Annotated in this window: 57 protein-coding genes and 14 pseudogenes (1 of these 71 cut by a window edge); 33 read left to right on the top strand and 38 right to left on the bottom strand. The window is 64.0% G+C overall.

The features are described 5' to 3' along the window. Positions 1-148 precede the first annotated feature (148 nt). Positions 149-763: pseudogene (locus K6K41_RS13345) on the bottom strand (DDE-type integrase/transposase/recombinase); the annotation flags it as partial. Positions 764-1056: 293 nt separating this feature from the next. Between K6K41_RS13345 and K6K41_RS13340 the strand changes: the two are divergent. From K6K41_RS13340 to K6K41_RS30450, 3 genes are all read left to right on the top strand, one after another. Beyond that, positions 1057-1986, top strand: coding sequence for a helix-turn-helix transcriptional regulator (locus K6K41_RS13340; RefSeq protein WP_261405423.1), 930 nt, complete (start codon positions 1057-1059; stop codon positions 1984-1986). A gap of 94 nt (positions 1987-2080) precedes the next feature. Then, positions 2081-3172: a carboxylesterase/lipase family protein gene (locus K6K41_RS13335; RefSeq protein ID WP_261405422.1), complete on the top strand. Its 1092-nt coding sequence runs from the start codon at positions 2081-2083 to the stop codon at positions 3170-3172. Between the two features lie 269 nt (positions 3173-3441). Next, positions 3442-3681: a carboxylesterase family protein gene (locus tag K6K41_RS30450; RefSeq protein WP_428978602.1), complete on the top strand. Its 240-nt coding sequence runs from the start codon at positions 3442-3444 to the stop codon at positions 3679-3681. Positions 3682-4090: 409 nt separating this feature from the next. Here K6K41_RS30450 and K6K41_RS13330 read toward each other — a convergent pair whose 3' ends face one another. The 12 genes and pseudogenes from K6K41_RS13330 to K6K41_RS13290 form a co-directional block, all read right to left on the bottom strand. Beyond that, complete coding sequence (locus tag K6K41_RS13330) at positions 4091-4372, bottom strand: copper-binding protein (RefSeq protein WP_261405421.1); 282 nt, start codon at positions 4370-4372, stop codon at positions 4091-4093. 21 nt (positions 4373-4393) lie between these two features. Further along, a complete protein-coding gene (locus tag K6K41_RS13325) occupies positions 4394-4852 on the bottom strand; it encodes a cupredoxin domain-containing protein (RefSeq protein WP_261405420.1) in 459 nt (152 codons plus the stop codon). 88 nt (positions 4853-4940) lie between these two features. Then, positions 4941-5105 (bottom strand): hypothetical protein, encoded by a 165-nt coding sequence (locus tag K6K41_RS30445; RefSeq protein WP_428978586.1) that lies wholly within the window; start codon positions 5103-5105, stop codon positions 4941-4943. Next, positions 5090-5311, bottom strand: coding sequence for a hypothetical protein (locus tag K6K41_RS30440; RefSeq protein WP_428978622.1), 222 nt, complete (start codon positions 5309-5311; stop codon positions 5090-5092). The genes K6K41_RS30445 and K6K41_RS30440 overlap by 16 nt, the downstream gene beginning before the upstream one ends. A gap of 36 nt (positions 5312-5347) precedes the next feature. Then, positions 5348-5481 (bottom strand): annotated as a pseudogene (locus K6K41_RS30435) (hypothetical protein); the annotation flags it as partial. A gap of 246 nt (positions 5482-5727) precedes the next feature. Further along, on the bottom strand, positions 5728-6291 hold the full coding sequence (locus K6K41_RS30430) for a multicopper oxidase domain-containing protein (RefSeq protein ID WP_428978585.1): 564 nt from the start codon (positions 6289-6291) through the stop codon (positions 5728-5730). Positions 6292-6305: 14 nt separating this feature from the next. Beyond that, positions 6306-7742, bottom strand: coding sequence for a TolC family protein (locus K6K41_RS13315; RefSeq protein ID WP_261405419.1), 1437 nt, complete (start codon positions 7740-7742; stop codon positions 6306-6308). After that, a complete protein-coding gene (locus tag K6K41_RS13310; protein WP_081629289.1) occupies positions 7742-7969 on the bottom strand; it encodes a hypothetical protein in 228 nt (75 codons plus the stop codon). Before K6K41_RS13310 ends, K6K41_RS13315 begins: the two co-directional genes overlap by 1 nt. A gap of 553 nt (positions 7970-8522) precedes the next feature. Then, positions 8523-8783: pseudogene (locus K6K41_RS13305) on the bottom strand (metal-sensitive transcriptional regulator); the annotation flags it as partial. A gap of 94 nt (positions 8784-8877) precedes the next feature. Further along, on the bottom strand, positions 8878-9315 hold the full coding sequence (locus K6K41_RS13300; RefSeq protein WP_261405418.1) for a YqaA family protein: 438 nt from the start codon (positions 9313-9315) through the stop codon (positions 8878-8880). A gap of 3 nt (positions 9316-9318) precedes the next feature. Continuing rightward, the gene (locus tag K6K41_RS13295) at positions 9319-10647 is read right to left on the bottom strand and encodes an MFS transporter (RefSeq protein ID WP_261405417.1); all 1329 of its coding nucleotides are present in this window, start codon (positions 10645-10647) and stop codon (positions 9319-9321) included. Between the two features lie 7 nt (positions 10648-10654). Continuing rightward, positions 10655-10933, bottom strand: coding sequence for a metal-sensing transcriptional repressor (locus K6K41_RS13290; protein ID WP_261405416.1), 279 nt, complete (start codon positions 10931-10933; stop codon positions 10655-10657). Positions 10934-11026: 93 nt separating this feature from the next. Between K6K41_RS13290 and K6K41_RS13285 the strand changes: the two genes are divergently transcribed. The 4 genes from K6K41_RS13285 to K6K41_RS29495 are packed head-to-tail and all read left to right on the top strand — an operon-like array spanning position 11027 to position 12894. Then, complete coding sequence (locus tag K6K41_RS13285; RefSeq protein ID WP_261405415.1) at positions 11027-11422, top strand: hypothetical protein; 396 nt, start codon at positions 11027-11029, stop codon at positions 11420-11422. Between the two features lie 53 nt (positions 11423-11475). Then, the gene (locus tag K6K41_RS13280; RefSeq protein ID WP_261405414.1) at positions 11476-12207 is read left to right on the top strand and encodes a HupE/UreJ family protein; all 732 of its coding nucleotides are present in this window, start codon (positions 11476-11478) and stop codon (positions 12205-12207) included. A gap of 31 nt (positions 12208-12238) precedes the next feature. Further along, positions 12239-12547, top strand: a complete 309-nt coding sequence (locus tag K6K41_RS29500) for a hypothetical protein (RefSeq protein ID WP_315855193.1) — start codon at positions 12239-12241, stop codon at positions 12545-12547. Beyond that, a complete protein-coding gene (locus tag K6K41_RS29495; protein ID WP_315855192.1) occupies positions 12541-12894 on the top strand; it encodes a hypothetical protein in 354 nt (117 codons plus the stop codon). The genes K6K41_RS29500 and K6K41_RS29495 overlap by 7 nt, the downstream gene beginning before the upstream one ends. A gap of 48 nt (positions 12895-12942) precedes the next feature. Here the strand turns inward: K6K41_RS29495 and K6K41_RS13270 are convergent, their stop codons facing one another. From K6K41_RS13270 to K6K41_RS13255, 4 genes are all read right to left on the bottom strand, one after another. Beyond that, positions 12943-14418 carry an ATP-binding protein gene (locus K6K41_RS13270; protein WP_261405413.1) on the bottom strand — a complete coding sequence of 492 codons (1476 nt, stop codon included), beginning with the start codon at positions 14416-14418 and terminating at the stop codon, positions 12943-12945. A gap of 273 nt (positions 14419-14691) precedes the next feature. Then, complete coding sequence (gene dsbD, locus K6K41_RS13265; protein ID WP_261405412.1) at positions 14692-16542, bottom strand: protein-disulfide reductase DsbD; 1851 nt, start codon at positions 16540-16542, stop codon at positions 14692-14694. Positions 16543-16601: 59 nt separating this feature from the next. Next, the gene (locus K6K41_RS13260; RefSeq protein ID WP_261405411.1) at positions 16602-17975 is read right to left on the bottom strand and encodes a sensor histidine kinase N-terminal domain-containing protein; all 1374 of its coding nucleotides are present in this window, start codon (positions 17973-17975) and stop codon (positions 16602-16604) included. Continuing rightward, positions 17972-18634 carry a response regulator gene (locus K6K41_RS13255; protein WP_261405410.1) on the bottom strand — a complete coding sequence of 221 codons (663 nt, stop codon included), beginning with the start codon at positions 18632-18634 and terminating at the stop codon, positions 17972-17974. Before K6K41_RS13255 ends, K6K41_RS13260 begins: the two co-directional genes overlap by 4 nt. 113 nt (positions 18635-18747) lie before the next feature. Between K6K41_RS13255 and K6K41_RS13250 the strand changes: the two genes are divergently transcribed. From K6K41_RS13250 to K6K41_RS13240, 3 genes and pseudogenes are all read left to right on the top strand, one after another. Then, entirely contained in the window at positions 18748-19380 is a 633-nt protein-coding gene (locus tag K6K41_RS13250) for a DsbA family protein (RefSeq protein WP_261405409.1), read from the top strand. A 16-nt stretch (positions 19381-19396) separates the two neighbouring features. Further along, positions 19397-20043 (top strand): annotated as a pseudogene (locus tag K6K41_RS13245) (L,D-transpeptidase); the annotation flags it as partial. A gap of 80 nt (positions 20044-20123) precedes the next feature. Continuing rightward, on the top strand, positions 20124-20279 hold the full coding sequence (locus K6K41_RS13240; RefSeq protein WP_428978584.1) for a GDCCVxC domain-containing (seleno)protein: 156 nt from the start codon (positions 20124-20126) through the stop codon (positions 20277-20279). Here the strand turns inward: K6K41_RS13240 and K6K41_RS13235 are convergent. From K6K41_RS13235 to K6K41_RS13225, 3 genes and pseudogenes are all read right to left on the bottom strand, one after another. Further along, positions 20262-20813 (bottom strand): methyltransferase family protein, encoded by a 552-nt coding sequence (locus tag K6K41_RS13235; protein ID WP_261405407.1) that lies wholly within the window; start codon positions 20811-20813, stop codon positions 20262-20264. The two genes, K6K41_RS13240 and K6K41_RS13235, sit on opposite strands and share 18 nt — an antisense overlap. A gap of 23 nt (positions 20814-20836) precedes the next feature. Then, positions 20837-21265, bottom strand: coding sequence for a DsrE family protein (locus K6K41_RS13230; RefSeq protein WP_378149093.1), 429 nt, complete (start codon positions 21263-21265; stop codon positions 20837-20839). A 42-nt stretch (positions 21266-21307) separates the two neighbouring features. Then, a pseudogene (locus K6K41_RS13225) lies at positions 21308-22353 on the bottom strand (c-type cytochrome). A gap of 204 nt (positions 22354-22557) precedes the next feature. On the opposite strand from K6K41_RS13225, the pseudogene K6K41_RS13220 reads away from it, so the two are divergent. The 3 genes and pseudogenes from K6K41_RS13220 to K6K41_RS30425 form a co-directional block, all read left to right on the top strand. Beyond that, positions 22558-22677: pseudogene (locus K6K41_RS13220) on the top strand (transposase); the annotation flags it as partial. A 239-nt stretch (positions 22678-22916) separates the two neighbouring features. Next, entirely contained in the window at positions 22917-23438 is a 522-nt protein-coding gene (locus K6K41_RS13215; RefSeq protein ID WP_261405405.1) for a DUF6036 family nucleotidyltransferase, read from the top strand. 290 nt (positions 23439-23728) lie between these two features. Continuing rightward, positions 23729-23992: an HVO_A0114 family putative DNA-binding protein gene (locus K6K41_RS30425; RefSeq protein WP_378149057.1), complete on the top strand. Its 264-nt coding sequence runs from the start codon at positions 23729-23731 to the stop codon at positions 23990-23992. Here the strand turns inward: K6K41_RS30425 and K6K41_RS13210 are convergent. Then, on the bottom strand, positions 23972-24367 hold the full coding sequence (locus K6K41_RS13210) for a hypothetical protein (protein ID WP_261405404.1): 396 nt from the start codon (positions 24365-24367) through the stop codon (positions 23972-23974). The two genes, K6K41_RS30425 and K6K41_RS13210, sit on opposite strands and share 21 nt — an antisense overlap. 324 nt (positions 24368-24691) lie before the next feature. Here K6K41_RS13210 and K6K41_RS13205 point away from each other — a divergent pair. From K6K41_RS13205 to cydB, 9 genes and pseudogenes are all read left to right on the top strand, one after another. Then, positions 24692-25260, top strand: a pseudogene (locus K6K41_RS13205) (peroxiredoxin). 26 nt (positions 25261-25286) lie between these two features. Continuing rightward, a pseudogene (locus K6K41_RS13200) lies at positions 25287-26153 on the top strand (MBL fold metallo-hydrolase); the annotation flags it as partial. Positions 26154-26155: 2 nt separating this feature from the next. Beyond that, positions 26156-26464: pseudogene (locus tag K6K41_RS13195) on the top strand (ArsR/SmtB family transcription factor); the annotation flags it as partial. A 116-nt stretch (positions 26465-26580) separates the two neighbouring features. Beyond that, positions 26581-27000 (top strand): YeeE/YedE family protein, encoded by a 420-nt coding sequence (locus K6K41_RS13190; RefSeq protein WP_261405730.1) that lies wholly within the window; start codon positions 26581-26583, stop codon positions 26998-27000. Beyond that, positions 26997-27437, top strand: a complete 441-nt coding sequence (locus K6K41_RS13185; protein WP_261405403.1) for a YeeE/YedE family protein — start codon at positions 26997-26999, stop codon at positions 27435-27437. Before K6K41_RS13190 ends, K6K41_RS13185 begins: the two co-directional genes overlap by 4 nt. Before the next feature lie 123 nt (positions 27438-27560). Beyond that, positions 27561-29255 carry a bifunctional protein tyrosine phosphatase family protein/NAD(P)/FAD-dependent oxidoreductase gene (locus K6K41_RS13180; protein ID WP_261405402.1) on the top strand — a complete coding sequence of 565 codons (1695 nt, stop codon included), beginning with the start codon at positions 27561-27563 and terminating at the stop codon, positions 29253-29255. Between the two features lie 10 nt (positions 29256-29265). Further along, positions 29266-30045 (top strand): sulfite exporter TauE/SafE family protein, encoded by a 780-nt coding sequence (locus K6K41_RS13175; RefSeq protein ID WP_261405401.1) that lies wholly within the window; start codon positions 29266-29268, stop codon positions 30043-30045. Between the two features lie 191 nt (positions 30046-30236). Beyond that, on the top strand, positions 30237-31655 hold the full coding sequence (locus K6K41_RS13170; RefSeq protein WP_261405400.1) for a cytochrome ubiquinol oxidase subunit I: 1419 nt from the start codon (positions 30237-30239) through the stop codon (positions 31653-31655). Positions 31656-31659: 4 nt separating this feature from the next. Then, the gene (cydB, locus tag K6K41_RS13165) at positions 31660-32664 is read left to right on the top strand and encodes a cytochrome d ubiquinol oxidase subunit II (RefSeq protein WP_261405399.1); all 1005 of its coding nucleotides are present in this window, start codon (positions 31660-31662) and stop codon (positions 32662-32664) included. Between the two features lie 128 nt (positions 32665-32792). On the opposite strand, the gene K6K41_RS13160 is transcribed toward cydB, so the two are convergent. Next, the gene (locus K6K41_RS13160; RefSeq protein WP_261405398.1) at positions 32793-33056 is read right to left on the bottom strand and encodes a response regulator; all 264 of its coding nucleotides are present in this window, start codon (positions 33054-33056) and stop codon (positions 32793-32795) included. Between the two features lie 238 nt (positions 33057-33294). Here K6K41_RS13160 and K6K41_RS13155 point away from each other — a divergent pair, with 238 nt between their 5' ends. Further along, on the top strand, positions 33295-34089 hold the full coding sequence (locus tag K6K41_RS13155) for a TlpA disulfide reductase family protein (protein WP_261405397.1): 795 nt from the start codon (positions 33295-33297) through the stop codon (positions 34087-34089). Between the two features lie 41 nt (positions 34090-34130). On the opposite strand, the gene K6K41_RS13150 is transcribed toward K6K41_RS13155, so the two are convergent. From K6K41_RS13150 to soxY, 9 genes and pseudogenes are all read right to left on the bottom strand, one after another. Continuing rightward, positions 34131-34646 (bottom strand): DsrE family protein, encoded by a 516-nt coding sequence (locus K6K41_RS13150; protein ID WP_261405396.1) that lies wholly within the window; start codon positions 34644-34646, stop codon positions 34131-34133. A gap of 54 nt (positions 34647-34700) precedes the next feature. Continuing rightward, positions 34701-34856: an FCSD flavin-binding domain-containing protein gene (locus K6K41_RS13145; protein WP_261405395.1), complete on the bottom strand. Its 156-nt coding sequence runs from the start codon at positions 34854-34856 to the stop codon at positions 34701-34703. Beyond that, complete coding sequence (locus K6K41_RS13140) at positions 34813-35898, bottom strand: FAD-dependent oxidoreductase (protein ID WP_261405394.1); 1086 nt, start codon at positions 35896-35898, stop codon at positions 34813-34815. Before K6K41_RS13140 ends, K6K41_RS13145 begins: the two co-directional genes overlap by 44 nt. A gap of 49 nt (positions 35899-35947) precedes the next feature. Further along, positions 35948-36235 carry a c-type cytochrome gene (locus K6K41_RS13135; protein WP_261405393.1) on the bottom strand — a complete coding sequence of 96 codons (288 nt, stop codon included), beginning with the start codon at positions 36233-36235 and terminating at the stop codon, positions 35948-35950. Between the two features lie 82 nt (positions 36236-36317). Continuing rightward, positions 36318-36992 (bottom strand): c-type cytochrome, encoded by a 675-nt coding sequence (locus K6K41_RS13130; protein ID WP_261405392.1) that lies wholly within the window; start codon positions 36990-36992, stop codon positions 36318-36320. Further along, positions 36976-38241 (bottom strand): sulfite dehydrogenase, encoded by a 1266-nt coding sequence (soxC, locus tag K6K41_RS13125; protein WP_261405729.1) that lies wholly within the window; start codon positions 38239-38241, stop codon positions 36976-36978. Before soxC ends, K6K41_RS13130 begins: the two co-directional genes overlap by 17 nt. 29 nt (positions 38242-38270) lie before the next feature. Then, positions 38271-39961 (bottom strand): annotated as a pseudogene (soxB, locus tag K6K41_RS13120) (thiosulfohydrolase SoxB). An 89-nt stretch (positions 39962-40050) separates the two neighbouring features. Next, complete coding sequence (gene soxZ, locus K6K41_RS13115) at positions 40051-40380, bottom strand: thiosulfate oxidation carrier complex protein SoxZ (protein ID WP_261405391.1); 330 nt, start codon at positions 40378-40380, stop codon at positions 40051-40053. Positions 40381-40423: 43 nt separating this feature from the next. Beyond that, a pseudogene (gene soxY, locus K6K41_RS13110) lies at positions 40424-40887 on the bottom strand (thiosulfate oxidation carrier protein SoxY). A 280-nt stretch (positions 40888-41167) separates the two neighbouring features. Here soxY and soxA point away from each other — a divergent pair. After that, on the top strand, positions 41168-41965 hold the full coding sequence (gene soxA / locus K6K41_RS13105) for a sulfur oxidation c-type cytochrome SoxA (protein ID WP_261405390.1): 798 nt from the start codon (positions 41168-41170) through the stop codon (positions 41963-41965). A gap of 16 nt (positions 41966-41981) precedes the next feature. Then, entirely contained in the window at positions 41982-42593 is a 612-nt protein-coding gene (soxX, locus tag K6K41_RS13100; protein WP_261405389.1) for a sulfur oxidation c-type cytochrome SoxX, read from the top strand. Here soxX and K6K41_RS13095 read toward each other — a convergent pair. Both K6K41_RS13095 and K6K41_RS13090 read right to left on the bottom strand, forming a co-directional pair. Next, the gene (locus K6K41_RS13095; RefSeq protein WP_261405388.1) at positions 42557-43195 is read right to left on the bottom strand and encodes a SoxW family protein; all 639 of its coding nucleotides are present in this window, start codon (positions 43193-43195) and stop codon (positions 42557-42559) included. The two genes, soxX and K6K41_RS13095, sit on opposite strands and share 37 nt — an antisense overlap. Then, complete coding sequence (locus tag K6K41_RS13090) at positions 43192-44016, bottom strand: cytochrome c biogenesis CcdA family protein (RefSeq protein ID WP_315855190.1); 825 nt, start codon at positions 44014-44016, stop codon at positions 43192-43194. The genes K6K41_RS13095 and K6K41_RS13090 overlap by 4 nt, the downstream gene beginning before the upstream one ends. On the opposite strand from K6K41_RS13090, the gene K6K41_RS13085 reads away from it, so the two are divergent. The 5 genes from K6K41_RS13085 to K6K41_RS13065 all read left to right on the top strand — a co-directional run bounded on the left by K6K41_RS13085 (position 43997) and on the right by K6K41_RS13065 (position 46829). Continuing rightward, on the top strand, positions 43997-44416 hold the full coding sequence (locus tag K6K41_RS13085) for a thioredoxin fold domain-containing protein (RefSeq protein ID WP_261405387.1): 420 nt from the start codon (positions 43997-43999) through the stop codon (positions 44414-44416). The two genes, K6K41_RS13090 and K6K41_RS13085, sit on opposite strands and share 20 nt — an antisense overlap. Then, positions 44413-44781 carry an ArsR/SmtB family transcription factor gene (locus tag K6K41_RS13080; RefSeq protein ID WP_261405386.1) on the top strand — a complete coding sequence of 123 codons (369 nt, stop codon included), beginning with the start codon at positions 44413-44415 and terminating at the stop codon, positions 44779-44781. The genes K6K41_RS13085 and K6K41_RS13080 overlap by 4 nt, the downstream gene beginning before the upstream one ends. 76 nt (positions 44782-44857) lie before the next feature. Beyond that, a complete protein-coding gene (locus K6K41_RS13075; RefSeq protein ID WP_261405385.1) occupies positions 44858-46036 on the top strand; it encodes a YeeE/YedE family protein in 1179 nt (392 codons plus the stop codon). A 118-nt stretch (positions 46037-46154) separates the two neighbouring features. Further along, positions 46155-46313 carry a hypothetical protein gene (locus K6K41_RS13070; RefSeq protein WP_261405384.1) on the top strand — a complete coding sequence of 53 codons (159 nt, stop codon included), beginning with the start codon at positions 46155-46157 and terminating at the stop codon, positions 46311-46313. Positions 46314-46409: 96 nt separating this feature from the next. Further along, a complete protein-coding gene (locus K6K41_RS13065) occupies positions 46410-46829 on the top strand; it encodes a Crp/Fnr family transcriptional regulator (protein ID WP_261405383.1) in 420 nt (139 codons plus the stop codon). A 26-nt stretch (positions 46830-46855) separates the two neighbouring features. On the opposite strand, the gene K6K41_RS13060 is transcribed toward K6K41_RS13065, so the two are convergent. The 4 genes from K6K41_RS13060 to K6K41_RS13045 form a co-directional block, all read right to left on the bottom strand. Then, on the bottom strand, positions 46856-47575 hold the full coding sequence (locus K6K41_RS13060) for a cytochrome c biogenesis CcdA family protein (protein WP_261405382.1): 720 nt from the start codon (positions 47573-47575) through the stop codon (positions 46856-46858). A gap of 12 nt (positions 47576-47587) precedes the next feature. After that, complete coding sequence (locus K6K41_RS13055) at positions 47588-47989, bottom strand: thioredoxin family protein (protein ID WP_261405381.1); 402 nt, start codon at positions 47987-47989, stop codon at positions 47588-47590. A gap of 24 nt (positions 47990-48013) precedes the next feature. Beyond that, complete coding sequence (locus tag K6K41_RS13050; RefSeq protein WP_261405727.1) at positions 48014-48487, bottom strand: rhodanese-like domain-containing protein; 474 nt, start codon at positions 48485-48487, stop codon at positions 48014-48016. Between the two features lie 114 nt (positions 48488-48601). Beyond that, positions 48602-49279 (bottom strand): quinoprotein dehydrogenase-associated SoxYZ-like carrier, encoded by a 678-nt coding sequence (locus tag K6K41_RS13045; RefSeq protein ID WP_261405380.1) that lies wholly within the window; start codon positions 49277-49279, stop codon positions 48602-48604. 272 nt (positions 49280-49551) lie between these two features. On the opposite strand from K6K41_RS13045, the gene K6K41_RS13040 reads away from it, so the two are divergent. Further along, positions 49552-50145: a cyclic nucleotide-binding domain-containing protein gene (locus tag K6K41_RS13040; protein WP_261405379.1), complete on the top strand. Its 594-nt coding sequence runs from the start codon at positions 49552-49554 to the stop codon at positions 50143-50145. On the opposite strand, the pseudogene K6K41_RS13035 reads toward K6K41_RS13040, so the two are convergent. Further along, positions 50135-51516, bottom strand: a pseudogene (locus K6K41_RS13035) (IS1182 family transposase). The gene K6K41_RS13040 and the pseudogene K6K41_RS13035 sit on opposite strands and share 11 nt — an antisense overlap. A 297-nt stretch (positions 51517-51813) precedes the next feature. Here K6K41_RS13035 and istA point away from each other — a divergent pair. Both istA and istB read left to right on the top strand, forming a co-directional pair. Further along, positions 51814-53304, top strand: a pseudogene (gene istA, locus K6K41_RS13030) (IS21 family transposase). Then, a pseudogene (gene istB / locus K6K41_RS13025) lies at positions 53304-53866 on the top strand (IS21-like element helper ATPase IstB) (it continues 167 nt past the right edge of the window). The pseudogenes istA and istB overlap by 1 nt, the downstream one beginning before the upstream one ends.

Genomic DNA, 53866 nt, shown 5'->3' with positions numbered 1-53866 from the left:
TCGGCCGGCGGTCTCGATGATGGCGCGGGCGTAATCCCCCCGGCGTCGTCCCGCCGACTTCGAGCGCGGTCGCTCCTCGTTGTAGTCGCGCCGCCCAGCTTAGAGCACGGTGCGGGCGTTAGGGAGTGACCGGAACACGCCCGTCGCTCAGGCGGAGGTTGAAGCTGTCGATGAAGTCGTTCTGCCGCGGCTTGCCCGACGCGATATAGCTAGCCGACGCCGGTCTTGTCCGCCCAGCGGAGGGTCGCGTTCGAGGTGAACTCCGTTCCGTTGTCGCTGACGATCGTCGTCGGCCGGCCGCGCCGGCGCACGATGTCGTCGAGCTCGCGGGCGACACGCTGACCGGCCAGCGAGGTGTCGGCAGAGAGCGCCAGGCATTCCACGCGTGCAGTCATCGACCACAGCGAAGGTCCAGACGCGACGTCCGTCCGTCAGTTGGTCCGACAGGCAGTCCAAACTCCACCTTGGGTTCGCTGCGACAGCCGTCTCGATCGGAAGCTGGGTTTCGATCGCCCACTTGCGGCCGCCGCGACGGCGGACCGTCAGTTTCTCCTCGCGATAGAGCCGCTGCGCGCGTTTGCGGTTGACGGCATGGCCCTCTCGCTTTAGCAGCACAAGGAGCCGCCTATAGCCGAAGAGCCGGCGCTCTGCCGGCAGGCTTCCCTTGACGACCGCGCAGAAACGCATCATCGCGTCGCGAGCCCTGATAACGCACGCTCGACGCCGTGCTTCCGGCATAGCTCCGCGATCGCCACGCCCGCCTCCTGCCCTCGCAGGATCGGAAATGATCTGCTCGTCCTTGAACCGTAACCTCGTCATCCGTCCGTCCCTCGTTCTGAGGCGGACTCTAGCTATCCTAGGAGGGTTTCAGGAGGGTCACGTCATTGCGCTAGGACATTAAAACGTTAAAATCGCAGCTAAGAAGTCGCAGTCTACAACACGATAAGGAGCACATTAAGCCTATAATTGGAGCGGCACAGGACCATAAATTCGGGCGAAAATATGCGGCCTAGTTGCGGCGCGCCACCTACTCCCATGTTCCCCGGAGGTTTGGCAATGACATTCAACCGAATCCTAAGGCTTTCAGAAAGAGGGAGAACACCTCTTACTTCGAATGCCCACTTTACGACCGCCGCGTTGCCGTGGGCAGGGTTTGATATGGAAGTTGCGGTCACTGATCCGGGAACAGTCAGAAATTTTACCATAGAAAAACCAGCGGTCTTCGTCTGCACCGCCGGTGAGGGCGACAATGAATGGCTCCACGACGGAGTGGTCGAAAGGCGTCATATAACACCAGGGACGGTCTGCCTATCTTCCCCGCACTATAAAATACAGCAATCAATTATTTCTGATGAATGGGAATATTGCGGTGTGCAATTCGATGCCGGCCTCTTTCAACACACGGCGCCTGAACAATCCGAGGCTATTCAAAACATGGACCTTAATCAACGTTATAATAACGATTATAATTTGGCAACGATAATTTTGCAAATGCGTAACGAGGCAAGATCTGGTTGTCGATCAGGCAGACTTTACGCTGAGTCTTTGTCGCTCGCGCTTCTATCTTATATCTGCGCGGCATACGTTCGACAAGTATCCAAACCGGGGCGTGTTTGCTTGCGGCCGAACCAGGCGCGTCTTATCAAAGACTTTATTGAAGAACATCTTGATGCTCATATCTCTCTCCACAGTATGGCGCGTTTGGTCGGGTTGAGCGCTTCCCATTTCAGTCGCGCATTCCGCGCCTCGTTTGGAGTGTCGCCCTACCGATACGTTCTCGATACGAGACTTCGGCGCGCTAAGGAGGTGTTGTCGCTCACGGACACCCCTATAGCATCGATCGCGATTGATCTCGGATTCTACAGCCACAGTCATTTTTCCGAACGTTTCCGTGCACAAACGGGTCAGACTCCCGCGGAGTTTAGAAGACTACGACAAACTCGCGGTTCTTTGGTCCCGGCGCTCGTGCAGGAGATAATAAAATAGCAGGATTGTGACAGCTCTTCCAAACCGTGGCAGCGGGTGCTGAGATAGCGGATTAAAATCGTCTGGCGCGCAAATAAAAACGGGAGGAGACCCAATGAAAGCGCTTACCAGATGCAGGACGCTGCACAGCCTCGCTGTCGGAGCAACTCTAGCCGCTCTTGCCGTCACAGCCGGGGCGAAGAGCAGCGAGGCGGAGAGCGTCGACGCGAAAGCGCCGTTGGTAGAGACGTCGGATGGTCCTGTTCAGGGCATTCGAAGGCACGGGGTCTATCAATATCTAGGGATCCCCTATGCCGCTCCTCCCGTGGGAGACTTGCGTTGGCGGCCTCCGCAGCCTCCAAAAAAGTGGGCGAAGCCGCTTAACGTCGGGCGGCCAGGGAAAAGTTGTGTGCAGTCCAACACGCTCGGCGTGTTCGCGGAACCGAGTCTAGAGGAAGACTGCCTCTATCTGAACGTCGTCACCGACGATAACCGAAATAGCAATGGAAAGAAAAACAAGCCCGTAATGGTCTGGATCCACGGCGGCGGCTGGTTTGATGGTTCGGCAAACGAGTACAATTCAGAGTGGCTTGTAAAGCGAGGAGACGTTGTATTCGTTTCAATGAATTACAGACTCAACATTTTTGGATTCTTCGATCATCCGGCGTTGGGGGGAAAAAATGCGCCGTCAGGAAACTACGGTTTCATGGATCAACAGTTGGCGCTGCGATGGATCAAGGAAAATATCGTCAACTTCGGCGGCGACCCACACAATGTAACAATATTCGGTGAGTCGGCGGGGGGTGGCAGCGTCATGGCGCAGATCGTGTCCCCGGCAGCTAAAGGATTGTTTCACCGGGCGATCGTAGAAAGCGGCTCGTACGTGATGGTCTCACCGATGCAAACGGTAGATCAAGCGCACGCTTACGCAGAACAGTTTTCTGAGACCGTCGGATGCGGGGGTAAGTCAGCGGAAGAAACGGCGGCCTGTCTGAAAGGCCTTACGCCCAAACAGATCGTAAAGCGCGGCAAGGCTTTCACTGACACGGCGCAGGCGATAATCGACGGAACTACCATTCCAGCATCGATCCCGGAAGTCCTCGGCTCCGGAAAGTTCAACAAGGTGCCTGTGATGAACGGTGCGAACCGCGACGAGTTAAGGTGGGTTTGTCTCATTGGAGGAGGCCGCAAACGGGTCATGTCCTAACGAAGAAGGAGTACCCGGAGCGGGTCTCAGCGCTATTCGGAAAACCGGGACAGGCGAATCCTGTCGCGATACGACGTCGACGATTTTGATTCGCCTAGCGAAGCGTTCGGGGCTGTTCAGGGCGATCAACTGATGCTTTGCCCATTACGAACGTTGAATACTGCTCTGGCGGAACACGTCCCTGTCTACAGCTTCGAATTTGCGGATCGCACTGCGCCTGATTCTGGACCCGAGGTGTCCTTTCCACTGGAGCGGCGCATACGTTCGAGATTCAATACCTTTTTAAGAATTATAATGGAGCGACAGGTCAAGTCACTCCTTTGAACAAGCAACAGTCGCGCCTTTCAGATGCAATGGTCAGTTACTGGACACGCTTCGCCGCCAATGGCGACCCGAACGGACCAGACACCCCGGAATGGGATCGTTACGACAGCAAGGAAGACAATCATCTATCTCTGAATTTACCAATGCCGACAGTGACGAAGACATTTTCGTCAAGGCATCGTTGAAACTCTGGGATAACCTTTCGGCCGGGCAGATTGCGGGAACGCGTTGACGTTGGGTAAGCCGAATCCGGAGAACGCGCTGCTTTAACAAGCAGTTGTTTTCTCAGACTCGAAGAATTTCCCCGCCCGGCAAAGACCGGGCGGGCCCTATGTTAATATATAGATGCCTTCTCAGTGGTTATAAGATGGAATAGAAAGGTAATTAACTGAAATACGTATAGCCAAAAGGTATGCTTCTGAAGGTTATATAGGTTCGCTTACTCGGATCGGCGCATAGCTTTACAATGGAATTGAGTTCTCCAAGCGCGATCGATGTCCATCTTTTTGGCCGCCTATCGGCGTCACCGCCGCAGGTCAGCTACTTGTCAATGGCACGCGAGCCGGCCACGCCCCGCGGCCACCTCGCTGATCGTCACTTCTTCCGGATCTTGGTCACGGTGATCTGGCCGTTCACGCGTTCGGCCTCGAACGTCACCTTATCGCCGGGCTTGACGCCCTTCAGCATGGCGGGGTCGGCGGCCTTGAAGACCATGGACATCGGCTCGTCCATGTCGAGGCTCTTGATCGGGCCGTGGTCAAGCGTGATCTTGTTCGCGCTTTCGTCGATCTTCTTGACCGTGCCGTCGGCGGCGGAGGCCGATGCGGCGAGGTGGGCGGCGACGAGGGCGCCGAGGACTGATGCTGACTTCTTCATGCGGGTCTCCTGCTTTGGGGGTCACTTGACGGCGACCGTGCCGTCCATGCCGGCCTCGCGATGGCCAGGGATCAGGCAGGCGAAGTTGAACTCGCCCGATTTCGAGAACTTCCAGGTGATCTCGTCGGACTGGCCCGGCGCCACGCGGCGGCCGTTCGGCTCGTCGTGCTCCATGTCCGGGTTTTTCCGCATCGCGACCGCGTGCCTGTCGTTGTCGGCGCGGGTTGCGAGCATGAATTCGTGGTCGAGCTGGCCCTCGTTTCTGAGCACGAAATGGACCTGCTCGCCCTTCTTCGCCGAGACCGAGATCGGATCGAAGAGCATCTCGCCGTCATCGGTCTCCTTCATGACCACCTCCACCGTCCGGGACGGCTTCTTGGGGTCGCCGGGCTCGCCGAAGGCCTTGGCTTCGCCATGGGAATGGCCGGCGTCGGCCCATGCGGCGGAGGACGCGAGCGCCGCGGCGAGGACGGCAAGCATCAGGGACGTCCTTCATTGGTTCTTCCTGGTTGAGTTTTGAGGTCAGTGGTTCGCGTGCCCGCTGGAGCCGCCTTGGGCTTCACGACGTTCATCTCGACGTCTCCGGCTTGGGGTTGGCGGGAGGGGCGGCGGCCGCGTCGCGCTCCGGCCCCTTCCACTCGAAAGCGACCTGGCCTTCGGGGTGCTTGAACCAGCCAGGGTCCTTGTAGTCGCCTGGGCTGAGGCCCTCGCGGACCTTCACGACCGAGAACATTCCCCCCATCTCGATCGGCCGAACTGGCCGAAGCCCGTCATCATCGGCAGCGTGTTGTCGGGGAGCGGCATCTCCATCTCGCCCATGTCGGCCATGCCCGCCTGTCCCATCGGCATGTAGCCGGGGACCACCGCCTTGATCTTCTTGGCGACGTCCTTCTTGTTCACGCCGATGAAGTTCGAGACCTCGTGGCCCATGGCGTTCATGGTGTGGTGCGACTTGTGGCAGTGGATCGCCCAGTCGCCGGGGCGTCGGCGACGAAGTCGAAGGCGCGCATCTGCCCAACCGCGCAGTCGATCGTGACCTCGGGCCAGGCCGCGGCCTCCGGCACCCAGCCACCGTCGGTGCACGAGACCTTGAAGTCGTAGCCGTGCATGTGGATCGGGTGGTTGTCATGGTGAGGTTGCCGAACCGCACCCGCACCTTGTCGCCCTTGGCCGCGACCAGATGGTTGATCCCGGGGAACACCCGCGTGTTCCAGGTCCAGAGATTGAAGTCGGTCATCTCGGCGACGCGGGGGACGTAGGTTCCCGGATCGATATCGTAGGCCGACATCAGGAAGACGAAGTCGCGGTCGACGCGCCGGAACGCCGGATCCTTCGGGTGCACCACGAAGAACCCATCATGCCCATGGCCATCTGGACCATCTCGTCGGCGTGCGGTGATACATGAAGGTCCCGCTCTTCCTTAAGATGAACTCGTAGACGAACGTCTTCCCCGGCTTGATGTGCGGCTGCGTGAGGCCCCCGACGCCGTCCATGCCGCTTGGGAGCAACTGTCCGTGCCAGTGCACCGTGGTGTGCTCGGGAAGGCGGTTGGTGACGAAGATGCGGACCTTGTCGCCCTCGAACCGCCTCGATGGTCGGGCCGGGCGACTGGCCGTTGTAGCCCCAGAGAGCGCGACCATGCCCGGCGCGAGCTCGCGGATCACCGGCTCGGCGACGAGATGGAACTCCTTCCAGTCGCCGTTCATGCGCCAGGGCGCGGTCCAGCCGTTGAGCGTGACAACAGGGTTGTAGTCGGGCCCCGTGGTCGGAACGAACGGCGGCTGCATGGTCGCGTCCTTCGTTGTCGCGGCCTCAGGAATCGCCGCGGCCTGGACGCGGCCCGACACCGCGGTCGCGGCGACGAGCGACGTCGCTCCGGCGGCGGAAGCCGACAGGAAGGATCTGCGCGAGACGGTCATGGGTGCCTCCGGTTTCATTGGGGGGATGCCGCCGACGCTGACGTCGCGGAAGCGAGCTTCGGCTCGGGCGCGGGTTCGGACGCCGTGCCGCCGCCGATCAGGGCGGCCTGGAAGTCGACGTCGGCGAGGAAGAAGTCGCGCTTGGCCCGGATCGCCGCGACGTTCGAGGCAACGTTCTCACGGGCGTTGGTGAGCAGCTCGAAGGCGTCGACCAACATGCCGTTGTACTGGAGCTGCGCTTCTTCGGTGATGACCTTGCGGAGCGGCAGCACGCGGCTCTGGTAGGAACGCGCAATGTCGTGGCGGCCGCGGTAGGTGGCGTAGGCCTCGCGCGCCTCGGAGCGGGCGTTGACGGCCTTCTCGAGCAGGCGGTTGACCGCGCCCATGTAGGTCTCGCGCGCCTTCGCGGAGCGCGCCTTGCCGAAGTCGAAGATCGGGATCTGGACCGCGACCTCGAAACCCTTGGGGTTGGCCTTGTCGCCCTCCGCCGACTTCGCGTGGTTGGCGAGGCCGGTGAGCTCGAGCATCGAGATCGCGCGGGTCTGTTCCGTCAGTCCATAGGACTGAGCGAGCGCGTCGAGCTCGAGCCGGTCGCCGATGATGTCCACCCGGCGCCGGATGGCGGTCGCCTCGACGTCGCCCTGGGTCTTGAGCCGCGGGAACGACGGCAGCCGCGCGGGCAGCCTGTAGTCGAGGTCGCGTCCCCAGAGACCGAGCTGGCGGGTGAGCGCCTCGCGCTCCTTGGCGGCCTCGAGGCGCGCCTCCGCGAGCTCGGTCGCGACCTCGGCGTAGAGCGCGCCGGATCGGGCCTGGTTGAGCTTGGTGGCCGCCCCCGTCTCACCGAGTTTTTTGGTGAGCTCGGCCGCGGCGCCCGCCGAACCCCGCGCCGCCTCGAGGAAGGCGGTGGTCTCTCGCGCCGCGACCGCCTTGTAGAACGCACGGCGCGCCTCGGCTGCGGTCCGGAAGGTCGCAGCGATCGCCTTGTACTGGGCGGCGCGGAACTCGGTCTCCGCAATCTTCGCGCGCCGTGGCAGCGTCAGGAGCTGGAACAGGTCCGCGATCAGGCGGCGCTCGATGTCGAGGTCGCCGGAGCCGGCCACGCGTTCGATCGAGACCGTGGGCGACGGCGGCAGGCTGGCTTCGACGAACTCCGCCTCGGACACGCCGAGCGCATTGTACTCGGCCTGGAGACCGAGGTTGTTGAGCAGCGCGATCTGGACCGCGGCGTCCGCCGTCAGAGGCCTCGCCAGCAGGCGGTCGACGCGCCCCTTCACCGCTCCGGCGTCCGACGCCGTTACGATCTTCGCCGTATCCTTGCCGAGGTCGAGCGATACCCGCGACACGACCGGGGTCATGCCGCCGTCCGCCGAGACCGACGCGCATGCGCCGAGCGAGGCCGACAGCGCGCCGACCGCAACCGCCCTCAGGAGGCGTGAATGGCGCGCCGCCATCACATGCCCTCCGCAGGTTTCGGCGCGACGCCCTTGTTCTGTTCAAGCCAAGGCTTCGGCTGGACCGGGCGGTAGTCCGCCGTGCCCGCCGTGACAGAGCTGTATCGGAGGGTCGGAACCGACGCGGACGGATTGCTTGGGTCGTCGCGCCCCGCGATGGGCGATGGCAATTGCGTTGAGCAACCGCCCAGGAATAGAGCGGCGGCAGCCGAGACGAGCGGCTTCATGGAAAACCCCGGAATCTGAACGAGCAAGCGCGAGGGCGCCGTGGCGCCGGCGAGGCGCGTGGTCGGTCAGATGTCTCGGAGTGCGGCGACGGAGCCCCAGAACTAGGGCGTGCGTCAGGCTCGCGAGGACGTCAGCCGACCAGCGTGGCGGACGGTCTCGGGGGGCGCTTGATGTGGGCGGTCGGCCCGGACAGGGCGGCCTTCGCCGGAACCACGGGCAGGACAGTCACCTTGATTGTCACGGCCTGGAGCGGGCTCCATTTCGGTCGAGATGACGGCATGGCAGGTGTTGCTGCAGCAGGTGGACTTGCCCGTGCCGGACTGGCCCATGTGGCCAGTGCAGTCGGCGGAGACGGCTTCCATGCCCTGCTGAGGCGTCGAGGCGACGAAGTCCGGAGACGCGGCGGGAGCGTTCGCCTGCTCTATGGCAGCGGCTGGCGCGCCATGACCTGCGTGGGCCTCGCTCGGCGTGGCCCAGCTTGCGGCCACGAACAGTGCCAGAGCTAGACCCACCACCAACCGAAGCAGCGAAAGGTTGGTCATCCGCGCACCCCCCTAGGACGTCGACGAGCTCGGCGACCTTCTGGCGCTGCTCGTCCTTGTCGCCTGACTGGATAGCGTTCTCGACGCAGTGGCCGACATGGTCCTTCAGAATCTCCTCCTCGACCCGCTTCAGGGCGGCACGGACGGCGGAAATCTGGGTGACCACGTCAATGCAGTAGCGGTCCTCCTCGAGCATGCGAGCAATTCCGCGAACCTGTCCCTCGATCCGGTTCAGGCGTTTGCCGCAGGAAGTCTTGGTGCAGCACTGCATGCCAAACTTTGTACCCCAAGGGGTATGCGGCGCAAGATAGCTTCATTCAGGCGGCGGTTCGATTGCGCCGAGAATGACGCGACCGGACCTGGGGTCACGCGACGCCAGAGGTGATCGCTGCTAACGCTACGTATCGGCCGACCTTGGCGATGGTAACGAGAGCAAGGAATGACCAGAACGGCTCGCGGAGCACGCCCGCCACCAGTGTCAGCGGATCGCCGACGATCGGCGTCCAGCTAAAAAGCAGCGACCAGCGGCCCCATCGGCCATACCAACCCTTGGCCCGCTCGAGCGCCGGGTCTGAGACCGGGAACCAGCGCCGCCCCCGGAAGCGCTCCACTTGGCCGCCGAGGATCCAGTTCACGACCGAACCGAGGACATTGCCGACGCTCGCGACGGCGACCAGTGCCCAGACGGGCTGCGCCTCGGCGAGCACGAGACCGACCAGCAGCGCCTCCGACTGCGCGGGTAAGATGGTGGCCGCGGCGAACGCCGAGGCGAACAGCCCGAGATAGGCGACGAGGTCGGCCACGGCTCAGGAGCGCCCCGCGTCGGGCCACTGCGGATGCAGGCGGTCGATGACGATCGGGTGCGCGTGGACGTGGGCCTGCCCGGCGGCGGGAGCTTCGCGGAGATGCGGATGGTCCGGGTCGAGGCCGGGATGGGCGTGCTCGAGCGCGTCGTCCTCGGCTTGGGGCCAGAGAATGAGCGCCGCAACGACGGCGGCCGCAGCGACGCCTGCGAGCGCGAGGTACGCGACGGGCATTCCCGCCCTCGCGCCGACCCAACCCGCGACCGGATAGGTTAGCAGCCAGCAGGCGTGCGAGAGTGCGAACTGCGCGGCGAACACCGCAGGGCGATCTTCGGCATGGGCGGAACGGCGAAGAAGCCGACCGCCCGGCGTCTGCGTCACCGAAGTCCCGACGCCGAGGACGAACCAGAGCGCGAGCAACGCCTCGAAGGATCCGACGACGGGACCAAGTCCGAGGGCGAGCGCAAGGAGCGCCGCGCCGAGCAGCATCACAGGACGGTCGGGCATGCGGTCGAGCAGCCGGGGCAGCGCGAAGGCCGCGGCCATCGAGCCGGCGCCGTAAGCCCCAAGCGCGAGCGCGGTCTGCGGCTGGCCAAGACCTAGCCCCGCCTGGACGATGACGACGGTGTTCACGATGACCATCGCGCTCGCCGCGGCCACCGCGAGCGTGAGCGCCAGAAGTCCGCGGAGCCGAGGCGTCGCGAGATAGATCCGCACGCCGCGCGTCGTCCGGTCGTAGATCCCCCGCCGCTCGGTGGGCTTGGGCGTCAGCAGCGCGACCGAGACCACCAGCGCGGCCGAGGCGAGGAAGCCAACCACGGTGCCCGCGAACAGCGCGTGGAAGCTGATGACGGTCAGCAGCGCCGCCGCCAGCATCGGGCTGACGATGCTCTCCAAGTCGTAGGCGAGCCGCGAGAGCGAAAGCGCGCGGGTGTAGTCGCGCTCCTCCGGCAGCACGTCCGGGATCGTCGCCTGGAAGGTCGGGGTGAAGGCGGCCGACGCCGACTGGAGGACGAAGATCAGGACGTAGACCTCCCAGATCTCCGTCACGAAGGGGAGCGACACCGCGACCGCGGCCCGCACGAGGTCGAGCGCGACCAGCATGGTCCAGCGCGGCAGGCGGTCGGCGAAGGCGGCTGCGATCGGCGCGACCCCGACATAGGCCACCATCTTGATCGCGAGCGCGGTCCCGAGCACCGCGCCCGCTTGCTTGCCCGCCAGCTCGTAGGCGAGCAGCCCGAGCGCGACCGTGGCGAGCCCTGTGCCGATCAGCGCGATCACCTGCGCGAGGAACAGGTGTCGGTAGGTTCGGTTAGACAGGACGCTCAGCACGGCGCGCTCACAGGTATTTGGTGATCGCCCTGAACTCGTCGAGCGAGCGGCGCTGATCGCGTCCCCCGGCGACGACCGCATCCTCGAGGCAGTGGTCGACGTGGTCCTGGATCAGCGTGCGCTTGGCCTGCCCCACGGCCTTCTCGACCGCGTGGAGCTGCTGGGCGACGTCGACGCAGGGCTTCCCCGCCTCGATCATCTCGATGACGCTGCGCAGGTGCCCCTGCGCCCGCTTCAGGCGCGCGACGACTTGCGGGTGGCTCTCGTGAAGGTGGGGTTCGGACATGAGCTACGTCCTATCCCCCTGGAGGGGATATGGCAACGCGTCGCGGGGCGCGGCCTCGACGGGCGGACGGCGACGCAGCTATGGTCCGGCCCGATGACGATCAAGCGCCTCCTCGACCGGACGCTGCGCATCGCGGGCATGCTCGCGATCGCGCTGGCCGTCCTGTCGGCGCCGACCGGGCATTCCGCCTCGCACGACCCGCTGGCGCTCGCCGCCGCCGAGGCCGAGCGGCACGCGGCGCTCGCCGCCGAGATCGCCGAGCATGGCCATGCCCACGACGAGGGCGACGCCGACGAGCGCAGCCCGGGACACACCCACGGACATGACTCCGCCGACCATCTCCACGACAAGGCGGGAACGCCCCCATCCTTCCTCGCGCAGGCTTCGCCCGCGACGCGCTCGGTGACGCTGACTGGCGCCGCCCAGATTGCGCGCGACGCGCACCCGTCCGGCCTGAAGCGTCCACCGAGACCGTCCTTCGCCGCTTGAGCCCCGGCTGCCTCAGCGCAGCCGGCCCCATCGACGAACCACGGATCCTTCACATGCACCGACCTCCAAGCGGGGGGAGGCCCGACGCGCACGCGCCGCGCCGCCTCGCCTTCGCGCGCCTGCTCGCGGTCTCCGCCATCCTGATCGTCCCTGCCTCCGCGCTCGCCCATGCGGTCGCGGAGGGCGACAAGGGTTATATCCAGGAGATCTCCGGCGTGAACCTGATCTCCTTCGCCTATCTCGGCGCCAAGCACATGGTGACGGGCTACGACCACCTGCTGTTCCTGGCCGGGGTGATCTTCTTCCTCTACCGGATGAAGGACATCGGCCTCTACGTCAGCCTGTTCGCGCTCGGCCACTCCACGACGATGCTGCTCGGCGTCTATTTCAACGTCGGGATCAACAGCTATGTGATCGACGCGATCATCGGCCTGTCGGTCGTCTACAAGGCGCTCGACAACATGGGCGCGTTCCAGCGCTGGTTTGGGTTCCAGCCGAACACCAAGGCCGCCACGCTGATCTTCGGGCTGTTCCACGGCTTCGGGCTGTCGACCAAGATCATCGAATACAACATCTCGCCCGACGGCCTCGTGCCGAACCTCCTCGCCTTCAACGTGGGCGTCGAGATCGGCCAACTGCTGGCGCTCGCTGCCATCCTGATCGCCATGGGCTTCTGGCGCCGGACCGACGGCTTCTGGCGACACGCCTACACGGCCAACGTCGTGATGATGACCGCGGGCTTCGTGCTGGTCGGCTACCAGCTCACCGGCCTCGCGGTCTCCTGACCCCAATCCCCAGATCGAAGAGACAGAACCGATGTATAACACCGACATTCCGACCCGCGCCGAACTGCCGACGACCAGGCAGCTCCTGCGCTCCACCGCGATCGCCATCGTCTCGGCGGGCGTGATCCTGACCACCATCGTGCTTCCCGCCGAATACGCGATCGACCCGACCGGGATCGGCAAGGCGATCGGCCTCGCCGAGATGGGTGAGATCAAGACCCAGCTCGCGGCCGAGGCGGAGTCCGACCGGATCAAGGACGAGGCGCGGCCGCCCCGGCCACGCCCGCGGCTCCGGACCAGCGGTCCAGCCTGCTCGGCTCGATCTTCGCTGAATTGGTGATCGGCACGGCCTCGGCGCAGAAGGCCGCCATGAAGACCGAGGAGACGAAGGTCACGCTCAAGCCCGGCGAGGGCGCCGAGGTGAAGCTCGACATGAAGAAGGGCGCGAAGGCGAACTTCACCTGGACGGTCGAGGGCGGCGTCGTGAACTTCGACATGCACGCCGACGGCGCGGGCCAGCAGTCCACGAGCTACGAGAAGGGCCGCGCCGCACCGAGCCAGGAAGGCGTGCTCGAGGCCGCGTTCGACGGCAAGCACGGCTGGTTCTGGCGCAACCGCGGCAAGGCCGACGTGATCGTGACGCTCAAGGTCAACGGCGACTTCGCCGCGATGAAGCGCGTGATGTGAGCGACGAGGCTGGGCGGACTGAGTTCGCGGCCTTACAGCAGGCGCGTGTTAAGGTCCATTCTTGGACGCTGGCCTTTCGTCCCGTGATAAGCGATCGTCGTGCGTGAGTTCTTTCGCGTCGACCAGTTCTTCGATCGACACCAAGTTAAGCGAACCATCCAACGACGCCTTGCTTTTCAGGCCGTCGCTGAATCCCTTGCGCGAGAACAACAGATAGTGTCGGGCCGCATCCGGCATGTATCCGCACCTGTCGGCCCGCTCAATGAGACGAGCGAGTATGGCGTCGTCGACCTTAGCCGTGGTCCATTTGCATTCGCCGAACATCGAGGCGCCGTCGATCAGCGACCCTGCGACATCGATATCATAGTCGCCGCTCCAGATGCTGCCGACCTCGCGTGCTGGCGCGCCCAATCGATCCTGAGCGTGAAGCAGCATGTGATCACGGCAGATCCGCTCAAAGGCGAGACCCATATATTCGGACAGATGAGGCATGACCGAGCTTGCCATGACCTGGTCGCCGAAACCCCGGTTGACGAGCGACAGGTCAGGCAAAACGAACCGATGCCAGAACCGGAAGAGCGGATCGACAACAGCGTAGCGCCGATTGCGGCTCGCCTCAGCCGAGCCGATTGGCCGGGTGGCGGCGATGATGCCCATTCGAGTGAGCTTCTCGATATAGGGCCCCAGAGCATCTCCATTCTTGATTTCGGTCGACTGGATCCGCCCAACGATCTCGCTCGGCTTCGTTGCCCCGTTCGCTACTGCCCAGATGATGCTGGAATAGCGTTGGGTGTCTTTGAGTTCGGTTTGCAGGAGCAGTTCGGGTTCATCGTGGAGTAGACCTGTCGGGCTAAGCAGCAGATTTTTCATGTTTTCTTGGATCGAAAGATCCGGTCGACATGCTTCCAGATAGTAGGGAACGCCCCCGAATACCGAATGGGCGACGATCTGATCCGCCGGTTTATAGTTGGGGAGGAACTTGGCGGTGTCGCGGAGTGGCATGGGCGGCAGCTCGAACGACAGGGTCTTCCGGCCGTAGAGTGGATTTTTCTCGGCGAGCAGGCTCTGCATCTGGGAAATGAGCGAACCGCACAGCACAAGCTTCAAGCTGCTTCCCTTAGCGGCGCGTGAGTCCCAAAATTTCTGGAAGATGGAGGGAACAGCGGATGCGCTCGAAGTGAGCAGGTAGGGAAACTCATCGATGATGACGACGAGCTTCGGGTGCTCTCGAGCCTTGTTTGCAAGGTAATGCAGCGCACCGAGCCAATCGGAAATCGAACCAAGAATGGGATCGTCTCCGCGGAGCGTTCGAGAAATCTCTTGCTTGAATTCTCGGAGATTTAGAGCTTCGTCGACCTGCGTAGCCTGGAAGTAAATGTAGGGGCCGGTCTTTTCGGAAGCCTGCTGGAGCAGCGTCGATTTCCCGACCCGGCGACGACCATAGACGATGACCAGGCTGGGTCGCTCAGCCTGAAACTCATTGCGAAGGTATTCGAGCTCCAGATCTCGTCCTATGAATCCCACGAACGCCCCTTATCACCGTAATAAGGATTACCGTAATAAGGATTACGCTCGATTGCAACTCGATAATTTGAGCAAGGATCAACGCGCTCCGAGGCGGACGTTGAGCTTGCCGGAATGCACGATAGGGTTGCTGGTGGCGCCGAACTGAGCCGCGCAGCCCCGGCAGGAGAGGATCCTGCGCTTGCCCTTGTGTCGATAGACGGCCAGGCAGCCGCACTTCGGGCAGGCCGGGTCGCTTTACCGTGGTTCGCGTGACCCGCGCGCTCAAGCCGTTCAAGTGTCCGCCGTGCGGGCTATCGCGGTCTTGAACGACCCCAAGTCGATGGCGCCGACCGTGCGCGATCCAGGTTTCTCGTCGCCGTTTCTGTCGAACATCAGCATCGTCGGCGGACCCGCGACATGGTGCCTGCTCATAAGCTTTTGGGACTCGCTCGACATCGCGGTGACGTCTACCTTCACGACTTCGATCCGGGCAAGCTCCGCCTGAAGCTGCGTGTCCCCGGCGATGGCCCGATCGTTGTCCTTGCAGATCACGCACCAGTCCGCGCTGAACGCCACTAGGATTGGCCGTCGCGCGCGACGCGCTTCGTCCAGGACCGTCTCAAGTTCATTCGCGGTGGTCACCACCCTGTGCGTCGAGACAGCCTGCATCGTAACCGGCTGGCCTGTTGCAAAACGCTCGAGGGGCCGCAGCGGATCGGTCGCTCCCGAAGCCGCTCCGGCGATCAGCGCAACGCCATAGACCGACAGAGCGACGCCTGCGGTTTTCGCGATCCGATCCCTCACTGAGTTTTCTCGGTTCAACCGGTCCCATCCGCCGACGAAGACGCCAAGGCCGATGAGGAAGAGCGCCCACAATGCGAGCGCCGCCGTTGGGGGAATGACGCGGGCCACGAGCGAAACGGCGACCCCGAGGAAGACCACGCCGAAGGCGTGCTGGACGGTCGCGAGCCAAGGGCCAGATCGCGGCAGAATCCGCGTGCCGAAAACGCCGACGGCGAGCAGCGGGACGCCCATGCCGAGACCGAGCGCGAATAGTGCCGCGGACCCCCGCGCCGCATCTCCGGTCTGGGCGATATACAGCAGCGCCGCGGCCAGGGGTGGCGTGACGCAAGGGCCGACGACAAGCGCTGAGACGAAACCGAGCGCGGCTGCCCCACCGACGCGTCCGACCCAGGTCGTCGCTGAGCCGCCGGACATTTGTGGACCGAAACGGGCGGGAATGCGGAGTTGGAGCACGCCGAACATCGAAAGGGCCAAGACGACGAACACGAGGCTCATCGCGCCGAGCGCAAGCGGGGTCTGGAGAGCGGCCTGAAGGTTCCGACCAGACCAGGCGGCCGCAACTCCAAGAGCCGCATAAGCGCTCGCCATGGCGAGGACATAAGCGATCGCGCTCGCGAGCCCTGCCGATCGCGAGGACGTTCCGGAATTGCGGGCGAGGATTCCCGCCAGGATCGGAAACATCGGATAGACGCAAGGGGTTAGCGACAACAGCAGCCCCAGCCCGAAGAACGCGGCGAGGACTGCGAACAGGCCGCCATCGAGCGACGGACCGGCGGCCGAAGCCGATGGGATTTCGGGCAGGCTCGCGGCCGCCTCGGATCCGCGATCGGTCAGCTCGGACCAGGATGGCGTCGACGTCAGGGCTTCGGCGCCAGCGTCGGCCTCCGTCACCGGCGCCAGCGTCGCAAGATCGAGGCGCGTCGTCGTCGGCGGATAGCAGACGCCCTTCTCCGCGCAGCCCTGGTGGCCGATCTCGATCACACCCGTGCGGGGAGCGCTGCTTTCGGCCACCCGACCGGAGGCTCGGTCGTGGTATATCTCCGTTTGACCAAAGGTGGGATCGTCCTTGATTTCACCCGGCTTCGTCGCGATTGCGACCGGCGCTCCGCCAACCTTCGCCGTAAGCTTGTCTCGATAGAGATAGACGCCTGGAGCCATTCGCCAGTCGATGCGCACCGCTCCATCCGCATCCCGAACCGCCGACATCGCAATCGGCTTCTCTGCGGCCGAGGCCCCCGTAGCGAAGGCACCGGTCGTCAAGAGCGCCATGGCGACGGCGAGGAGGAGCGTGGCGAAAGCGGGTCTCAGGGAGCGGATGCGGCGGATGGCGGCGGTCACGGGAGCTCCTGGGGAACATATCGATCCCGAAGTCCTCGCGCGTCCCGCTTATGCCAGCCTTAAGCCGCCATCCCCGCCTGTCTCGACGCCGACATGACCCCCGCCTCGAAATGAACTTGCGCCGACAGGCCCGGCCTGTCGGCTCGGTTCATGAGTTCGATGCGCGCGCGGCAGTTGGCTGCGGCCGCCGCCGCGATAGCAAGGCCAAGGCCCGTGCCGGCGCCGGAACTTCCTGCGCCCCTGAAGAAGCGCTGGGTCAGCTGCGGGAGCTCCGCCTCGGAGGCCCCGAGGCCCTCGTCCACGATATCGATCGCGTCCTCACCGGCGGTTCGCCGCCATGTCACCACGCCGCCGACAGGGGAGTGCTGGAGGGCGTTCTCGGTTAGGTTCTTCAGCAGGAGCATCAAAGACTCGCGTGGCGCAGCAAGGACCATCGAGCGAATCTCCGGATCGACCATCACCGGCACATCCGGGGCGGCGGCCCTGCAGAGTTCGGCCACCTCGTCGATTAGGCTACCGAGTGGGACCGCCTCGACGGCGCCGTTCGACGGCCCGGCGTCGAGCCGGGCGAGGGCGAGCAGTTGGGTCACAAGGCGGCTGGTGCGGTCCACGGCCCGAACGACCTGTCGAAGCGCGTTGTCACGCACGGCTGGATCCTGCGCCGCGACCGCGATCTGCGCCTGCGTCTTGAGCCCGGCAAGCGGCGTGCGAAGCTCGTGGGCGGCGAAAGCCGTGACCTCTCGCTCATGTCGCCGCGCCCGCTCGACCTTGCCGAACAGGCCGTTCAGCGCGGCCGCCAGCGGTCTGATCTCCGATGGCGCGGCGCCGGCGTCGACCGAACTCATGTCTTCGGCGTCGCGACCGCTGAGTTCGCGGGTGATCCGGTCAAGCGGTCGAAGCCCGCGTCCCAGACTTGCCCAGATCAGCACGCCAAGGAGTGGGAGGATGAACGCGGCCGGCCACAGCAGGCCCTTGATGAGGTCCGTGACCAGACGTTCACGCAGACCGAGCCGGTCCCCGACCAGTACCCTGATCCCCTTCGCCTCGTCCTGGACGGCGTACACCCGCCAGGGTTCGCCGTTGACGACCCGCTCCGAGAAGCCTGCGCCGCCGTCGCTCAGTTTCTCGTCGGGGGCCCCGCTCGAGCGCGCCACGAGGCGGTCGTCGAGGGACCAAATCTGGCAGGAGAGCTGCCGCTCGTAACCCGCCGCTTCAGGGATCAGGCCGGGAGGCCCGCCAGCTTCAGGTTTCGGCGGCAGGCTTCCGGCGGCGACGAGCGAGCTGACCATCCGCGCCGCCTCCTGGAGGCGGGTGTCGAGGACGTGCTCGACCTCCTGCCGCGCGCCGACATAGATCCAGACGGCGGCGATCAGCCAGAGGGCGCCGGTGGCGACGATCAAGGTCGCGAACAGCCTGACGCGAAGAGACCTCATTCGCCGTCCCTCATCCGGTAGCCCAGTCCACGGACGGTCTCGATCGCCTCGCGGCCGAGCTTGACGCGAAGATGATGCACGTGAACCTCGACCGCGTTGCTCTCGACCTCCTCCTGCCAGCCATACAGCCGATCCTCCAAGTCGGAACGCGACTTGATGGCGCCAGGCCGCTCCATCAGCGCGGCGAGCACCGAGAACTCGCGCCGTGACAGCGACAGCGCCACGCCGTCGCGGATCGCAGACATGGCGGCAGGATCCAGGGTCACGTCCCGCCATCGCAGGGTCCCCGCGGCCCGGCCGACGCCGCGGCGGGCGACGGAGCGGATCCGGGCGGCGAGCTCGTCGAGATCGAAGGGCTTGCCGAGATAGTCGTCCGCGCCGGCGTCGAGACCGTCGACGCGGTCTGTCGTGTCGTCGAGCGCCGTAAGCAGCAGGATCGGCGTTCGGTCGCCGCTCCCGCGCAGCCGCTTCAGAACGTCGAGGCCCGAACCATCGGGCAACATGCGATCCAGCACCACGGCGTCAAATGCGTTCGCGGCAAGCGCCGCCTCGGCGTCGGCGCAGGTCGAAACGACGTCGACGGTGACGCCGGCGAGGCCGAGGCCGACCTTCAGCCCATCAAGCAGCAGCGGATCGTCCTCGACGACGAGCACTCTCATTTCGGCATTCCCGGCAAGACCTCTTCCCACCTCGATCGGCCCGCCCGCTTAAGGCTGGCTTAAGCCACGCGGCGCTCTTGGGGGGCGAGCACCGTAACCGCGGAGACCACGCCTTGTCCCTGAACGCCAATCTGGCGCGCCTCGCGCTCGCTGCAGCTCTCGCACTTCCGCTCGCGTCGCCGCCGGCCTGGGCCGAGAACGCCGACACGACGCGCCAGATGATCCTGAACGATCCGGCGGCGCCGGTGGCGGGCAACCCCAAGGGCGACGTCACGATCGTCGCGTTCCTCGACTACAACTGCCCGTTCTGCAAGAAATCCGCGCCCTCGCTCGAAAAGCTGGTGAAGACCGACGGCAAGATCCGACTGGTTTACAAGGACTGGCCGATCCTGACGGATGCTTCGCTTTACGGAGCCCGGCTCGCGCTCGCCGCCAAATACCAAGGCAAGTACGGCGCGGTGCACGACGCCCTGATGGGCATTCCCGGCCGCAAGATCCCGGAAGACAAGATGCTCGACGCCGTCAAAGCGTCCGGGGTCGACATGGCTCGGCTCGACGCCGACCTGAAGGCGCATGGATCCGAGATCACGGCGCTGATCGAGCGCAACAAGGCGCAGGCGGAAGGCCTCCGGCTCGCTGGAACGCCGGTCTATCTCGTCGGCCCGCTCTTCGTCGCCGCGGCGCTCGACTACGAGCAGTTCAAGCAGGCCGTGGCGCAAGCGCGCCTTCGCGGCGACAAGTCCTGAGATCGGCGGCTTCACGATGACAGTCCTGTTTGCGTACCCCCGCAGGCTCGCCATTCTAGCGCTGCCGCTTCTGCTGGGCGCCTGTGCGAGCATGCCCGAGCCTTCCGTCCGGACGGCGAAGCCACAGGTGAACGCCGCGGATGAGCGCTACACCGCCAAGCTCGACGAGCCGTTTCCCGTCAAGGCGATCGACACGCGCAAGATCGATCCGAAGAACCTGCGACAACTGGTCGACTTCCCGACCTCCGAGCCCCCCGGGACGATCGTCGTCGATCCCCATAACCGCTTCCTCTATCTCGTTCAGGAGGACGGCAAGGCTCTTCGTTATGGGGTCGGGGTCGGCAAGGCTGGACTGGAGTTTCAGGGCACGGCCGACGTCTCTCTGAAACGCGAATGGCCGCGCTGGACGCCGACCAACGACATGATCGCCCGGGACCCGGAACGCTATGGTCATCTGAGCTCCGGAATGGACGGCGGGGACGCCAATCCGCTCGGGCCGCGCGCGCTCTGTTCAAAGACGGCAAGGACACGTACCGCATCCATGGCACGACCGAACCGAATACGATCGGAAAGGCGGTCTCGTCCGGCTGCATCCGCATGCTGAACCAGGACGTGATCGACCTCTATGGACGTGTGCCCAGAGGCTCGAAGGTGGTGGTGCTTTGAAAGCCAAAAACGGTGGCGTCTTGATCACGCGCTCGACGATCACATGCCCGCATTGCCTCCATTCCCGGAACGAGGACATGCCGACCGACGCTTACCGCATCCTTTACGACTGCGAGGGATGCGGCGCGTCGCTTCGGCCGCGCCCTGGCGACTGCTGCGTCTTTTGCTCCTACGGCGACGTGCTCTGCCCGCCCATCCAGGAAGGCGGAACCTGCTCACAACCAGGATGCTGAACTCTCGGCGGTCATGGCGTTATGGATGCGGCTAGATCCAGCGTCGGACCCGGCTCCTGTACGCCGATATGGCTCCCCGAAAAGTCGATCGAGGTAGCGTTCCTCCCGGCCAATCACTCCGAAACGGACGATCGCCCAGAGCGGCAGCGCGAGCGCGAGCGTCACGAGGCTGTCGGCCATCAGGGCGACGGCCAGATAGATGAGCATCATCGCAAGGTACATCGGGTTGCGGGTCACGCGGTAGACCCCGTCGACCACCAGAGACGTCGTCGGCTTCCAGGGTTCGGGCTTGGTGCCGGCAGAGCGAAAACCGCGGACGGCGGCTGCGAGCAGAATGACGGCCACCACGGGGAGAATCGTTCCGGCAACGAAGCGAGGCGTCGCTGAGACGCCTGATCCCGGTCCGTCGATGAGATGATCGGCGATCAGGGCGAAACACAGGAAGCCTGCAAAGAGCAGCGGCGGAGGCGCGATGACGCCCGCGGTAACTACGGCCGCGGGCAGATCTCCACCTTTCCGTCCTGCGTCGTCCATGTCGGACGCCCTGCCTTGAGATCTCAGATGTGAATGTAGACGAAGCCCATTCCCTGAAGGCGTGCAAGCTCCGCCACGCCGCTTGGGACGATGTCGGCTTCCGTCACGCCGTAGAGCATTTTCCAGTCGATCTTCCGCTCCTTCAGCGTGTTGGCGCAGATCAGGAACCTGACGCCAAGCTCCTTCAGACCATCGATCTTTCCCGCCAGCTCCTCATCTGACTGCGCCATCGAAAACAGATCGACGCCGGCACCATGGTCGACGACCCGAATTTCAACACGCTGTTTTCCAACCGCGTCGACATGGTTCTTCAGGCTACCCAGCATTCTTTTGAAGTAAGCTGCGTTGTCGGCCCCACCGCCGTCATTGTGGTAGACGACTTTCTGGTCCTGATAATATTCGGCTTCCACAGCCATGGCGCCTTGTGAGCTCCATCCAAGAAATAACGACATAATCAATGCGAAACTGAGCGCCAAAGATTTCATCTCTTTAATTCACTGATCTGGTTGACTAGAATTTTCGGAATCTTGTGCTGACTTCATTGCATTGACCTTAGCCCGGATCGGTTGGAACGGACCGTACTTATGCTGGCCGCGTCGAAGCCGTCTTCGAATGGGCCGTACCCGGCGTCAACGGCCTTCTCGGAGCGAACGGGGTAGTCCTTGTCGAGCGCCGGCTTCTTCGGCCGCTCCCTGGACTGAAGGTAGGCCGCGACGTCCCATGCCTCTTCGGGCGAAAGAACCGGTCGATCGTGGGTCGTTCCGTTCGGCATGTTGCTGCGGATGAAATTCGCCGCTGAAATCAGCCGGCCCATGCCGGCTCCGTCGTTGAAGCTTTCGGCGCCCCAAAGCGGCGGGAACAGGTAGCCCTTGGCGTCGCCGACTCGCTGGCCCTGGCCGTCCGCTCCGTGACAGCTGGAGCAGTTCTGTTCGTAAACCTGCCGACCGACGACGGGATTGGCCGCGCGCGCCAGTCCTCCATTTTCCCAGATCCCCGTCCGGGCGTTTTTCGGCCGATCGGGCGTCCGTCCGACAGGAACTCGATGTAGGCGACAAAGGCCTTCATCTCGGGCGAGTCGATCGGAAGCGCCTTGCCGTTCAGGCTGCGCGTCATGCAGCCGTTGATCCGATCCTCTAGCATGCCGACCTCGCCCTCGCGGGCGCGGTATTGAGGAAAGTCGGCGAACACGCCGACGAACGGCAAGCCGAATTTCTTGGTCCCGGCTTCGAGATGGCAGCTCTGGCAGGCCATGTCGCTGCCGGCGAAACGCTTGGCGGGGTCGGCGACCTCCGGGCCGATATGGGCATACGTCTCTGTCGTGAGATCCCGACCCAAACGGACCGTGTCGGCCCCACCGGCCCGGCGGGAGCGAACCCACGTCGGGAACGGTCCATACGTCGGACGGCGAGCGCTCGGGCGTCGTCGCCGTCTTAACCGGACCGACGGACTGAGACTGCGGCTGGTCGGCGGCTCGCACTGGCGCGGCATCCGCGGCGAGCGCGACAGCCAGTCCCATTTTGATCGCACGATCTCGGAACATGATCGCCTCCAGGGCGCGCAGGGTCATCAGCCCCTGCCGTCGGGTTCGCCTGCTGAGCTTAAGCCAGCCTTAAGCCGCCGAACCCTCAAGTGCAGGAAATTCACTGTGTTATGGAGCAGACGAAAAATCGTTCTGTTTTGAGCGAAAAATCGATTTCCATGCAGCATAAGACGGCCTTTCCGGGCGGTCCCGATCCTCGAGCGGCGGATCAAGCCCGGGAGCACGGTTTACGCCGATGAAGCCAACTCGTGGAATCCGCTTCACTACGCCGGCCTCAACATGAAGCGGATCAACCACCAGCGCGCCTACAGCGACGAGGAAGCGTGAACGAACAGCGCCGAGAGCTTCTTCTCGCGGATCCGGCGCGTCGGATCGGCAACGAAACGCAGTTTCTGCTCATCGCGCTTGCGGCGACCGGACACCCGCCCTCCGAGGTCTGGGCGGGGGCTACTGGCAGAGGGCGCACAAGCTAAAGTCGCCTTGCGGCTCAACAGCAGAAGCAAAAACTTGCGGTTGAATAAATATCATTTCATGATATTATCTAGGATAAGACGGGAGAGAGCATGCCAATTGAAGCTTCGACGGTTGAGGATCTGTTCGCCAAGATTGGTTCGGCGCTCCAGACGCCTACAACGCTTTGCGTGATTGGGAGTACGCCCGGGATCGCCACGGGGCAGAAGGAGCGTCAGACACCAGATATCGACGTGTGGTTCGCAGGTTCTAGCTTTGACGCCGCAGAGTTATCCAAAGTCTGTCGTGATATTGGCGTTCTCTACGATCCGAAAGGTGAAATTGATCCAGATAAAATATACATTCAGATAATCAGGCCAGGTATTGTTCAACTTCCCAACGACTTCGAAACTGAAACCATCGGAAGGTATGGGCAGCTCATTGTGATTATGCCAACCCCAGACCTGTTGGCTGCAGCGAAGCTTGTTCGATCGAGCCCCGCCGATGTTCAGGACGTTGTCTGGTGGGTTAAGCAGAGAGGGATCGATCTCTCCGACATCGAATTGGCCATCAGAAACTTCCTAGACCGTCAGATCGGGAGGCTGCTTCCGAGAACCTCGTTTTCGTTGAACTGACAACTAGCCGAGAACATAAATGAGCAGATCGCCAAGAGAGCTGTATGTTACTGCGCTCGATTCGCTTCTCCGCGGAAACACTGCTTCAGTCGCACACAGTCGCGATTGGGAGTTGCTGCGAGAAATATCTCGGCTAGCGACATCCGATGCGCCCGTAGAGTTCGCAGCAACAGACCCCGCGCTTTTCCAGAGCTGGCGATCTGCGGTGACGCGTTTTCATCTAGCGGGATGGAGCGCAATGACGCCTGACCGGGTCGATCAGGTCGTTCACCGATTAAACGAAAAACAGCATGCCCCCGCTCTCTGAAACGGAGGTCATCCTAAAAGCTCTGACAAAAGGAAATATCGAAATTATTGGTATCATTAACCGAGAGGCTCCTGAAAGCGTTGCAGAGCTAGCTAGGTTAGCGAGCCGGTCTCAATCAAACGTCTCAAGATCGTTATCTTCATTAGTCGAACTTAAAATAATTAGGTTGGAAGGGAAGCGACCGAAGCGCCCTGTGTTAAATATTTTATGTATAAAAATCAGGCTGTCAGAAATAATTGGAGCCTAGCCTCTTAGGCGGTATCGCAGGATTGCTGTTGCGGCGTACCCATAGAAGGTTGCCGTTCTGATCCGGCGCTGACTGGACGCGCCCCTCGTCGCGCTGCTTACGCAGGGCCTTCGACGCCCAACGCGTGACCTCCGACAGCAGCTTTCGATCGCGGGCATCGTCTGCCCGTAGTGAGATCACGGTCTGGGCAAGCTCCCTAGACATCATCGGCCCGTCGGCATCTGCGACTTCCCGCATCAAGGTCCTTGTGAGCTCGCCGGTCCCGAACATGACCTGGCGCTTCTGGCGCGGCATGGCCGCGTCCAGATCGCCTATGTAGCCGAACGAGCCCAACGTCCGGTCGAGGGCTTCGATGTCGTTCCGGATCTCGGCCATCCGATCTCGCAGGCGCTCAGCCTCGTTGAAGAGCTCGGCGCGCTTCCTCAGCAGTCCGAAATGGTGTCGCCGTAGCCGTCTCGAGCCATGGACTAAGCATCGGCGAGACGGCAGGCCTTGGATACGGAGCGCGTTGTGGTTGCTCCATAATACCGGAAAAACACTTAAGGCCCCTTGATATCAATAATATGAAAGTGTATATTGATATCGTCAAGGCAGCGCGAGGCGGGCATGAGCGAGACGATTTCGATCGAGAATGAACAGGTTTTTCGGCGACCCCCGGTCATCGGATCGCCAGCGCCCTTGTTTGTTGCGCGCACCACGATGGGTGAGCGCGCACTCGCCAGCTACAGGGGCCGCTGGCTGGTGTTCTTCTCGCATCCGGCTGACTTCACTCCGGTCTGCACCAGCGAGTTCGTCGCTTTCAGCCGCGCGCACGACAAGTTCGAGGAACTCGACTGCGACCTGCTTGCGATGTCCGTCGATAGCCTGTTCTCGCATTTTGCCTGGGCGAACTCGATCCGCGAGCGGTTTGGCGTCGCGGTGCCGTTCCCGATCGCCGAGGACCCCTCGATGGTGATCGCCGCCGCATACGGCATGCTCCAGGACGGCGCTCAGGACAGCTCGACAGTGCGCGGCACCTTCGTGATCGATCCGGAAGGCGTCATCCGTGCGATCTCCTGCTACCCCATGAGCACAGGCCGGTCGGTCGCGGAAATCCTCGCCTCGTGGAGGCGCTCCAGACGGCGGACGCCCAGACGGCGTCGACGCCGGAAGGGTGGACGAAGGGCGATCCCGTCATCGACGCCTTGCCGCTCGACGTCGCCGAGCTGGCGAACTTCACGCCGAGCGAGACCTCCCCCGACTGGTACTACCGCCTGAGGCGGTCGTGAGGTCGGCCATGTCAGAGAGCAACCTCAAGCCCGTCGTGCAGGGCTTCTTCGAGCCGCGCACGAACAGCATCCAGTACGTGGCGGCGTGCCCTGTTACGGGCGCCTGCGCGATCATCGACCCGGTTCTCGATTTTGACGAGAAGTCGGGCGCCACGTCGACCCGGAGCGCCAACGCGATCCTCGCGTTCGTGGCCGAGCGCGACTACCGGGTCGAATGGATCCTCGACACACATCCCCATGCAGATCACTTCTCGGCAGCTCAACACCTGAAGTCTCTGACGGGCGCTCCGACCGCGATCGGCGAGCGCGTCACCGACGTCCAGAAGCTCTGGAAGGGCATTTACAACTTTTCCGACCTTCAGGCCGACGGCTCGCAATGGGATCGCCTGTTCGCCGAAGGCGAGCGCTTCAGGATCGGCGAACTGAGCGCCCGAGTGCTGTTTTCTCCCGGGCATACGCTCGCTTCGATCACCTATGTGATCGGCGACGCGGCCTTCGTCCACGACACGCTGTTCATGCCCGACAGCGGGACCGCCCGCTGCGACTTTCCGGGCGGAAGCGCCGATCGGATGTGGAGCTCGCTCGAGCAGATTCTTGCGCTGCCCGACGACACGCGGGTGTTCACGGGACATGACTACCAGCCGGACGGACGCGCTCCGCAATGGGAGAGCACGGTCGCGGAGCAGAAGCGTCTCAACCCGCACATCGCGGGCCGGTCGCGGGAGGAGTTCGTCCAGCTTCGAGAAGAACGCGACCGCAGTCTGCCTATGCCCAAGCTCATCCTCCACGCGCTGCAGGTGAACATCCGCGGCGGACGGTTGCCGGAGCCGGAAAATGACGGCCGCCGGTATCTGAAGTTTCCGATCGACGCGCTGGAGAGCGCGACATGGTGATGATGTCCCACGAAGCGGTCACCCGCGAGCGCGCCGACGCCGCTGGCGAGTTCCTCAAGGGTCTCGCCAATCCGAACAGGCTGATGATCGCGGCTCGTTTGATGGCGGGAGAGGCGTCCGTGGGCGAGCTTGAGGCGAGCCTCGGAATCCGACAGCCGACGCTGTCACAGCAACTTGCCGGCCTTCGCGACGCAGGCCTCGTCGAAGCCCGCCGAGACGCAAAGCAGGTGTTTTATCGTCTCGTCGATCACAGGGCCGCCGAAGTCGTCGGCGTCCTACAACAAATTTTTGGATTGGCGACGACTGTCGGCGGTCACGCGACGCGAACCCCCACGCCCCACGCCCCGTCGAACGGCCGCAGCCACGGCGCCGCCAGATTCGCCCAGATTCTCCCATTTCCGGAAGCTCAGCGGGGACGGCGATGACCATTGCTGATTTTCTCCCGTCGCTATTAGGCGGCATGGCGATTGGTCTCGCGGCGGCGATGCTGTTGGCGCTGAACGGGCGTGTCGCCGGCGTGAGCGGGATAGTGAGCGGTCTGTGGCGGCGCACAGACACAGGCCCGATGACGAGCCTCGCATTCGTCATCGGCCTCGTACTCGGACCGGTGCTGTTCCTCGCCGTCTTCGGGACATTTCCGAAGATCGAGATCGGTACGCCGCTTTGGCTTCTGGCGCTTGGCGGCCTGCTCGTTGGATACGGATCACGACTGGGGTCAGGATGCACCAGCGGCCACGGCGTGATCGGCCTTGCGCGTCTCTCGCCACGGTCGATGGCCGCCGTCGCGACATTCCTGACCACAGCGGTGGCCACGGTCGCCGCGATGCGCGCCGCGGGTCTGTCATGAACGTCGCGCGCCTCATCGTCAGCCTGGCGGCCGGTCTCGTTTTCGGCTTCGGCCTGGCCTTGTCCGGAATGCTCGACCCGTCCCGCGTGCGTGGCTTTCTCGATGTCACGGGTCCGTGGGATCCAAGCCTCGCCTTCGTTCTTGGCGGCGCCGTTCTGGTTGCGGCTGTCGGGATGTTGATCGTTCGGGCGATGAGCCGCCCGGTTCTCGATGACCGATTTCACCTGCCGCCGACCAGACCGGTGGACCGCCGCCTGGTCTCGGGCTCGGCCATCTTCGGCATAGGTTGGGGAATGGCCGGCCTTTGCCCGGGACCCGCGATCGCAGGGATGGCAGTCGGCCTGCCGGCTTCAATGATTTTCTTGGCCGCCATGATCTTGGGCATGGCGGCGCATGACCTCACCAAGCCCAACGTGGCGGCGCCAGTCGCGATCTGACCGAGGCGCCAAGCCGCGATCGAACAGAGCGCCCGGACGCATCGGCGAACAGCGGATGCAGGACCTGTCGCGAAGCGACATCGAAGACCGGCATCCGGCCGGCCGCAAATTGGGAGACCCGCCATGCAGGCCAAGACGCTCACGGACGACCTCTCGGTCAGCCCGCAACTCACTGTCGCAGATGTCGCCGAGGCGAAAGCAGCCGGGTTCCGGTCGATCATCATCAACCGTCCGGACGGCGAGGCCGCCGACCAGCCGTCTCACGCCGACATCGAGACCGCGGCGCGTCAGGCCGGGATGGAGACGCGGTACATTCCGGTCGTCCTTGGCAAGCTCGCCAAGCAGGACGTCGAAGCTTTCGCAAACGCGATGAGCTCGCTGCCGAAGCCGGTCATCGGCTTCTGCAAGTCCGGAACCCGCACCGCCACGCTCTGGGCGATGTCCGAAGCCGGAAATCGGCCCTCACAGGACATTGAAGGCGCGGCGAAGGCCGCCGGCTACGATGTGTCGGCGGCGTTGACGGCGCGTCTTGGCGAAAGCGATCGCGGAGCGTCGAAGTCGAACACGTCTCGATCCCACGACGTCGTTATCGTCGGCGCCGGCGCCAGCGGCATCGCATTGGCCGCCAGCATTCTTTCGCGAAAGCCGGGTCTCGACATAGCGATCATCGACGCCGCCGACGCCCACTACTATCAGCCGGGCTGGACGATGGTGGGCCGCGGCGTGTTCTCGGCGGCCGAGACCCGTCGGGACATGGCCTCGCTCATTCCCAATGGCGTCAAATGGATCAAGGAACGGGTCGCCTCCTTCCAGCCTGACGCAAAGACGGTGACGCTCGAAAGCGGCGCGGCGGTTTCATACCGGAAGCTCGTGGTCGCGCCGGGGCTCAAGCTCAACTGGAGCGCAATCGAAGGCCTCGAAGAGACCCTCGGCAAGAACGGAGTCACCTCCAACTACCGTTACGACCTCGCTCCCTACACATGGGAGCTCGTTCAGCAGTTCCGTGGCGGGAACGCGCTGTTCACGCAGCCGCCGATGCCGATCAAATGCGCCGGGGCGCCGCAGAAGGCGATGTATCTCTCTTGCGACCACTGGCTGGCGACCGGAGCGCTTGGGAAATCCAAAGTCGAGTTCCTGAATGCCGGTCCGGTGCTCTTCGGCGTGGCGGATTACGTGCCGCCGCTGATGGAATACGTGAAGCGGTACGGCATCGGCCTCTCGTTCGGGCACAACCTGGTCAAGATCGACGGCGCAGCCAAACGAGCTTGGTTCAAGACGACCCCGAAGGAGGGCGAACCCCAGATCGTCGAACGCTCGTTCGACATGATCCACGTGACGCCGCCGCAAAGCTCGCCGGATTTCGTGAAATCGTCGCCGCTCGCCAATGAGGCCGGCTGGGTCGACGTCGATCCTGGCACGCTGCGCCACGTCCGGTATCCCGACATCTACAGCCTCGGCGACGCCATGGGCGCGTCGAACGCCAAGACGGCGGCGGCGGCCCGCAAGCAGGCGCCGGTGGTCGCTGAAAACCTGCTCCGCGACATGGGATCCGCCTCGACCTCACAGCCCGCGATCTACGACGGCTATGGCTCATGTCCGCTCACCGTCGAACGCGGCAAGGTCATTCTCGCAGAATTCGCCTATGGCGGCCGACGTGTCCCAAGCTTCCCGAAATGGTTCATCGACGACCTCAAGCCGTCGAAGGCCGCCTGGATGCTGAAGGAACGCGTGCTGCCAAAGATTTACTGGCAGGCGATGCTCAAGGGCCGCGAGCTGATGGCGAAGCCACAGCATACGACCGCTCAGGCGGCCGAATGACCGCGCGCAGATGACGCTCGACGCAATCCAGTATCTGCTTGGAGGACTGTCCGGATCTCTGGTCGGGTTTACGCTTGGCTTGTTCGGCGGGGGCGGATCGATCCTCGCCGTTCCGCTCATGGTCTATCTGGTCGGCGTCCCCAGCCCGCATATCGCCATCGGAACGAGCGCATTTGCGGTCGCGGCGAACGCTGGCGCCAGCCTGATCGACCATGCCCGCCGCGGCAACGTAAAATGGCGATGCGCCGCCGTCTTCAGCGTCGCCGGCGTCGCCGGCGCTCTTGTCGGTTCAACCGTCGGGAAGGCGATCGACGGCCACAAGCTGCTATTGCTTTTCGCCGTCCTCATGGTCCTCGTCGGGATACTGATGCTCCGGAACAAGGGCGACCAGGGTGAAATCGGCGCCGAATGCACCCTTGAGAAATCGCCGAAAGTTCTGGGTTTCGGGGCCGCGACCGGCCTGTTCGCAGGGTTCTTCGGCATCGGCGGCGGGTTTCTGATCGTCCCCGGACTGATTGCGTCGACGGGTATGCCAATGCTGATGGCGATCGGCTCGTCGCTCGTCGCCGTGACGGCTTTCGGGCTCACTACGGCGCTGAACTACGCCGTGTCCGGATATGTGGACTGGCCGCTCGCGATCATCTTCGTCTGCGGTGGCATTGCCGGAAGCGCGGTGGGCTCTGCGGTCGCCTGCCGGCTCGCTCCGAAGAAGGGAGCGCTCAATGTCGCATTCGCCGTCATGATCTTCGTCGTCGCCGCCTACATGATCTTCAAAGCGTCACGGAGCTAACCGCCTGAACCGCAGCACGCGGCCACCACCTATCGCATGAGCGAAACCCTTTCGGCCCCGGCTCAATCACTCGATACCGCCACTGTCTCTGTGTGCAGCATCTTCATGTCCGATCACCGGGCGTGGACAAATCAGCGTCCGGATGGTCGACGACCGTCTATATGCGAGAGATATTCGTCAGGAGCTGCGTCATGCTGAGCGATATATCCGCCATCGATCTTGCTCGGTTTCAGTTCGCCTTCACGATCTCGGCCCACATCATCTTTCCAGCCTTCTCGATCGGCCTGGCGAGTTTTCTTGCGGTGCTGAACGGTCTCTGGCTGTGGCGACGGGACGACGCATATCTTCGGCTGTTCGACTACTGGAAAACCATCTTTGCGGTGGTCTTCGGCATGGGCGTCGTGTCGGGCATCGTGATGTCGTATCAGTTCGGCACCAACTGGTCGGTGTTCTCCGACAAGGTCGGACCGGTGCTCGGGCCGTTGATGGGCTACGAAGTACTGTCGGCCTTCTTCCTCGAGGCCGGGTTCCTCGGGATCATGCTGTTCGGCCGCCAGAAGGTCGGCGACAGCCTACATATGACCGCTACGTTCATCGTGGCGATCGGAACCTTGTTTTCCGCCTTCTGGATTCTCAGCGTCAACAGCTGGATGCACACGCCCCAGGGCTATTCGATCAACGCGGTCGGTCAGTTCGTGCCGGAAGACTGGTGGGCGATCATCTTCAACCCGTCCTTCCCTTACAGGCTCGTGCACATGGTGCTGGCCGCCTACCTGACCACGGCGTTTGTGGTGGGTGGCGTCGGCGCCTGGCATCTCCTTCGCAACCGTGACAGCCGCGAAGCGGCGATCATGTTCTCCATGGCGATGTGGATGGCTCTGATCGTCACGCCGATTCAGATCGTGGCGGGCGACATGCACGGCGTGAACACGCTGGAGCATCAGCCCGCGAAGATCGCCGCGATGGAGGGCCACTTCGAGAGCTATCCGGAAGGACGGGCGCCGCTGATCCTCTTCGGCCTGCCCGACGATGAGGCGGAAGTGACCCGATACAAGGTCGAGATACCGCTTCTGGGCTCCCTTATCCTGACCCATGGCTTCGACGTCCCGATCAAGGGCCTCGATGCTTTCCCCAAGCACGAACGTCCCAAGTCGGCGATGATCTTCTGGACATTCCGCATCATGGTGGCGATCGGCTTTGCGATGCTCGGCATCGGCCTATGGTCGGCCTGGGCGCGATGGAGAGGACGCCTCTGCGACGCTCATTGGCTTCATCGCGCGGCCGTGGTGATGGGTCCGTCGGGCTTTCTCGCCGTGCTGTGCGGATGGATCACCACGGAGGTCGGGAGACAGCCATTTACGGTCTATGGCCTTCTGCGCACTGGCGAAAGTGCGGCGCCCCTGCACGCCGACGCCGTCGGCGCGTCGCTGATCGCCTTTATCGTGGTCTACTTCTTCGTTTTCGGATCCGGCACGTTTTACGTCATGCGCCTGATGAGCAAGCGGCCGAAGGACGGCGTCGACATCGACGAGATCGGGCCGACGAGGACCGCGGGCATCACGCCCGTCGCCGCCAACCCGACCGCGCCGCATTTCGCGCCGGGGACTTAAGGTCATGATCCTCGACCTTCCCTTCATCTGGGCCGGGCTGATCGCCTTCGCGGTCCTCGCCTATGTGCTTCTCGACGGCTTCGATCTGGGCATCGGCATCCTGTTTCCGTTCCTGAAAGACCGCGAGGAGCGCCACCTGGCGATGAACACCATCGCCCCCGTATGGGACGGCAACGAGACCTGGCTCGTGCTCGGCGGCGGCGGCCTGTTCGCCGTGTTTCCGCTGGCCTACGCCATTGTCATGCCGGCGCTCTATCCGCTCATTATCGCCATGCTGCTGGGACTGATCTTCCGCGGCGTGGCTTTTGAGTTCGTGCATCGGACCAAAAGGATGCAAGGCTTCTGGGAGCTCGGTTTCTGGGGCGGGTCTCTGGTCGCCGCCATCGCGCAGGGGTTGGCGCTTGGCGCTCTTGTTCAGGGCATAGCGGTCAACGGGCGCGCCTATGGCGGCGGCAATTGGGACTGGCTGACGCCGTTCTCTGGATTGACCGCGCTGGCGGTGGTGGTGGGCTACGCCATGCTTGGCGCGACCTGGCTGATCCTCAAAACCGAGGGTGAGACACTGAAGCGCGCACATCGCTTCGCGGTTCCGATCGGAGTTGCGCTGATCGCGCTGATCGGCGCCGTCAGTTTCGCAACGCCGTTCCTGCGGCCCGAATATCTCGCGCGCTGGTTCGGCTGGCCTTCGGGAGTCTGGAGCGCGATCGTACCGATCCTGCTCGCGATCGCCATATGGCAGCTATGGCGCGGCTTGCGAAACCAGGATCATCTGCGCCCGTTCCTGGCCACCGTGACGATCTTCATCCTGTGCTACGCCGGGCTCGGCGTGAGCTTCTATCCCAATCTCGTCCCCCCCGCGCTGACGATAGCCGAAGCGGCCGCCCCCGACGCATCACTGCGGTTCCTGCTCGTGGGCGCAGCCGTTCTTGTTCCGCTGATCTTGGCCTACACGGCGTATTCGTATTGGGTCTTCCGCGGCAAGGTCCTGCCCGGCGACGGCTACCATTGATGCGCCGATGGCTGTGGTTCATGGCGCTCTATCTCTTGGGGATCGCCGTCATCGGGGCGATCGCGTTCATGATCCGGTCGGTGCTGATCTGAGCCTCTGCTCCTTGACCAGGACAATGGCGCATTCGGTCAAGACCTGGGCGACCGCGGTCGACTTGTGGCGAGGTCGAGAAGCTTCGCCGCGACATGCTCAGCCCTTACGGGCTTACGGACACAATCGGTGACGCCCGCCACGAGCGCCTCGATGAGCTCGGAGACGCCGCTGCGCTCGGCGCGAAGGAACAGGGCCGGCGTCGCGTCGCCATCAGCTCGCCGGTCCGCAAGCGCGCGGAGCCCCGCCATTCCCAACGTCAGCTCGTCGAGCGCCATGATGGTGAAGACATGGTTCGACATGTGGTCGCAGGCTTCGAGAGAGAGCTACAGGCGACCTGGATCGACCGGGGCGACAGAAGCATCGTCAGATCGGCGACAAGGCCTTGATCCCGGTCCGCGAGAAGTAGGAACAACCAGCGTCTCCATCCTTTCGCGTGCCTTGAAGGCTGCGGCTTAAGCCTGCCTTAAGCGCAGCGACGGACGAGCACGTTTGGGCCGCTCAGATTGGCGTCGGCCATCGTATGCCCGCGAGGCCAGAATGACGGCGTTGTCTGTTGGACCATTTCTGCTGGCTGGCGATCGGCTGACCGTGCTCATTGCGGGCGCTTTCCTGATCGGCGCCAGCGCTTTGCTGACGCGTTTGGTCGACCGCCGGATCGGAGACTGGTCCTTCGCCGTTGTGCCGCTTGCCGTGATCGCGGCGAGGGTCGTTTTCGTCGTGAGCGCTCCGGAGGGCTTCTGGCGCGAACCGTTTCGCGTCGTCGCATTCTGGGATGGCGGCATGTCTTGGTGGGCAGGCCTGCTCGCGAGCGCCGCGTTCACGGTCGTCAAGTTCCGCGATTTCCGACTGCGCTCTTGGACCCTTGGGACGCTTGCAGCGACGCTTTTCGTCTGGAACCTGGCCTGGCAGCTCGCGGCCGTGACGCCGGCGATCGCAGCGCCCGAATTCGCTCTTCCCACATTGAACGGCGAACAGAGATCGCTGAGAGACTTCGCAGGACGGCCGACCGTCGTGAACCTCTGGGCGACCTGGTGCCCGCCCTGCCGACGTGAAATGCCGATGCTGGTGGAGGCTGCGAAGCAGAGGCGTGATACGCACTTCATCTTCGCCAATCAGGGCGAAGGTCCATCGCAGATCATCTCATACGCTTCAAAGTCGGGCCTGACGATCGAGAACCTGTTGCTCGATCAGTTCCGGACCCTGTCCCAGCACTACTCCATCCAGGGCTATCCAGCGACCGTCTTCCTCGACGCAAAAGGGGTCGTCCGAAAGATCCATTATGGCGAGATCACACGAGAGGCGCTGGACGTGCAATTGAACGGCATCCGGTAACAACACCGGAATTAATCGGCCGGGAGCCGTGTGGCTAACGGTCAACCCACCTTCACATATGCAAAGCCCTTGCCCTGGAGCGCCGCCACCGTGGCCACACCCGACGGCACGAAGCTTATGAAGTCGGCCGGACGCGCACGGGACGGATCGAGCTTGTTTCTCTTGAACGTGATCTCGCAAAGATAGACCTTGAGCCCGTTTTTCGACAACGAGTTGGCGCGCTCGAACAGGTCTGATGGAAGCTTCTCGTCCTTCCACATCGTGCCGTCGAGACTGTCCAGAAAGAACTTGATCCCGCCTCCGTGGGCGATCAGCGCGATTTGCAAAGCGAACGGATCGCCATTGTAGGCCGAGTAGTGGTTCGAGATGTTATTGAGCGTCTGCTCGAAGCGGGCCACATCGCCGTAATCGCAATGATAGAGCGCCGCAACCTCGCCTTCCTTCTTGAGATCGTCGAGAGACATGTGCGTAGGCGCGGCCTTTGCGGTATCCGCGGCAAGCGCGGCTCCCCCAAGGGCCATACCAGCCACAAGTGATCTGCGGCTTATGTCGTTCATCTCTTCATCCTCTCAGGCGCTATTACGTCGACGGACTTCCGAACACGTCCGCGATCATCGCGTCGTACCAGCAGACGCTTCGTCGACATTTCGGCGGCGGATCGCGTCCGGCTCGCCTGTGTCCGAGACGAAGCCCCGGATCTCTTTGATCTTGCCTTCAGCAGCCTCATAGACGCCGTCGACCTTCACGCAGTCCGTCGGCGTGATCATGCTCCAGCACGTGCTTTCGTAATGGGCAGGGAACGCGGGCGCGCCGGCCAAGTCTGACAGCACAGCAAGGACAGCTGTTTTTCGCCTGACTGTTCGCGGCGAACGCTGATTTCGGCATGTCGCCGGCGATCGAGGCGTCGCCCACGACGAAAATCGACGGGTCGACCGTCGATCTCATCGAGGCCGGGTCGACCGGGCAATAGCCGGTCACGTTCGAAAGACCAGCCTCGCGAGCAATTCGTCCTGCAGTCTGGGCGGGGATCACATTCACCAGATCGGCACGGCGCGCCTCAAAGTCCGTCGTCACCGTCATGGTCGCAGGATCGACGCCCTTGATCCCGCCATGGATTGTCGGATCCTGCCACTCCACGACGCCGGGATAGCGCCGTTCCCAACCCTCCTGGAACAGCCCCATCTTCGAGAACTTGTCCTTGGGGTCGAGAATGACGATGCGCGCCGACGGCTTGCCTGCGGAGCGCAGCGCATGAGCCATCATCGACACCCGTTCGTACGGTCCGGGAGGACAGCGGTAGGGGTTTGGCGGCGCCACCATGATGATGAGGCCGCCATCCGGAACCGCGTCGAGCTTCGCCTTCAGGAGCTTGGTCTGGGGCCCGGCCTTCCACGCGTGCGGCATGGCCTCGGCGGCGGCTTCGGAGTAGCCCGGCACGGATCCGTAGTTGAGGTCGATACCCGGAGCCATAATCAGCCGGTCGAAACCGAGCATTGCTCCGTCTTCGAGAACCACCGTCATGCCGTCGCGGTCGATCCGAGCGGCGGCGAGCGGGACGACCTTCAGCGCGTTGCTTGAACCAAGCGCGCGGTAGTCATGCACGAGGCTATCCCAGCCCCTCAATCCACCGAGATAGAGGTTGGAGAAAAAGCAGGTGGCGTATGTTGGCGATGGTTCGACAAGCGTGACCTCGATCTTCCCTCGTCCGAGCAAAGCAGCGTATCTGGCCGCTGTGGCGCCGCCCGGGCCGCCCCCGACGACAACGAGACGGGGACGTGGCGCCGCCCTGGTCGCGCCGACGATGGTCATGGTGGCGGCGCGCCGAGAAGGAACCGCCTGCGATTGGCTCGGATGATGGTCATCGTCCATCGTCCATCAAAGGACGCGGCCGAGCCGCGAAGTGACGAGCGAGCGCTTCGATGTCCTCATCGGTAAGGCGCGACGTCCGGGTGACCATCACGTTTTTGCCTGCACCGCTACGGTACTGGCGCATCTTGGCTATGAACTGCTCCTCGCTGAGATTCGTGATCGATGGGATCGCGGATGACGTACCTCCCGGCCCGTGACAGGCGACACAGCGCAGCGCGAGCAGGTCGCCTCGGTCGATGGCTGCTTGAGCAAAGGCGGACTGCGCACTCGTGGACAACACCGCGATGACTAGGAGCGATATCCAAGATGCGACCGCGACGACTATTGATCGCGGCCTCGAACGATCGAGGCGTTCATCGTCATTCGACGGCTCCGGCCGGCTTCTCGTCCTTGTTGTCTTTCTGGTCGTCGGGCGTGACGTCAAGGATTGCCGCATGACCTGTGACCTCGACCTTGTCCTTGCAGTTCGACATGCAAGGATCATTGTTCCAGAACGTCTTCTCGGTCGTCTCGCGATCGTCGTCGTAGAAGTTCTTCTCGTTTGGAAGATCCTTAGGGAAGTTTCCCCTGGACAGCACGAAATCGCCGGGAACGAGGTCGTTCAGGTTCATCAGGTAAGCGGTGAGCGCGTAGACCTCGTCAGGCTTGAGCGACTGCGCGTCGCCGAAAGGCATGGCGCGGTGGATGTAGTCGTAGACGGTCGAGGTGTACGGCCAGAAGGATCCGATCGTCTTCTCCGGCCGGTCGGAGGTTAGGCTGTCCTTGCCGCCGGCGAGCACCGGCCAGCGGCCGGCGCCTTCGCCGAACTCGCCATGACAGCTCGAGCACTTTGTCTGAAAGAGCGCTTCGCCATCACTGACTGAGCCCTTGCCGTCTGGAAGGCCTTGGCCGTCAGGACGCACGTCGATGTCCCAAGCCTTGAGTTCCTCAGGCAGCGCCGGACGTCCTAGGCCGGCCCTTTCGCCCGCGAAAGCACCGCCAGTGCATGCAACCGCGAGCGCCAAAAACGCGATCGCTTTAGCTGACTTCGACATTTTCCGCGCTCCCGTCCGGACGCACCAGCCAGGTCTGGATGCCGTTGTTGTGGTAGATCGAGTTCGTCCCTCGGAACTTGCGGAGTTCGTTCTTGGTCGGCTGTACGTAGCCGCTGTCGTCCATCGCGCGCGACTGCAGCATGAGCTCCTGTCCGTTCCAGTCGAAGTCCACGTAGAACCGCGCCATGGCGCGCGGGAAGGTCGGGCCCTCGATCCGCGCCGTCCGCCAGTTCTTGCCGCCGTCCAGCGAGACGTCGACGCGTTTGATCGCGCCGCGTCCGGACCAGGCGACGCCCGACAGGACGTTCGGTCCCTTGGACTTCAGCGGCGACTGCGGGCTCGGATTGGTCACCACGGACTTGGCGTCCATCAGAAACGTGTGCTGCCGGGAGCGGCCGTCCGCGAGCAGGTCGGTGTATTTCGACGTCTCCTCGCGCTGCGCCCACGGCTGGTCGCCAACCTCGACGCGGCGCAGCCATTTGATCCACATGTTACCTTCCCAGCCCGGAACGACGAGCCGCAGCGGATAGCCCTGCTCGGGCCTCAAGGCTTCGCCATTCATCGCCCAAGCGACGAGGCAATCGTCCATCGCCTTTTCGAGCGGAATCGAGCGTGTCATGGCGGAGGCGTCGGCGCCTTCCGCAAGCACCCACTTGCCTTTGGCGCTCACGCCGGCCTCGTTCAGGAAGGCCTTCAGCGGAACGCCGGTGTAGACGACGTTATGGATCATACCGTGAGTAAACTGGCAGCCATTGAGCTGCGAGCCACGCCACTCCATTCCGCTGTTCGCTGCGCATTCCAGGAAGTACACGCGGTTGACGCGGCCAGGCATGCGTCTGATGTCCTCCATCGTGAAGACGAGCGGCTTGTCCACCATGCCGTTGATCATGAAGCGGTGTTTGTCCGGATCAATCTCGGCCTCGCCGCCGTGGTGACGCACGAAGCACAGGCCGTTTGGCGTGATAACGCCGTCAAGCGCGTGAAGCGGCGTAAACGAGACCGAGCTCTGACGGCTTGCGGTCAGCCATTCGACCTCGCGTCGCACGACGTCCTTTTCGAACTTTGAGGGGACGCCATAAGGCTTGGCGTTGACGCCGTCGCCGAGATACTGGGTCCACTCCTGTCGCTCGACGATCAACGGGTCTGGGGTCTGCGCCGAGGCCAATGTCGGTGCCATGGCCGCCGCTCCCGCGCCGGCGAGACCGAGATTAAGAACGCGCCGACGACTTATGGTTGGAGCATCGCTCATCGCGCTGTCCTTCTGGCTAGGCTGTTTGGTCATGCGCCCGTGACCTTCACGGCGTCGTTCGGTTCGACGCGGATGGTCTTCTGGTCGGCGACGTAGCGCTCGACCAGTTCCCAGATCGGCGGCCCTTCGACGTTCTGGTTGACGCTCGCCCAACCCGCGACCGTGTAGCTTTTGTCGGCCTCGATCGTGGCGCCGGACTTCAGCATCGTGAGATTGGAGATACGCTTGCCGATTGGCTGGCTGACGTCGATTGCGTAGCCAACGCCGCCAAGCCGAACCATGTCGCCCCCGCCCTGGAAGTAGGGGTCGGGGTTGAAGATGTTGTCGGCGACGTCCTCGAGCACGTCCTTGAACTGCTTGCCCGTCATGGTCGATCGGTAGCAGGACGGATATGTCACCGCGGTCGCGTTCGAGATCGACTCGAAGGTGATCGGTCACCGGGAAGAAGGCTTGTTCCCCAACGGAAGGCGGGCGACAGGGCGATCTCGACGTCGCGTTCCTTCAACATCGCCTGGCAGATCACGTCGTCGAGCGTGCCGTTGAAATTGCCGCGGCGGTAAAGGACGCTCTCCGTCCGGCCGATCTCGCGCGCGAGCTCCGCAGCGTAAGGCGCGCGCGCTTCGGTCACGAGCTTCGCCATCTCGGCGTCCGGCGCGATCGCGTCGGAGAACACCGGGATCAGGCCGAACCGGTAGCCGGCGACCTTGCCGTCCTTTACGTCGAGGTCGAGGCGCGACAGGAACTTGCCATGCGAGCCCGAGGCGATCAGCAAGGTCTTGCCGACTTCGATCGCCGTCGGGATGGCGTCGTGGGTGGGCGCTGAGGATGACGTCCAGGCCCGGCACGCGCGAGGCCATCTTTCGGTCGACGTCGAAGCCGTTGTGCGAGAGCAGAACGACGACGTCCGCGCCGTCCGCCCGCAGGGTCTCGACCTGCTTGCGGAGATCGTCCTCCCTGAGCCGAACTCCCAGTCCGGGATCATCCAGCGCGGGTTCGCGATCGGAGTCCTCGGATAGGCTTGGCCGATCACCGCGATCTTAGCGCCGCCCCGCTCGAAGGTCTTGCTCGCGGGGAAGACTTCTTCCTGCCATTCGACGCTTCGGATGTTCTGCGCCAGAAATGCGTAGGGACCGCCTTCGGCGATCTCCTTGACGCGATCGGCGCCGTAGGTGAACTCCCAATGGCCGACCATGGCGTCGAGCTTGAGCGCCTTTAGCGCGCTGAGCACGTCCTCGCCCTGAGTCTTCAGAGAGGACCAGCTTCCCTGCAATTCGTCGCCGCCGGCGAGCAGCAGGACGTTGTCGTCGCCCCGCTCGGCGCGGATCGCCTTGATCAGCGTCGCGATCCGGTCGAAGCCGCCCATCCGGCCGTAGGACTTGGCGAGCGCGACGAAATCCTCGCTTGTCAGCGCATAGGCCTCGGCGCTCTGCGGCTTGATCTTGAACCGCTCCAGGAAGGACGCGCCGGTGATGTGCGGCGGCAGGCCTTTGGTCTCGCCGACCCCAAGGTTGATTGACGGCTCGCGGAAATAGATCGGCTGCAACTGCGCATGCGTGTCGGTCAGATGTAGCAGCGTCACTTTACCGACGGCGTCGAAGCGCAGCAGATCGTCCTGGGTCAGCTTCTGCCCGCCGGCCGCTTGCGCGAGCGTGCGTCCGGAGGCGGACGTCAGCATTCCGGCGGCGGATGCGGCGACCATGAAGTCGCGTCGAGAGATCATGGGATGCTCAAACTCCAGCAGGACGCAACTGTCCGTTCGCTCCGGGAGAGCCCCGGGGCGCTGCGCCGTTTCAGTGAGGTCGTCAGGCGTCAGGCGACGTTGAGCTTCGCCTTCGAGGTCACCTCTTCGCCGGCGTCGTTGCGCCAGGTAAAAGTGAATTCGCCGGACTCGGCGGCCTTGAAGAAAAAGGACTGATAAGGGTTGGCCGAGACCGACGGAAACCAGTCTGCTTCGAAGATCTGCTTGCCGTTGAAGGCCGCCGTGAACTTGTTGATGATGTCGCGCGGCACGAGTTTGCCGGTCGAGTCCTTGCGAACGCCGCTTTCCATCTCGTGCGAGATCAGCGTTTTGATTTCGATAATTTCGCCGGACTTTGCCTTCGGCGGAACGCGGACGCGGGCTGATGCTTTGAAAGCCATGGCTTGGTGTTCTCCCTGAGGTCTTGTGGATCGCGGCGCGGCGTCAGCCGCCGCAGCCGCCGATCGTGACCTTCACTTCGGATTTTGCGGTGTAGAGCTGGCCGGTCGACGTCTCGGCGATGGCGACGACCATCTGCGTCGCGGCGAGACGCATGCGCAACGACGCGGCGGCGCGGCCGCAGGCCGGCGTGAACTTATAGGTCAGGACCTGGGGGAACGGATTTCCTTCGGCAAAGACATGGACCGCCTTGACGTAGTCCGCGTCCGTCATCGGCTCTCGACCTCGATGTTGATCGGCACCACGAGACCGTTTTCGGCGATCTCCGGCAGGTCGAGCTTGAGCTTGCCGGACGCCATTTCCTTGCCGGCGTAGAGCTTGTCGATCTCGGTCTTGACGGTCTCGGGGGTCGCGAACGCCAGCCTCGGCGTCAGCACGGTGACAGCGGCCGCCACAGCTGCGAGACGCAGCGCCTCCCGACGGGTCGGGGCCTGCTCGAAAAGCCTCATGCGATTCCTCCTGAAGACCAAACGTATCCGTAAGGCCTTGACGCCATTGTTCTTTTTACCAATCAAAAGCCATATGCCAATCGATTGGATTGGACATATTGTGATATAGAGTTTTTTGAATGTAAAGTCGTCCATCGGTTGATCGGCGTTCCAGATGGTGGGTTCGATCGCCCGTAAGGCTCCCTGTCCGCCCGGATGCGGGCGGTCTCAAAAAGAAAATGATTGGGGACGAAACATGAGATCAAAGGCATTGGGCGGCGCCCTTGCTGGGCTCGCCGCCATGGCGCTGACGTTGGGCCTCACCGCCCTCGGCTCGGCGCAGGACGGCGGCGGCTCCGGCGAAGCGGAGATCGAGCGCTACCGGAAGATGATCGACGATCCGATGGCCAATCCAGGCTATCTCAACGTCGACCGCGGCGAGGCGCTCTGGGCGGAAGCCCGCGGCGAGAAGAAGGTCTCGCTCGAGACCTGCGATCTCGGCGAAGGCCCCGGCGCGTTAGAAGGCGCCTACGCCAAGCTCCCCCGCTATTTCCAGGACGCCGACCAAGTCATGGACCTCGAGCAGCGGCTGCTGTGGTGCATGGAGAAGGTGCAAGCGTTCGACACGAAGGCGATCAAGGCGAAGCCGTTCTCCGGACCGGGCCGCGGCTCGGACATGGAGGATCTCGTCGCCTTTATCGCCAACAAGTCGAACGACATGAAGATCGAGGCGCCGCTCTCCCATCCCAAGGAACAGGAAGCCTACAAGCTCGGAGAGGCGCTGTTCTTCCGCCGGTCCGCGGTGATGGATTTCTCCTGCGCGACTTGCCACGGCGAGGCCGGCAAGAGGATACGCCTGCAGGGGCTGCCGCAGCTCGACCGACCCGGCCCGACCGCGCAGGCGACCATGGCCACGTGGCCGACCTACCGCGTCTCGCAGAGCGCCACCCGCACGATGCAGCACCGCTTGTGGGACTGCTACCGGCAGATGCGGATGCCCGCCCCGGATTACGCCTCGGAGGCCATCACGGCCGTCACCCTCTATCTCAACAAGAACGCTGAAGGGGGCGAGCTCAAAGTGCCCTCGATCAAGCGCTGAACCCGAGGGCAAACCGATGAAACGAGCCATCCTCGCACTGGGCGTCGCGCTTTTCTCCGCCCCCGTGTTCGCCGCCGAAGACGGTCCCGCGATCGACCCCGCGCGCGTCGAGAAGGCGGTGACGTCGAGCTTCACGACCTTGCCGGAAGGTTGGGACGCGCGCCTCAAACAGGACGACGCGCAGCGGATCTGCTCCGAGACCCGCAACCAGCCGTCCGAGGAGCAGGCCGACAAGATCGTCGCGGCCGAGAAGGCCAAGGTGAAGTTTCCGGCCGACGGCGTCCTTGGTGACTGGAAGGCGGGCGAAAAGGTGGCCCAGAACGGCCGGGGGTTCCAGTTCTCCGACCCCGCGGGCACGGAGGCCGGCGGCAATTGCTACTCCTGCCACCAACTCGACCCGAAGGAGGTCAGCTACGGCACGCTCGGGCCCAGCCTGAAGGGCTACGGCAAGGCGATGAAGTTCTCCGACGACGCCGCGAAGGCGGCCTACGCCAAAATCTTCGACGCCCAGTCCGTACTCGCCTGTTCGAACATGCCGCGCTTCGGCCCGAACCACGTCCTGACCGAGAAGCAGATCAAGGACGTGACCGCCTACCTGTTCGATCCGCAGTCACCAGTAAACAAATAAGGTTCCGATGGCGCGAGGGGGCAGCCGGCCTCTCGCGCCTTCAACCACTGTTCGAAGGACGAGCGGGCGTAGGCGCCTTCGTCTACGAAACGGAACATCGCAAGAAAGTCCTCCTGTCCCAGAAGGCCGGGCATGCGGGCGACCTCGGTCGTCAGACCTCCTTCGCTCGCGAAGAACTGGATCGTCGGCGTCGTCCGCACGGCGCGTTTCGCCGCGAGCGCCTTTTCGCCCAGCGCCGCGCCATCGATATCCTTCACCTCGCGCGAGCCGAACGTGTCGAGATGGACGATCTCGAACTTCTCGCGGACGAAGCTTTCAATCTTTGGATCGGCGAAATACGTGGTGTGCAGCCGCTTGCAGGCGGGGCACCCACGCATGCCCCATTGTACGGCGAAACGCTTGCCCTTGGCCTTTGCAGCCTCGGCGTCCTCGGTGAGATCGAGGAAACTATCCAGATACCAGTCCTGCGCGTAGTTCCCGTCGTCGCCGAGAACCACCTTCGCGGCGGCGCGATCGGCGAAGAGCGCGCCGCCGACGGCGAGCGCGATCAAGGTGCGGCGGTTCAGTCGTCGGTCTGTCGTCACTCTCGCCTCACCCGTCATCCGATCTCGGCAAAGCCTGGAAATTGCTCGAGCAGCCAGCCCGAGGCCAGCGGGACCCAGCCGCCGATGAAGGCGAGACCAGTGAGCACGAGCAGCGCGCCCGACGCCTTTTCGATCAGGCCGAGCCGCGGCCGGAGCGCCCGAGACCATCGCAGGAATGTGTCGGTGAAAGCCGCCGCCAGGATGAACGGGATGCCGATCCCGAGCGAATAGGCCCCGAGCAGCGCGGCTCCGCGCCAAGCGGAGGTTTCGGCGCCTGCGACCATGAGGATCGCAGCGAGGATCGGCCCAACGCAGGGCGTCCAGCCGAAACCGAAAGCGAGACCCACGACGTATGCCCCGAACGCGCCTGTCGGTTTGCGCTCAACATGCATCCCGGCCTGCCGGTAGAACAGCGGGATCTTGACGATCTCCATGAAATGCAGACCGAACGCGATCAGCAGAACGCCGGCGACAACCGTCAAGGGCTGAGCATATTCCGAAACCAGACGCCCAAGCGTCGAGGCTGTGGCTCCAAGGATCACGAAAATCGTCGAAAATCCGGACACGAAGGCGGCCGCGAGTCCAAGCACACGCAGCCGTCCCGCCGCCTGGTCTGGAGAAGCCGCGCCGCTGATGAAGCCAAGATAGGCAGGGGTCAGGGGCAGCACGCAGGGCGATGCGAAGGACAGCATGCCCGCGACGACGGCGCCCGTAAGGCTGACGTCGAGCGCCATGCGTATCTCCTTGTGTGCAATCCGGCCGCCGGGCCTCCGACAACCTCTGGAATTCATATTCGAATTCGTATATATATCAAGGCCGATGCAGTTTTTCCCTTTCAATCTCCGTGCTCGCCTGGCGATCCTTGGCGTGCTTCTTTTCGCTTCGGTTCCTGCCGGGGCGGGCGACGGCGAGGCCGCCGAGCTCGTCATGTTCGAGCAGCCCGGCTGCGTTTGGTGCCAGCGCTTCGAGAACGAGATTGCACCAGGCTACGCCGGTTCCGACGAGGGCCGTCTGGCTCCCCTGCGGCGCGTTGACCTAAAAGCTCAAGCCTCAGCCGGGTTCGAGCTTGCGACCAACGTCCGCATCACGCCGACTTTCGTCCTGGTCGATGGGGGGCGCGAGATTGGACGCCTGACAGGCTATCCTGGAAAAGAGTTCTTCTGGCCGGAGCTGGCCGATCTGACCAACCGACTGCCGCCAAATCCCAACCGCGCCCCACCCAGGACTTCAGCTGAATGACCGCCATCGTATCGGCCAAGATCGAAGACGAGCTCCGGGACGGTCCGGAGGTTTCGCCCGAGCTCGACGCGCTGATGAACAACGCCAGAGACGCCAGCGACTTTCTGAAGGCGCTATCGCATGAAAGCCGTCTGCTGCTGCTGTGCCTCCTGGCCGAACGCGAACGGTCGGTTACCGAACTCGAGAACATTCTGTCGCTGAGGCAGGCAAGCGTATCCCAGCAACTCGCCCGCTTGCGCCTCGAAGACCTCGTGACGACCCGTCGGGACGGCAAGACCGTCTACTACAATTTGGCGAACGACGACGTCCGCCGCGTCATCTCGGTAATATACGACATCTTCTGCGGGAAGGTCTCGAAGGACTGAAATCAGTGCTGCGCCTGGCCGAGAGACGAGACGTCAACAGTCTCGCGTCGGCCAAGGGACGGGAGGACCGGGCGCTATGGACTTCATCGGCCCCACGTGGCTCGCCGCCGCGGGCCTTGCGATCGGCGTCGTCGTCGGCTTCGCCGTCCGGCGCGCGAGACTGTGCACCTTCGGCGCGCTCGAAGACGCCTTTGTCGGGTCAGACACCCGCCGGATACGGGTGTTCGCCCTCGCGGTCGGCGTAGCCATCGCCGGAGCCCAGGCGCTGATCTTTTTCGGGCTGCTCGATCCCTCGCGCACGACCTACGTGGCGACCGCCTTGCCTTGGCTGGGCGTTCTGTGCGGCGGCCTCATGTTCGGACTCGGCATGGCGCTCGTGGGGACCTGCGCCTTTGGTTCGCTCATTCGATTGGGGTCTGGCGACCTCCGCAGCTTCGTCGTGATGATCGTATTCGGGCTTGCGGCCTACGCCACGCTTCGCGGCGTGCTGGCCGGTTTCCGGATCTCGGTGATCGAGAGCTTCGCGGTCTCGATGCCGCCACCCATCCGAGCGGATATTCCGGGCATGTTCGAGAGCCTGACTGGGCTCGACCTCCGCTGGGTCATCGCAGCCGGGGTGTCCGGCGCCTTGATCGCGCCGGCCCTGATCGACCGGCGCTTGCGAAAGGCGCCCCGGCTTGTCAGCGGAGGCCTCGTCCTTGGCCTTGGAACTGTGGCCGGCTGGCTCGCGACCGGCCAGCTCGTGGACGAATTCGTCCAGACAAGCGCTCCTCAGAGCCTCACCTTCGTCTCGCCGGTAGCGCGCGCGTTGTTTGGCATCCTGTTTGACCAAGACGCGCTGCTGGAGTTCGGGGTCGGCTCGGTCGCCGGAGTGGTCGCCGGATCTTTCGCCGCGGCGCGCCTCAGTCGAGAATTCCGATGGGAGGCGTTCGACGATCCTCACGAAATGAAGCGGCACCTCGGGGGCGCCGTTCTGATGGGCGTCGGCGGCGTCGTATGCGGCGGCTGCACGATCGGTCAGGGGGTGACCGCGGGTTCAATGCTGGCGCTGTCCTGGCCGATCGCCGTGACAGGAATGGCTGTCGGCGCCCGGATCGGCATCTCGGTGGTGATGGAAGGTTCGGTTCTTCAGCTCGCGCGATCGCTGCGCCTTCTGCCGACCGCGCCAGTTCGTCGGAAAAGGAAGGGACGGTCTGATCGATCGTCGTCCGACAGCTTCACGGCTTCCGTCGATATCGACCGAAATGCGCCATGAAGCAGCCGAAAGCGGCTCGCTTATGAACGACTTAATCCGGATTGATTGAGGACCGTGCCGACCGATAGGATGCGCCAACGACGCCGAAGAGCTTCGGATACAAAAGGTGAGATACGGGATGGCGAACCAGGAACGGATCGAGCGTTGGGAGTCCGCATTCCCGTTTCTGCGGGAGATGTCCGCGGACGACCGCGACCTCGCCGTGCGCAGCGCACATTTTCCCACCCTCGACGCCGACGCGATCGCCTACGAGCTCGACGGCGACTGCGCCAACTAACTGATGTGCCTCGACGGCAGAACGCGCGTGTTCCGCAGATCGGAGAACGGGCGTGAGGTCCTGATCTACAAAGTCACCTCCGGAGGGACATGCGTGTTGACCACGCAGTGTCTGCTTTCGGGCGGCAACTTCCCGGCGGAGAGCATAGCAGAGGCGAAGACCGAGCTGGCGGCCATCCCGGCAGGAGTGTTTTCTGAATTGATGGTCCGCTCGACCCCATTCCGATCTTTCGTCCTTCAAGACTACAGCAAGCTGCTGTCAGGAATGTTTTCGATCGTCGACGAGGTCTCGTTCGCAACCCTTGAGCAGAAGCTCGCGAGGCGTCTGCTCGCGGACGCCGATGACGCGGGCTACGTTTCCAAGACCCACCAGCAACTCGCCTCCGACGTGAACAGCGTCCGCGAGGTCGTCTCGCGCCACCTTGGCGAATGGGAGCGCTCGGGCTGGGTCGCCAACCACCGCGGCCGCGTCGAGATCCGCGACCGCGCGGCTTTGGCTTCGCTCAAGATGGCTTGAGGCGCGGCTGGTCCGCGGCTCCTCTTCTAGAACCGGGTCGTCAGCGCGGTCAGCCACTCGGGCGACGCGTCGACCAGCACGGTCTCGACGGACTTGTCGAACCCGGTCAGGACGGCGACGCCGATCACCAGGAGCAGGAGGCCGAGCGCGATCTTCGCGCCGCGGCCGGTCTCCATCAGGTGCGTCCGCCAGCGCATGAGCGCCTCGCGCGACAGCATCCCGAGCAGGAGCAGCGGGGTCGCCGCGCCCATCCCGAACACCACCATGGTGAGCGCGACGCTCGCCAGGTTCTCGCCGCGGGCCGCGAGCACCGAGGTCGCGCCAAGCGTCGGGCCCACGCAGGGCGCCCAGACGGCGCCGAGCAGCAGCCCGACGAGGAACTGCCCCGTCAGCCCGGTGCGGGACACCGTATCGAGGCGCTCGCCCGCCCAGTTCCCGACCGGGCCGGCGGCGACGGCGAAGCGCGCCTGCGCGGCCGGCACGAGCAGGATGAGGCCGAACACGACCATCAGCACAGCCGCGACGGCGCGGAATACGTCGGCGTCGAGACCGATCGCGAAGCCCACAGTCGCGACGAACAATCCGATCGCCACGAAGGAAAGCGTCAGGCCGCCGACAAGGGCGAGCGGCCCGAGCCGGTGCTCGGAGGCCGCGGCCCCGAGCGCGAGCGGCACGAGCGGCAGCACGCACGGCGACAGGATGGTAAGGACGCCCGCGAGGAACGCCAGTCCGAGCGTGCCGATCATGGCTTCAGGCCCTCAGACGGCCTTGTCGAGCAGGTCGGCGATCCACTCGGGCTGCGTCTCGCCGACCGAGCGACCGACCTCCTTGCCGTCCTTGTAGACGAGCAGCGTGCTCTGGGCGGTGGCGCCGAGCTTGCGGACGTTGGCTTTTCCTGAGTCGAAGTCGATCTCGAACGCCGCCATGTCCTTATATTTCGGATCGGCGAGCAGCTTGCCGAGGATCGGCTTCTGGGTCTTGCAGATCGGGCACCAGGGCGCGCTGATCTCGACGAGGATAGGCTTGCCGGACTTCAGCGCCTCGTCGAAGGCGGCCGGGTCGAAGGGCTTTGATCCGGGCATGTCGGCGAGCGCCGGGCCAAAGGCGGCGACGGCCGCCAGCCCAAGGGCGGCGAGGAACGCGTTGCGGCGGGTGAGCATGAAGATTCCTCTGATGGGCGCGGCTCAGCGGCCTGCCTCTTGTTTTGTAACGGCAGACCATTTGGGGTCAGCGGGCACGACCTCGGTGTCGCGGTCGGCCTTCTGCCAGCCGTCGATCCCTTCCGGAAACCAGCTCACCTTGGTGTAGCCCCAGGTCACAAGCCGCTTGCCCATGTTCCAGCTTCCCCAGCAGTCGGGGTGGCAGAACGCGACCACGGGCTTGGCCTTGTCGCCGCCCGTGAGCGCGTCGACGCGCTTCTTGAGGACATCCTCCTGCGCAGGCGGCAGGTCGCCGGGCGCGGCGCCCGGGAACCAGACGGCGCCGGGGATCGAACGATGCTGCGGTCGCCACAGGGCGGTGGCTGGCAGCGTCGGCGGCTTGCGGTCGGGCTCGGTCACGTCGATGAAGACGGCCCCGCCCTTGTCGACGAGAGACCCTGCCGCAGCGACGTCGATGACCGCGGCGCCCTTCAGGGTGGACGGCGTGTAGCCGGGGATGGGACCCGTCCAGAGCCCTTCAGGCTCGGGAGCGGATCCGGATCCCCCGGCCGAGGCCGCGCCCGAAAGCGACGACGGCGAAGGCCGCGAGAGCGAGGCTTCTCATGGGCCGGCTCACTGCGTCTTCACGGGGACGTCGAAGGTCTTCTCGAAGCGCGCGCCCGAGGTGTCGTTCGCCACGACCTTGAACGTGCCCTTGGCTTCCGGCTTGAAGCCGAACTCGATCACCGGGTTTGTCGACAGCGAGATGTCGCTCGTCAGCGAGAACACGTCCTTGTCGTTGTAGGTGACCTTGATGTCCTTGATATAGTTCGGCGGCGTGTAGAGATGGGACACCTGGTCCTTTTGCATCCCGTTGAAGTTCGGGTGCCGGATCATAAGCGTCGCCTGGGCGGATTTGCCGGTGGTCGCCTCGTCCTTCACCTTCAGGCGCATCTCACCGGTGGTCCCCTCGGCACCGCCCGCGACCGGGGCCGAGCAGCCGCCCGACGCCTTTACGAACTTCACGGTCTCGACGAGCTTGCCGTCCTTGGTCTCGGCGATCGCATGGACGTTGGAGTAGGCGTTCACGCGCGTCCTCAGCCGAAGCAGGCCGGGATCGCCGGCGGGGCCGAAGTCAATCTTGGCCGCGACCGGGCCCGGGTTCTCGTCGATGATGAGGGTAAGGCCCTTCACCTGGTCGGGGTTCGAGACCTTAATGTCCATAGGCACCAGGGCCGCGTCCTCGGCGCGGATGGGGGCGTCGAGCGTGATGAGGCCGTCCTGCTGCTCGACCTTCTTGTCGCCGAACACGCTCTGACGGAGCTCGGTCCAACGCTGGTCGCGCGCCTTGGCATCGTCGGCCGCTTGGCGCCGAGAGCGCTCGTGAGAACCAGCGCCGCGGCGCTGGCGGTGACTGCGATCTTCCTCATGGAATCCTCCTGCGGGCGTTCGGCCCTGGTTGGCTGCTATGCGCTTCTGCATCGGTTATGGGCGCGTCCCCTTCCCCTGTCGGTGACCCAAGTCACCGACGCCTGAAAATCATTCGGCTAAGGTCGGACCAACTCAGGAAGCGGACCCTACCCATGACGACCATCGAACGCGCCGACCGTTGGGAGGCGAGCTTTCCCTTCGCCCGGTCTATGGCCGACGGCGACCGTCGGCTGGCGCGGGCGAGCCTGATTTTTTCGGATCTTGAGAGCGGCGCTGTGGCCTACGAGTTCGACACGCCGTGCCGGGGGTACTTGATGTGCGTCGGTGGCGGCACGCGCGTCTTCCGCCCGACCGCGGCGAAACTTGATGTCGCGCTCTATCGGGTCGCGGCTGGAGGGGCCTGCGCATTGACCGCTCAGTGTCTGCTGTCAGGCGAGAGGCTCGCAGCGAGCAGCGTCGCGGATACCGAGACTATACTCGCCGTGCTGCCCTCAGACACCTTTGCCGACCTGATGCAGTCGTCGGCGCCATTTAGGGACTTCGTTCTGCAGGAATATCTCGCGCTGGGCCGAAGCTGTCGCGACTGCTTAAGGCTCACCTGGTGTAATGATCGGGCACTCGCCCTCGGGCAGACGGTGCAAACTCCCGCAACAGGGTCGATTGTGTTGAAGAAGTCGGTGTTCCGGCGGCGCATGCGAGCGACTGGCCAGACAACGAGCGGCCTTTGTACTCTTCTCAGATCATGATCGGCCTCGGCGCCGGGACCAGTTTGGCGAGCTTCCTGAGGTTCTGGGCGGTAGCGGCGAGCAGGAACTCGTCGCGGGCTCCGCACGGCCCTCGAAGCCGTAGTCGGTCGAGCCGCAGGATGCGCTTCAGGTGCGCGAACAGCATCTCGACCTTCTTCCGCTCGCGCCGGGAGGCGGCGTAGGCGTCGGTCTTCGCGATGTCCCTCGCCATGTCGCGAGCGCCCTCGTGGATCGAGCGAGGGATCTTCCGGGCCGGCGTGTTAGGGCAGCACTGCGGTTTCAGCGAGCAGGCGTCGCAGTAGAACTTGCTGGCGCGGTAGCGGATCATGCCGTCGTCGTCGACGAGCGGAGCCGAGCTCCGGTAGACCCTCTGGCGGGGTCTCAGCTCCTTCCCGGCCGGGCAGGTGTAAAGGTCGCGGGCGTGGTCATACGGGAAGTCCGAACGGCTGAACGTGCCGTCGGTCCGGGCGCTCTTGTCGAACACAGGGATGTGCGGCTCGATCCCTCGTTCATGGACCAGCCAGGCGAGCATCTCGGCCGAGCCATAGGCGCTGTCGGCGGCGAGCCGCTCTGGCCACAGCCCGAAGCGGTCCTGGGTCCTCTCGACCATCGTTCGCGCGGCGCCGACCTCAGCCTGCCGGATCGCGCGGCTCGCCTCGACGTCGACGATCACCGCGTGGTCAAGGTCGATCAGGTAGTTGGTGGCGTAGGCGAAGAAGGCGTGCCCCTTATGCGCGCCGGTCCACTGCGCGGCCGGATCCGACGCGAGACGAACTTCGGCGTCGTCGGGCTCGCCGCGCCCCAAGCCGCATCGTCGAGCGTGTCGAGGTACTCGCGTACTGAACGGCGCGTGGCCGCCAGCTCTTCCCAATCGACGTCCTCCGCGCCGCCGGCCGAGCGCTGACGGTTCGCGTCGGCCCGGATCAGGCTGGCGTCGACCGCGAAGCCGTCGCCGCCCACGAGCCCCTCAGCCATGCAGCGCCGGACGACCGTCTCGAACAGCTTTCGCAGCAGGTCGCTGTCGCGGAAGCGGCCATGGCGGTTCTTCGAGAAGGTCGAGTGGTCGGGCACGTCGCCGTCGAGGCCGAGCCGGCAAAACCAGCGGTAGGCGAGGTTGAGGTGGACCTCCTCGCACAGTCGCCGCTCAGACCGGACGCCGAAGCAATAGCCGACCAGCAGCATCCGGATCAGCAGCTCCGGGTCGATCGAGGGACGCCCCGTCGAGCTGTAGAAGGGAGCCAGATCCCGCCGCACCCCTGACAGGTCGACGAAACGATCAATCGCCCTGAGCAGGTGATCTTGCGGCACATGCCGCTCAAGTGAGAACTCGTAGAACAGCGCCGCCTGGTCGACCTGCCGCTCGCCCATCATCGTCGCCGCCCTCCGCTCATGGAGCTGAGTGAATCAGCGGCGGCGCCTCGCTTCAACGACGGAGTTTTTCAACACAATCGGGTCATGAGCGGACACCGGGAGCTTTCCGATATGCGGAAAGGTCTCGACCATCCGCTCCGTTATCTAAGTCGTGGATCCGGCTGCATTAGCGCCTCGTCGTATGTGATCCGGCGTGGAATTTTGACCCCCTAGGTTGGGGGATCGGCGTCCAATTTTGACCCCCTGAGGCGCGCGTTGCGCATGCTGCCTGTCTTTGTCGAGGACAGGCGGTTGGGGATGAAGTGCGTGGACACGATCGCGCGGATCCGCCGCGAGCATTTTGTGCGCGGCAAGACGATCAAGGAGATCGTGCGCGAGCTGCACGTGTCGCGGAACACGGTGCGGAAGGTGCTGCGGTCGGGCGCCACGGCGTTCGAATACGAGCGCGAAGTGCAGCCGCTTCCGAAGCTCGGGCCCTGGCGTGACGACCTCGGCTGCTGATGGAGAACGAGGGACGGGCGGCGCGCGAGCGGCTGACGCTGATCCGGATCTTCGAGGCGTTGCGGGCGCTGGGCTACGAGGGCGGCTACGACGCGGTCCGGCGCTACGCTCGCGGTCGGCAGCGTGAGCGGTCGTCGTCATCAGCGGCGTTCGTGCCGTTGAGCTTCGATCCGGGCGAGGCCTACCAGTTCGACTGGAGCCACGAGATCGTCCTGATCAACGGCGTGACCACGACCGTGAAGGTCGCGCACGTCCGGCTCTGTCATTCACGGATGATGTTCGTGCGGGCCTATCCGCGCGAGAGCCAGGAGATGGTGTTCGACGCCCATGACCGGGCGTTCGCCTTCTTCAAGGGAACCTGCACGCGCGGGATCTACGACAACATGAAGACCGCGGTGGAGACGATCCTGGTCGGTCGCGCTCGCGCCTACAATCGGCGCTTCCTGCAGATGTGCAGCCACTATCTGATCGACCCCGTGGCCTGCACGCCGGCGTCGGGCTGGGAGAAGGGTCAGGTCGAGAACCAGGTCGGGCTGGTGCGCGAGCGGTTCTTCACGCCCCGTGTCCGGGCGCAGAGCTATGAGGAGCTGAACGCCTGGCTGCTCGATCAGGCGATCTCGTACGCCAAGGCGCACCGTCATCCCGAGTTCGCGGACCAGACCGTGTGGGAGGCGTTCGAGGCGGAGCGCCCGAGCTTCGTTCCCTATGCCGGGCGGTTCGACGGCTTCCACGCCGTGCCGGCGTCGGTGTCCAAGACCTGCCTGGTCCGCTTCGACAACAACAAGTACTCGGTCGCCGCGAGCGCGATCGGCCGTCCGGTGGAGATCCGCGCCTACGCTGACCGGATCGAACTACGCCAGGACGGCCGGATCGTCGGCGACCACCCGCGCTGCTTCGGCCGCGGCCAGACCGTGTTCGATCCCTGGCACTACGTGCCCGTGCTGGCGCGGAAGCCCGGCGCGCTCAGGAACGGAGCGCCGTTCAAGGACTGGGTGCTGCCGGCCGGGCTCGAGAAGGTTCGACGCAAGCTCGCGACCGTTGAAGACGGCGACCGTCAGATGGTCGCAATCCTGGCCGCGGTGCTGAGCGACGGCTTATCCGCGGTCGAGGCCGCCTGCGCCGAGACGCTGCGTGAGGGCGTCTGCTCGGCCGACGTCGTGCTGAACATCCTCGCCCGGCGCCGGGACCCCGCCGCCGGTCACGATCATGACGCCCGAAGCGTTGCGGCTCGCCGTCGAGCCCACCGCCGACTGCGCCCGATACGACACCCTCAGGAGAGCTGTGTGATGGAGCGTTCCGCGATACTGACCACCATGGGCGAGCTCAAGCTCTACGGCATGAAGGCCGCCTTCGACGAGATCATCACGACCGCCGTGAAGCGCCAGCACGAGCCTCAACGCATCGTCGGCGACCTGCTCACCGCAGAGATCAGCGAAAAGCAGGCGCGGTCGATCAAGTACCAGATCACCATCGCCAAGCTGCCGCTCGCTCGCGACGTCGAGGACTTCTCCTTCGACGACACGCCGATCAACGAGACGCTGATCCGCGACCTCGCCAGCGGCGAGTTTCCTGGCTCACCAGCGCAACGTCGTCCTGGTCGGCGGAACCGGGACCGGCAAGACCCACCTCGCGATCGCGATCGCCCGGGCCTGCATCCGCGACGGCGCCCGCGGCCGGTTCTTCAACGTGGTCGACCTCGTCAACAAGCTCGAGGCGGAAGGCCGCTCATCCCGTCAGGGCCGCATGGCCGACTACATGAGCCGCCTGGACTTCGTGGTCCTCGACGAGCTTGGCTACCTGCCGTTCGCGCAGTCCGGCGGACAGCTCCTGTTCCACCTGATCAGCCGCC

Origin of the sequence: Chenggangzhangella methanolivorans, from assembly GCF_019797865.1 — a bacterium.
Taxonomy (GTDB): domain Bacteria; phylum Pseudomonadota; class Alphaproteobacteria; order Rhizobiales; family Methylopilaceae; genus Methylopila; species Methylopila methanolivorans.
Note: the sequence above shows the minus strand (reverse complement) of the source record. Positions and strands in the feature narration are given on the sequence as shown.

Bases quoted from the DNA above. Each gene is read 5' to 3' on its own strand.
- K6K41_RS13080 (WP_261405386.1), top strand. From the start codon at position 44,413: ATGACCGCCATCGTATCGGCCAAGATCGAAGACGAGCTCCGGGACGGT.
- K6K41_RS13150 (WP_261405396.1), bottom strand. From the start codon at position 34,646: ATGAACGACATAAGCCGCAGATCACTTGTGGCTGGTATGGCCCTTGGG.
- K6K41_RS13230 (WP_378149093.1), bottom strand. From the start codon at position 21,265: ATGTCGTTATTTCTTGGATGGAGCTCACAAGGCGCCATGGCTGTGGAA.
- K6K41_RS13155 (WP_261405397.1), top strand. From the start codon at position 33,295: ATGACGGCGTTGTCTGTTGGACCATTTCTGCTGGCTGGCGATCGGCTG.
- K6K41_RS13260 (WP_261405411.1), bottom strand. From the start codon at position 17,975: ATGAGGTCTCTTCGCGTCAGGCTGTTCGCGACCTTGATCGTCGCCACC.
- K6K41_RS13210 (WP_261405404.1), bottom strand. From the start codon at position 24,367: ATGGCCGAGATCCGGAACGACATCGAAGCCCTCGACCGGACGTTGGGC.
- K6K41_RS29500 (WP_315855193.1), top strand. From the start codon at position 12,239: ATGTATAACACCGACATTCCGACCCGCGCCGAACTGCCGACGACCAGG.
- K6K41_RS13070 (WP_261405384.1), top strand. From the start codon at position 46,155: ATGGCGAACCAGGAACGGATCGAGCGTTGGGAGTCCGCATTCCCGTTT.
- K6K41_RS13235 (WP_261405407.1), bottom strand. From the start codon at position 20,813: ATGGACGACGCAGGACGGAAAGGTGGAGATCTGCCCGCGGCCGTAGTT.
- K6K41_RS13240 (WP_428978584.1), top strand. From the start codon at position 20,124: ATGCCGACCGACGCTTACCGCATCCTTTACGACTGCGAGGGATGCGGC.
- K6K41_RS30430 (WP_428978585.1), bottom strand. From the start codon at position 6,291: ATGACCGTCTCGCGCAGATCCTTCCTGTCGGCTTCCGCCGCCGGAGCG.
- K6K41_RS30445 (WP_428978586.1), bottom strand. From the start codon at position 5,105: ATGTTCTCGGTCGTGAAGGTCCGCGAGGGCCTCAGCCCAGGCGACTAC.
- K6K41_RS13075 (WP_261405385.1), top strand. From the start codon at position 44,858: ATGGACTTCATCGGCCCCACGTGGCTCGCCGCCGCGGGCCTTGCGATC.
- K6K41_RS13285 (WP_261405415.1), top strand. From the start codon at position 11,027: ATGACGATCAAGCGCCTCCTCGACCGGACGCTGCGCATCGCGGGCATG.
- K6K41_RS13040 (WP_261405379.1), top strand. From the start codon at position 49,552: ATGACGACCATCGAACGCGCCGACCGTTGGGAGGCGAGCTTTCCCTTC.
- K6K41_RS13280 (WP_261405414.1), top strand. From the start codon at position 11,476: ATGCACCGACCTCCAAGCGGGGGGAGGCCCGACGCGCACGCGCCGCGC.
- K6K41_RS13290 (WP_261405416.1), bottom strand. From the start codon at position 10,933: ATGTCCGAACCCCACCTTCACGAGAGCCACCCGCAAGTCGTCGCGCGC.
- K6K41_RS13180 (WP_261405402.1), top strand. From the start codon at position 27,561: ATGCAGGCCAAGACGCTCACGGACGACCTCTCGGTCAGCCCGCAACTC.
- K6K41_RS13145 (WP_261405395.1), bottom strand. From the start codon at position 34,856: ATGATCACGCCGACGGACTGCGTGAAGGTCGACGGCGTCTATGAGGCT.
- soxA (WP_261405390.1), top strand. From the start codon at position 41,168: ATGGCGCTGACGTTGGGCCTCACCGCCCTCGGCTCGGCGCAGGACGGC.
- K6K41_RS30440 (WP_428978622.1), bottom strand. From the start codon at position 5,311: ATGAACGCCATGGGCCACGAGGTCTCGAACTTCATCGGCGTGAACAAG.
- K6K41_RS13315 (WP_261405419.1), bottom strand. From the start codon at position 7,742: ATGGCGGCGCGCCATTCACGCCTCCTGAGGGCGGTTGCGGTCGGCGCG.
- K6K41_RS13060 (WP_261405382.1), bottom strand. From the start codon at position 47,575: ATGATCGGCACGCTCGGACTGGCGTTCCTCGCGGGCGTCCTTACCATC.
- soxZ (WP_261405391.1), bottom strand. From the start codon at position 40,380: ATGGCTTTCAAAGCATCAGCCCGCGTCCGCGTTCCGCCGAAGGCAAAG.
- K6K41_RS13325 (WP_261405420.1), bottom strand. From the start codon at position 4,852: ATGCTTGCCGTCCTCGCCGCGGCGCTCGCGTCCTCCGCCGCATGGGCC.
- K6K41_RS13340 (WP_261405423.1), top strand. From the start codon at position 1,057: ATGACATTCAACCGAATCCTAAGGCTTTCAGAAAGAGGGAGAACACCT.
- K6K41_RS13185 (WP_261405403.1), top strand. From the start codon at position 26,997: ATGAACGTCGCGCGCCTCATCGTCAGCCTGGCGGCCGGTCTCGTTTTC.
- K6K41_RS13335 (WP_261405422.1), top strand. From the start codon at position 2,081: ATGAAAGCGCTTACCAGATGCAGGACGCTGCACAGCCTCGCTGTCGGA.
- K6K41_RS13085 (WP_261405387.1), top strand. From the start codon at position 43,997: ATGCAGTTTTTCCCTTTCAATCTCCGTGCTCGCCTGGCGATCCTTGGC.
- K6K41_RS13330 (WP_261405421.1), bottom strand. From the start codon at position 4,372: ATGAAGAAGTCAGCATCAGTCCTCGGCGCCCTCGTCGCCGCCCACCTC.
- soxC (WP_261405729.1), bottom strand. From the start codon at position 38,241: ATGAGCGATGCTCCAACCATAAGTCGTCGGCGCGTTCTTAATCTCGGT.
- K6K41_RS13140 (WP_261405394.1), bottom strand. From the start codon at position 35,898: ATGACCATCGTCGGCGCGACCAGGGCGGCGCCACGTCCCCGTCTCGTT.
- K6K41_RS13055 (WP_261405381.1), bottom strand. From the start codon at position 47,989: ATGCTCACCCGCCGCAACGCGTTCCTCGCCGCCCTTGGGCTGGCGGCC.
- K6K41_RS13170 (WP_261405400.1), top strand. From the start codon at position 30,237: ATGCTGAGCGATATATCCGCCATCGATCTTGCTCGGTTTCAGTTCGCC.
- K6K41_RS30425 (WP_378149057.1), top strand. From the start codon at position 23,729: ATGCCCCCGCTCTCTGAAACGGAGGTCATCCTAAAAGCTCTGACAAAA.
- K6K41_RS13175 (WP_261405401.1), top strand. From the start codon at position 29,266: ATGACGCTCGACGCAATCCAGTATCTGCTTGGAGGACTGTCCGGATCT.
- cydB (WP_261405399.1), top strand. From the start codon at position 31,660: ATGATCCTCGACCTTCCCTTCATCTGGGCCGGGCTGATCGCCTTCGCG.
- K6K41_RS13310 (WP_081629289.1), bottom strand. From the start codon at position 7,969: ATGAAGCCGCTCGTCTCGGCTGCCGCCGCTCTATTCCTGGGCGGTTGC.
- K6K41_RS13095 (WP_261405388.1), bottom strand. From the start codon at position 43,195: ATGACGGGTGAGGCGAGAGTGACGACAGACCGACGACTGAACCGCCGC.
- K6K41_RS13215 (WP_261405405.1), top strand. From the start codon at position 22,917: ATGCCAATTGAAGCTTCGACGGTTGAGGATCTGTTCGCCAAGATTGGT.
- K6K41_RS13130 (WP_261405392.1), bottom strand. From the start codon at position 36,992: ATGTCGAAGTCAGCTAAAGCGATCGCGTTTTTGGCGCTCGCGGTTGCA.
- K6K41_RS13255 (WP_261405410.1), bottom strand. From the start codon at position 18,634: ATGAGAGTGCTCGTCGTCGAGGACGATCCGCTGCTGCTTGATGGGCTG.
- K6K41_RS13160 (WP_261405398.1), bottom strand. From the start codon at position 33,056: ATGTCGAACCATGTCTTCACCATCATGGCGCTCGACGAGCTGACGTTG.
- soxX (WP_261405389.1), top strand. From the start codon at position 41,982: ATGAAACGAGCCATCCTCGCACTGGGCGTCGCGCTTTTCTCCGCCCCC.